This window comes from Luteibacter sp. 9135 (assembly GCF_000745005.1).
Classification (GTDB): Bacteria; Pseudomonadota; Gammaproteobacteria; order Xanthomonadales; family Rhodanobacteraceae; genus Luteibacter.
This window is the reverse complement of sequence record NZ_JQNB01000001.1, coordinates 4,317,003-4,374,673: the sequence shown is the minus strand read 5'-3', so window position 1 is coordinate 4,374,673 and position 57,671 is coordinate 4,317,003. Positions and strand designations below refer to the sequence as shown.

Annotated in this window: 41 protein-coding genes and 1 tRNA gene (2 of these 42 cut by a window edge); 6 read left to right on the top strand and 36 right to left on the bottom strand. The window is 67.2% G+C overall.

What is annotated here, in order from left to right; genetic code table 11:
* On the top strand, nucleotides 1-830 hold the 3' portion of the coding sequence (locus FA89_RS18580; protein ID WP_036143118.1) for an acyl-CoA dehydrogenase family protein. 340 nt of this gene lie to the left of the window's left edge; the window shows 830 of its 1,170 coding nt (coding positions 341-1,170); the start codon falls outside the window, past its left edge; it ends in the stop codon at nucleotides 828-830.
* A 29-nt stretch (nucleotides 831-859) separates the two neighbouring features.
* Nucleotides 860-3,130, top strand: coding sequence for a thiamine pyrophosphate-dependent enzyme (locus FA89_RS18575; RefSeq protein WP_036143116.1), 2,271 nt, complete (start codon nucleotides 860-862; stop codon nucleotides 3,128-3,130).
* Between the two features lie 895 nt (nucleotides 3,131-4,025).
* Here FA89_RS18575 and FA89_RS18570 read toward each other — a convergent pair.
* The 6 genes from FA89_RS18570 to amaB form a co-directional block, all read right to left on the bottom strand.
* A complete protein-coding gene (locus FA89_RS18570) occupies nucleotides 4,026-5,747 on the bottom strand; it encodes a sensor domain-containing diguanylate cyclase (protein ID WP_051938970.1) in 1,722 nt (573 codons plus the stop codon).
* Nucleotides 5,748-5,828: 81 nt separating this feature from the next.
* The gene (ppk1, locus tag FA89_RS18565) at nucleotides 5,829-8,000 is read right to left on the bottom strand and encodes a polyphosphate kinase 1 (protein WP_051938967.1); all 2,172 of its coding nucleotides are present in this window, start codon (nucleotides 7,998-8,000) and stop codon (nucleotides 5,829-5,831) included.
* A 129-nt stretch (nucleotides 8,001-8,129) separates the two neighbouring features.
* Entirely contained in the window at nucleotides 8,130-9,170 is a 1,041-nt protein-coding gene (gene murB, locus FA89_RS18560) for a UDP-N-acetylmuramate dehydrogenase (RefSeq protein WP_240003934.1), read from the bottom strand.
* Nucleotides 9,167-10,195 (bottom strand): quinone-dependent dihydroorotate dehydrogenase, encoded by a 1,029-nt coding sequence (locus FA89_RS18555; RefSeq protein ID WP_036143112.1) that lies wholly within the window; start codon nucleotides 10,193-10,195, stop codon nucleotides 9,167-9,169. Before FA89_RS18555 ends, murB begins: the two co-directional genes overlap by 4 nt.
* Nucleotides 10,195-10,962, bottom strand: coding sequence for a class I SAM-dependent methyltransferase (locus FA89_RS18550; protein ID WP_036143109.1), 768 nt, complete (start codon nucleotides 10,960-10,962; stop codon nucleotides 10,195-10,197). The genes FA89_RS18555 and FA89_RS18550 overlap by 1 nt, the downstream gene beginning before the upstream one ends.
* A 15-nt stretch (nucleotides 10,963-10,977) precedes the next feature.
* The gene (gene amaB / locus FA89_RS18545) at nucleotides 10,978-12,513 is read right to left on the bottom strand and encodes an L-piperidine-6-carboxylate dehydrogenase (RefSeq protein WP_036143107.1); all 1,536 of its coding nucleotides are present in this window, start codon (nucleotides 12,511-12,513) and stop codon (nucleotides 10,978-10,980) included.
* A 200-nt stretch (nucleotides 12,514-12,713) separates the two neighbouring features.
* On the opposite strand from amaB, the gene FA89_RS18540 reads away from it, so the two are divergent.
* Nucleotides 12,714-12,977, top strand: a complete 264-nt coding sequence (locus FA89_RS18540; RefSeq protein ID WP_036143105.1) for a hypothetical protein — start codon at nucleotides 12,714-12,716, stop codon at nucleotides 12,975-12,977.
* 44 nt (nucleotides 12,978-13,021) lie between these two features.
* On the opposite strand, the gene FA89_RS18535 is transcribed toward FA89_RS18540, so the two are convergent.
* The 4 genes from FA89_RS18535 to FA89_RS18520 are packed head-to-tail and all read right to left on the bottom strand — an operon-like array spanning nucleotide 13,022 to nucleotide 21,103.
* On the bottom strand, nucleotides 13,022-18,307 hold the full coding sequence (locus FA89_RS18535; RefSeq protein WP_036143104.1) for an RHS repeat-associated core domain-containing protein: 5,286 nt from the start codon (nucleotides 18,305-18,307) through the stop codon (nucleotides 13,022-13,024).
* A gap of 13 nt (nucleotides 18,308-18,320) precedes the next feature.
* The gene (locus tag FA89_RS18530; RefSeq protein ID WP_185754466.1) at nucleotides 18,321-19,325 is read right to left on the bottom strand and encodes a hypothetical protein; all 1,005 of its coding nucleotides are present in this window, start codon (nucleotides 19,323-19,325) and stop codon (nucleotides 18,321-18,323) included.
* Complete coding sequence (locus tag FA89_RS18525) at nucleotides 19,322-20,557, bottom strand: hypothetical protein (RefSeq protein ID WP_036143100.1); 1,236 nt, start codon at nucleotides 20,555-20,557, stop codon at nucleotides 19,322-19,324. The genes FA89_RS18530 and FA89_RS18525 overlap by 4 nt, the downstream gene beginning before the upstream one ends.
* 30 nt (nucleotides 20,558-20,587) lie before the next feature.
* On the bottom strand, nucleotides 20,588-21,103 hold the full coding sequence (locus FA89_RS18520; RefSeq protein ID WP_036143099.1) for a hypothetical protein: 516 nt from the start codon (nucleotides 21,101-21,103) through the stop codon (nucleotides 20,588-20,590).
* Between the two features lie 144 nt (nucleotides 21,104-21,247).
* Here FA89_RS18520 and FA89_RS18515 point away from each other — a divergent pair.
* Both FA89_RS18515 and FA89_RS18510 read left to right on the top strand, forming a co-directional pair.
* Nucleotides 21,248-21,324 (top strand) — tRNA-Arg (locus FA89_RS18515).
* A gap of 32 nt (nucleotides 21,325-21,356) precedes the next feature.
* Nucleotides 21,357-22,733: an FAD-containing oxidoreductase gene (locus FA89_RS18510; RefSeq protein WP_036143097.1), complete on the top strand. Its 1,377-nt coding sequence runs from the start codon at nucleotides 21,357-21,359 to the stop codon at nucleotides 22,731-22,733.
* 28 nt (nucleotides 22,734-22,761) lie between these two features.
* Here FA89_RS18510 and FA89_RS18505 read toward each other — a convergent pair whose 3' ends face one another.
* The 7 genes from FA89_RS18505 to FA89_RS18475 form a co-directional block, all read right to left on the bottom strand.
* Entirely contained in the window at nucleotides 22,762-27,990 is a 5,229-nt protein-coding gene (locus tag FA89_RS18505; protein WP_036143095.1) for an RHS repeat-associated core domain-containing protein, read from the bottom strand.
* A gap of 215 nt (nucleotides 27,991-28,205) precedes the next feature.
* Entirely contained in the window at nucleotides 28,206-29,636 is a 1,431-nt protein-coding gene (locus tag FA89_RS18500) for an esterase/lipase family protein (protein ID WP_036143093.1), read from the bottom strand.
* 13 nt (nucleotides 29,637-29,649) lie between these two features.
* Nucleotides 29,650-31,080 carry an aldehyde dehydrogenase family protein gene (locus FA89_RS18495; RefSeq protein ID WP_036143092.1) on the bottom strand — a complete coding sequence of 477 codons (1,431 nt, stop codon included), beginning with the start codon at nucleotides 31,078-31,080 and terminating at the stop codon, nucleotides 29,650-29,652.
* A 75-nt stretch (nucleotides 31,081-31,155) separates the two neighbouring features.
* Nucleotides 31,156-32,502, bottom strand: coding sequence for an exodeoxyribonuclease VII large subunit (xseA, locus tag FA89_RS18490; RefSeq protein WP_036143090.1), 1,347 nt, complete (start codon nucleotides 32,500-32,502; stop codon nucleotides 31,156-31,158).
* Nucleotides 32,503-32,598: 96 nt separating this feature from the next.
* A complete protein-coding gene (locus tag FA89_RS18485; protein ID WP_036143088.1) occupies nucleotides 32,599-34,206 on the bottom strand; it encodes a carboxyl transferase domain-containing protein in 1,608 nt (535 codons plus the stop codon).
* A 127-nt stretch (nucleotides 34,207-34,333) separates the two neighbouring features.
* Nucleotides 34,334-34,720, bottom strand: coding sequence for a hypothetical protein (locus FA89_RS18480; protein WP_036143086.1), 387 nt, complete (start codon nucleotides 34,718-34,720; stop codon nucleotides 34,334-34,336).
* Nucleotides 34,721-34,882: 162 nt separating this feature from the next.
* Nucleotides 34,883-36,058, bottom strand: coding sequence for an acetyl-CoA C-acyltransferase (locus FA89_RS18475; protein ID WP_081916756.1), 1,176 nt, complete (start codon nucleotides 36,056-36,058; stop codon nucleotides 34,883-34,885).
* A gap of 214 nt (nucleotides 36,059-36,272) precedes the next feature.
* Between FA89_RS18475 and FA89_RS18470 the strand changes: the two genes are divergently transcribed.
* Entirely contained in the window at nucleotides 36,273-39,137 is a 2,865-nt protein-coding gene (locus FA89_RS18470; RefSeq protein ID WP_051938964.1) for an autotransporter serine protease, read from the top strand.
* Between the two features lies 1 nt (nucleotide 39,138).
* Here FA89_RS18470 and FA89_RS18465 read toward each other — a convergent pair whose 3' ends face one another.
* The 19 genes from FA89_RS18465 to FA89_RS18375 all read right to left on the bottom strand — a co-directional run.
* Nucleotides 39,139-40,296: an isovaleryl-CoA dehydrogenase gene (locus FA89_RS18465; protein WP_036143082.1), complete on the bottom strand. Its 1,158-nt coding sequence runs from the start codon at nucleotides 40,294-40,296 to the stop codon at nucleotides 39,139-39,141.
* A gap of 80 nt (nucleotides 40,297-40,376) precedes the next feature.
* Nucleotides 40,377-42,497 carry a YccS family putative transporter gene (gene yccS / locus FA89_RS18460; RefSeq protein WP_036143081.1) on the bottom strand — a complete coding sequence of 707 codons (2,121 nt, stop codon included), beginning with the start codon at nucleotides 42,495-42,497 and terminating at the stop codon, nucleotides 40,377-40,379.
* Between the two features lie 8 nt (nucleotides 42,498-42,505).
* Nucleotides 42,506-43,234 carry a 3-oxoacyl-ACP reductase FabG gene (gene fabG / locus FA89_RS18455; protein WP_036143080.1) on the bottom strand — a complete coding sequence of 243 codons (729 nt, stop codon included), beginning with the start codon at nucleotides 43,232-43,234 and terminating at the stop codon, nucleotides 42,506-42,508.
* Nucleotides 43,231-43,707, bottom strand: a complete 477-nt coding sequence (locus FA89_RS18450; RefSeq protein WP_036143079.1) for an ApeP family dehydratase — start codon at nucleotides 43,705-43,707, stop codon at nucleotides 43,231-43,233. Before FA89_RS18450 ends, fabG begins: the two co-directional genes overlap by 4 nt.
* Entirely contained in the window at nucleotides 43,704-44,882 is a 1,179-nt protein-coding gene (locus FA89_RS18445) for a beta-ketoacyl-ACP synthase (RefSeq protein WP_036143078.1), read from the bottom strand. The genes FA89_RS18450 and FA89_RS18445 overlap by 4 nt, the downstream gene beginning before the upstream one ends.
* A complete protein-coding gene (locus FA89_RS18440; protein ID WP_036143077.1) occupies nucleotides 44,879-45,601 on the bottom strand; it encodes a class I SAM-dependent methyltransferase in 723 nt (240 codons plus the stop codon). Before FA89_RS18440 ends, FA89_RS18445 begins: the two co-directional genes overlap by 4 nt.
* The gene (locus tag FA89_RS18435) at nucleotides 45,598-46,059 is read right to left on the bottom strand and encodes an acyl-CoA thioesterase (protein WP_036143076.1); all 462 of its coding nucleotides are present in this window, start codon (nucleotides 46,057-46,059) and stop codon (nucleotides 45,598-45,600) included. The genes FA89_RS18440 and FA89_RS18435 overlap by 4 nt, the downstream gene beginning before the upstream one ends.
* A complete protein-coding gene (locus FA89_RS18430) occupies nucleotides 46,049-47,002 on the bottom strand; it encodes an LpxL/LpxP family acyltransferase (RefSeq protein ID WP_036144813.1) in 954 nt (317 codons plus the stop codon). Before FA89_RS18430 ends, FA89_RS18435 begins: the two co-directional genes overlap by 11 nt.
* Nucleotides 46,995-48,167, bottom strand: a complete 1,173-nt coding sequence (locus tag FA89_RS20755) for an ApeI family dehydratase (protein WP_240003933.1) — start codon at nucleotides 48,165-48,167, stop codon at nucleotides 46,995-46,997. The genes FA89_RS18430 and FA89_RS20755 overlap by 8 nt, the downstream gene beginning before the upstream one ends.
* Nucleotides 48,155-48,424, bottom strand: a complete 270-nt coding sequence (locus FA89_RS18420; RefSeq protein WP_036143074.1) for a phosphopantetheine-binding protein — start codon at nucleotides 48,422-48,424, stop codon at nucleotides 48,155-48,157. The genes FA89_RS20755 and FA89_RS18420 overlap by 13 nt, the downstream gene beginning before the upstream one ends.
* The gene (locus tag FA89_RS18415) at nucleotides 48,421-49,209 is read right to left on the bottom strand and encodes a lysophospholipid acyltransferase family protein (protein WP_036143072.1); all 789 of its coding nucleotides are present in this window, start codon (nucleotides 49,207-49,209) and stop codon (nucleotides 48,421-48,423) included. Before FA89_RS18415 ends, FA89_RS18420 begins: the two co-directional genes overlap by 4 nt.
* Entirely contained in the window at nucleotides 49,185-49,925 is a 741-nt protein-coding gene (locus tag FA89_RS18410; protein WP_036143070.1) for a beta-ketoacyl synthase chain length factor, read from the bottom strand. The genes FA89_RS18415 and FA89_RS18410 overlap by 25 nt, the downstream gene beginning before the upstream one ends.
* Nucleotides 49,922-51,148 (bottom strand): beta-ketoacyl-[acyl-carrier-protein] synthase family protein, encoded by a 1,227-nt coding sequence (locus FA89_RS18405; RefSeq protein ID WP_036143068.1) that lies wholly within the window; start codon nucleotides 51,146-51,148, stop codon nucleotides 49,922-49,924. Before FA89_RS18405 ends, FA89_RS18410 begins: the two co-directional genes overlap by 4 nt.
* Nucleotides 51,145-52,410, bottom strand: coding sequence for a beta-ketoacyl-ACP synthase (locus FA89_RS18400; RefSeq protein WP_343123039.1), 1,266 nt, complete (start codon nucleotides 52,408-52,410; stop codon nucleotides 51,145-51,147). Before FA89_RS18400 ends, FA89_RS18405 begins: the two co-directional genes overlap by 4 nt.
* The gene (locus tag FA89_RS18395; protein WP_036143066.1) at nucleotides 52,407-54,758 is read right to left on the bottom strand and encodes an MMPL family transporter; all 2,352 of its coding nucleotides are present in this window, start codon (nucleotides 54,756-54,758) and stop codon (nucleotides 52,407-52,409) included. Before FA89_RS18395 ends, FA89_RS18400 begins: the two co-directional genes overlap by 4 nt.
* Complete coding sequence (locus FA89_RS18390; protein WP_036143065.1) at nucleotides 54,755-55,363, bottom strand: LolA family protein; 609 nt, start codon at nucleotides 55,361-55,363, stop codon at nucleotides 54,755-54,757. The genes FA89_RS18395 and FA89_RS18390 overlap by 4 nt, the downstream gene beginning before the upstream one ends.
* Nucleotides 55,363-56,148, bottom strand: coding sequence for a glycosyltransferase family 2 protein (locus tag FA89_RS18385; RefSeq protein WP_036143062.1), 786 nt, complete (start codon nucleotides 56,146-56,148; stop codon nucleotides 55,363-55,365). Before FA89_RS18385 ends, FA89_RS18390 begins: the two co-directional genes overlap by 1 nt.
* An 8-nt stretch (nucleotides 56,149-56,156) precedes the next feature.
* Nucleotides 56,157-56,426: an acyl carrier protein gene (locus FA89_RS18380; RefSeq protein ID WP_036143061.1), complete on the bottom strand. Its 270-nt coding sequence runs from the start codon at nucleotides 56,424-56,426 to the stop codon at nucleotides 56,157-56,159.
* Between the two features lie 491 nt (nucleotides 56,427-56,917).
* Nucleotides 56,918-57,671 carry the 3' portion of a Glu/Leu/Phe/Val dehydrogenase dimerization domain-containing protein gene (locus tag FA89_RS18375; protein WP_036143059.1) on the bottom strand. It continues 350 nt past the right edge of the window, so only the last 754 of its 1,104 coding nucleotides appear in the window; the start codon falls outside the window, past its right edge — the gene reads right to left on this strand; its stop codon occupies nucleotides 56,918-56,920.

Here is a 57,671-nt window from a genome sequence, read left to right as displayed (position 1 = left end):
GCTCCGAGGAGCAGAAGCGCGAGTACCTGCCGCGCATGGCGGCGGGCGAGGTCATCGGCTGTTTCGGGCTCACCGAGCCGCACGGCGGTTCCGATCCGGCCAACATGAAAACCACGGCCCGCCAGGATGGCGGCGACTGGGTGATCAACGGCGCCAAGATGTGGATCACCAACGGCAACCTGGCCCATATCGCCATCGTCTGGGCGCAGACCGACGACGGTATCCAGGGGTTCGTGGTGCCGACCGACACCAAGGGCTTCACCGCCCAGGAAGTCCACAAGAAGATGAGCCTGCGTGCGTCCGTCACGTCCGGCCTGTTCTTCGACGATGTCCGCGTGCCGGACAGCGCCCGCCTGCCGAATGTGAAGGGCCTCAAGGGTCCGCTCGGCTGCCTCAACCAGGCGCGCTTCGGCATCACCTGGGGGCCCATCGGTGCCGCGCAGGCCTGCCTGAAGGAAGTGCTCGACTATTCCTCACAGCGGATCCTGTTCGGTCGGCCGCTGGCCGCCAACCAGGCCGTACAGATCCGCCTGGCCGACATGGCCCGCCGTGTCACCACCGCGCAGCTGCTGTCGCTGCAGCTGGGCCGCCTGAAGGATGCAGGTCGCCTGCAGCCGACCCAGGTATCGCTGGCGAAGTGGAACAACGTGCGCATGGCGCTGGACATCGCGCGTGATTGCCGCGACATCCTTGGTGGCGCGGGCATCACCACGGAGCACTCGGCGATCCGCCATGCGCTGAACCTGGAATCGGTCATCACCTACGAGGGCACCGAGACCGTGCACCAGCTGGTGGTCGGCCGTGAACTCACGGGCATCAACGCGTTCTGAGCTTCCTTTCCAGCGAGTCTTCTGCCTCCATGTCCGTTCCGCACCCGATCGCCGCCCGCCACAAGGGCTTCAACCGCGCCGAAATCGTCGACCAGAATTTCGTCGAGTTCGTGCAGTTCTGGCAGGGCGACGTATCCTGCGCGCCGCACGACGATGAGCCGGTCCTGCCGGGCAGTGCGCTGGACGCGCGCGGTTTTCGCGAGCTGCTGGAATCGCAGCTGATCAGCCGGCACCTGGACCTGATGGCACGCGTGCTGCGCGTGCAGAACAAGGTGTTCTACACCATCGGGTCGTCCGGCCACGAAGGCAACGCCATGGTGGCGCGCCTCACGCGACACACCGATCCGGCGTTCCTGCATTACCGTAGCGGCGGCTTCATGGCCGAGCGCTTCCGCAAGTTGCCCGGCATGGACCCGGTGATGGATTCGGCGCTGTCCTTCGCCGCCAGCCAGGACGATCCCGCTTCCGGTGGCCGGCACAAGGTATGGGGTAGCAAGCCGCTGTGGGTACTGCCGCAGACCTCGACGATCGCCTCCCACCTGCCCAAGGCGCTGGGCACCGCCATCGCGATCGAGCAGGCACGGCGCATCGGCCATGCGCTGCCGATCCCGCAGGACTCCATCGCCATCTGTTCGTTCGGCGATGCCTCGTCCAACCACGCCACTGCGCAGACCGCCTTCAACGCGGCAGCGTGGACGGCCTACCAGAAGCTGCCTGCGCCCGTGCTGTTCGTCTGCGAGGACAACGGCATCGGCATCTCGGTGAAGACCCCCGGCGGCTGGGTGGCCAACAACTTCCGCCACCGTGCGGATCTGGACTACTTCCACGCGGATGGGCTGGATCTGGCCGGCGGCTATGCCGATGTGCAGCGCGCGGTAGAGCATTGCCGGCGCACGCGCCGGCCCACCTTCCTGCATCTCACCACCACGCGGGTGATGGGCCACGCGGGCACCGACTTCGAGATCGAATGGCGGGCGATCGAGGAACTGGTCGCGCTGGAAGCCACCGATCCGCTGCTGCGCAGCGCGGCCATCGCGCTGGCGTCGGGCCTGTACACCAAGGACGACCTGCTCAACCTCTACAACGCCACGCGGCACCGCTGCTTCGAAGCGGCCGAAGACGCCGACCGCCGGCCGCGCATCACCTCGCTCGCCGAGGTGATGGCCCCGTTGGCGCCGTACACCCCCGACGCGGTGCACGCCGAGGCCGAGCGTAGCGCCCATGCCGCCGAACGCGAACGCGTCTTCGGCGGCGCGGATCGCCTGCCCGAAAGGCAGCCGCCGAAGCATATGGCCGTCCAGATCGGCCAGGCGTTGCACGACCTGATGGCCAAGTATCCGGAAAGCCTGCTGTTCGGCGAGGACGTGGCGCAGAAGGGCGGCGTGTACACCGTAACCAAGGGCCTGCACAAGGCGTTCCGCAATACGCGTGTGTTCAACACGCTGCTGGACGAAACGATGATCCTCGGCCTGGCCCAGGGTTACGCCAACATGGGCATGTTGCCGCTGCCGGAGATCCAGTACCTGGCGTATTTCCACAACGCCTGCGACCAGATCCGTGGCGAAGCGGCGTCGCTGCAGTTCTTCTCCAACGACCAGTACCGCAACCCGATGCTGATGCGCGTGGCGTCGCTGGGTTACCAGCGCGGCTTCGGCGGGCACTTCCACAACGACAACTCGATCACCGCGCTGCGTGATATCCCGGGCCTTGTGGTCGGCTGCCCGAGCCGCGGCGACGACGCTGCCACCATGTTGCGCACGCTGGCTGCGCTGGCGAAGGTGGACGGCCGGGTCACGGCGTTCCTCGAGCCGATCGCCCTGTACATGACCAAGGACCTCCACGAGGCTGGCGACGGCCAGTGGCAGTTCGGCTATCCGGCACCGGGTGAGGCGATGCCGCTGGGCGAGGGGCGTGTATACGGCGAGGATGCAACGGACCTGGTCGTGTTCACCTTCGGCAACGGCGTGCCCATGAGCCTGCGTGCCGCGCGGCGCATCCAGGCGGCGCATGGATGGAAGGTGCGCGTGGTCGATCTGCGGTGGCTGGTGCCGCTCAACGACGCCTTCATCGCCGCCCAGGCGGCCGGGGCGAAGCGCATCCTGGTCGTGGACGAGGGGCGCAAGAGCGCGGGCGTGGGCGAGGGTGTGATCACGGCGATCGTGGAAGCCGGGCTGGGTCATCTACCGCTGCGGCGTGTGGTCGGCGCCGATACCTTCACGCCGTTGGCGGGCGCGGCTTTCCTGGTATTGCCTGGTGATGACGACATCGTTGCCGCTGCGGATGTATTGGCTGGCGGTTAGGATTCGACCGCGAGACCGCGAGACCGCGAGACCGCGAGACCGCGAGGCAAGAGCCGGCGGGTGCCACCCTCGTGGCCACGCCTGCGGCGACCCGTCAAGGAAAGGCCGCTCCGCGGCCGTATCTCTATTCCCCTTCGTGGCGGGTCGGGCTTCGAACGGGGGTTTCCGATTCGACTTCCTGTCTCAGCGGAAACGGCCGGCCGTCCTGGCCGGCCCCCTTCGGGCCTTGTCCGTTCGAATCCCTCGCCTGCGGCTACCGGCCACGAGGGTGGCACCCGCCGGCTCTTCCTCAAACTGAGGTGGCGTGTGGGCAGTGCAGAGCGGGGGTTCGCTTCGTTGCTGGGAACGCTCGCTTGCCTGTTGCGCACGGCATCTGTCGCCTTAGGTGTGTTGAGGGTTCGCGCACGAGCGTGCGCTCCTACACAGCCGGCGGATCAGGCGTGAATAGACCGGCCCTACCTTCGTGGTAGGAGCGCACGATGTGCGCGAACAGCCAACAAAGCGGTGACGCCGTATCCCGACCCCTGCTCGTTCACCCCGTGCGCTGCTCGCCCAACACGCCACCTCAGTTTCGGGAAGAGCCGGCGGGTAGCCCCCTCGGTGCCGGTAGCCGCAGGCGAGGGATTCGAACGGACAAGGCCCGAAGGGGGCCGGCCAGGACGGTCGGCCATTTTTGCTGAGCCATGGATGGCGAATCAAAAATCCCCGTTCGAAGCCCGACCCGCCCCGAAGGGGAATAGATAAACGGCCGCGCCAGCGGCCCTTCCTTAGCGGGTCGCTGTAGGCGTGGCACCGAGGGGGCTACCCGCCGGCTCTTGCTCCAACGCCCAGGCTTCAAAGCTCAACGCGATGCCGAAGGCGAGCCTGCCACCGTTAAACCACCGGCACCCACCCCTCACCGCGCCAACTTGGCCTCTCGCCGTACCAGCGTCGGCCCGGCAGGCCCGGAACACACCACGCGGTTGCGGCCCGCCAGCTTTGCCGCGTACATCGCGGCATCCGCACGCTCGATCAATGACTGCAACGTATCCGCCGGCGTGCGCAGCGCCACGCCGATGGACACGGTGAGCGGCTCGCAGTCGTCACCCAGGTGGACGTCCAGACGGGTGATACGGCGACACAGCCGCGTCGACACCTGCATGGCGTTGTCGCGGTCCACGCCCTGCAGCAAGGCGACGAACTCTTCCCCGCCGAAACGCCCCAGCAGGTCCGAGGGACGCAACTCGTCGCGCAGTGCGGCCGACACGGCCACCAGCGCGCGATCGCCGGCGGCATGGCCGTAGCGATCGTTGAGTTCCTTGAAGTGATCCAGGTCGAGGAAGAGCAGGGCGATGGGACGCGCCATGCCCTGGTCGAGCCGTTCCAGCGCGGCGTCCGTCCATGCGCGACGATTGTGCACGCCAGTCAGCGGGTCGCTGTCTGCCAGCTGGCGCGCGCGGTCGCGGTCGTGCCGGATGGTCAGGGCACGATCGGACAGGCCGATCGACAGGACGATGGCCTCGAACGCACCGAAAGCGATCGCCGCGTCCGGCAGCCAGGGCGCACCCGCCAGCATGCCTTGCTCCTGCGCGCCGCACAGGGCGGTCAGCACGAGCAACGGTGTCCAGCCGACGAGGAAGAACCACGCATGCCGCGAGCCGCGGGCGGCGGCCATCGCGCCGGCGACCAGCAACAGCGACGCGCCGATCAGCAGCAGCGGCTGCAGCAGCAGCGCCGCTGTCTGCACCAGGACGCCGACGCCGGTGGCCCGCAGTACTACCAGCAGCGGCATGCCCACGGACAGTGCCAGCACCGGCATCTTCAGCAGCGGGGCGTAGTCGTCGATCTTCGCGAAGCGCAGCAGGAACAGGGCCGAGAACGACACCGACAACGCCGTGGCCGCGGCGGCCAGGGTGTCACCCATGCCCGCCAGCGACTCGAACTCCAGCGGGTGGAAGATGTAGCCCGTCTTCACGCTCTGGATCAGCACGTAGCAGACCAGGTAGGCGGCGTACCAGCCGAACGTCATGTCGCGCAGGATGACCGCGAAACACGTGGCCATCAGTGCCATGGTCAGGATGACGGCGAAGCATGCCGTGGCGAAGGCCACCCAGCCGCTGTCCTCACGCAGGTAGTCGGGCCACGAACGGGTCGACACGGTGATCGCGCCGGGCGGCATGCCGGTCGGTTCGAACTTGAGCAGGATGGGCCGGGAGGCCGGTATCGAAGCCGGCAGGTTGAACATCAGGCGCCCGTGACCGTGCACCACGGGACTGAAATCCTCCAGCGAGGTGGTGGCCACCCGGCCGTGCTCGTCGTACAGCGAGACGGCGCCCAGGCCCGGCGTGTTGATGCTGACCACCCGATCGCCGGGGGTCCATGGCGGCAGCTGCCGCAGGATCACCCAGGTTCCGTCGGCTGCACTGGGAAAGACCTGCATGCGCGCCGGATCGAACGACGTCAGGGGGCGGGTGTACGCTTCTTCGAGCACGTTGGCGGGCACGTCACCGGGGTGGGCGTCGCGCCAGTTGCCGGTGAGCGTGGCGGCCGGCGCGGCCATGGTGAGGAACAGCAGGCAGGTGCTGGCCGCCTGGAGCAGGCGATGGAGCCAACGTTGCTGTGCGTCCCTCGAACCCATGCCCGTCCTGCGTCCAGCGATTGCCACCGGCGACCGTATTGTGCCGTCAATCCGGGGAGCTTGTCCTGAGTGCCGTTCCGGTCAGGTGAATGTCTGCTTCGTGGCCGGTGCGGCCAGGCCACCGAAGCGCTCCAGCAACTGCGTCTGCGCGTCCCGTACCGGCTGGCCGGTGGCGGGCTGCAGCAGGGAATAGCCGCCGTCGGCCTGCTGTATCCAGGCGGAGTGGTTGTCGGTCAGGTAGAGCTCGAGTTCCCGGCGAACGCGCTGGCGCAGTTTCTTGCCCTCGATGGGGAAGCAGGTTTCCACGCGGCGGTCGAGGTTGCGCTCCATCAGGTCGGCGCTGGCAAGGAACAGGTCGGGCTCGCCGTCGTTGTGGAACCAGTAGACCCGGCTGTGCTCGAGGAACCTGCCCACCACCGAGCGCACGCGGATGTTCTGCGAGACCCCCGGGATGCCTGGCCGCAGGCAGCACATGCCGCGCACGATCAGTTCCACCTTCACTCCCGCCTGGCTGGCCCGGTACAGGGCGCGGATCAGTTTCGGGTCGGTGACGGCATTGAGCTTGAAGACCAGTTCCGCCTTCTTGCCCGTGGCGGCGTGCAGGGCTTCGCGCGCGATGAGGTCGAGCAGGCCCTTCTTCAGCGTGAATGGTGCGTAGAGCATGCGCTTCATCTTCAGCGCCTTGCCCATGCCGGTGAGCAGGCGGAACAGGCGGTGGACGTCGTCGCACAGCGCCACGTCCGAGGTGAGCAGGCTGTAGTCGGTATACAGGCGCGCGTTGCCGGAGTGGTAGTTGCCGGTGCCCAGATGGGCATAGCTGACCAGCTTGCCGTTCTCGCGACGTTGCACCAGCATCAGCTTGGCGTGGGTTTTCACGCCGACCACGCCATAGGTGACCACGGCGCCGGCCTGCTGCAGGCGCGAGGCCAGGCTGAGGTTGGATTCCTCGTCGAAGCGCGCGCGCAGCTCGACCACGGCGGTGACTTCCTTGCCCGAGCGCGCGGCTTCCACCAGCGCATCGACGATCTCGGAATTGGCGCCGCTGCGGTACAGCGTCTGCTTGATGGTGAGGACCTGCGGATCCTTGGCGGCCTGGCGCAGGAAGTCCACCACGGGGGAGAAGGACTCGAACGGGTGGTAGAGCAGCACGTCCTGCTTGCCGATCACGGAGAACATGTCTTCGGCATCGGCCAGCACCTTGGGCAGGGCGGGCACGAAGGTGGGAAATTGCAGCGGCGCGTACTGCGGTTGCAGGGTCATCTCGAACAGGCGGGCCAGGTTGACCGGGCCGTTTACCTCGTAGAGCGAGTCGGCTTCCAGCGCGAACTGCTTCAGCAGGTAATCCACCAGTGGCTTGGGGCAGTTGTCCGCCACTTCCAGGCGAACCGCGTCGCCGTAACGGCGCGAGAAGAGTTCGCCGCGCAGGGTGCGCGCAAGGTCTTCGACGTCTTCGGGGTCGATGGTCAGGTCGGCGTTGCGGGTAAGCCGGAACTGATAGGAGCCCAGCACGCGCATGCCCGGGAACAGGTCGTCCGCATGCGCGTGGATGATCGACGACAGCAGCACGTAGTTGTCGCCGTCCTCGCAGATGTCGGCCGGCATGCGGATGAGCCGTGGCAGGATGCGCGGTGCCGGGACGATAGCCAGGCCCGAGTCGCGGCCGAAGGCGTCGGTGCCCTCCAGTTGGACGATGAAGTTGAGGCTCTTGTTGACCAGCCGCGGGAACGGATGCGTGGGGTCGAGTCCGATGGGCGTGACCAGCGGCGCCACCTCGTGGCGGAAATACCGGCGTATCCACAGTTTCTGCTTGTGAGACCACTGGTTGCGCCGGACGATGCGGATGCCCTCCAGCGCCAGCGCCGGGAGGATGTGGTCGTTGAGTATCCGGTACTGGCGGTCGATCTGCCGGTGCGCCACCTCGGCGATCTCGGCCAGCACGCGCCGCGGCGGAATACCGTCGGCCCCGATCACTTCGTGGTCGAAGGCGATCTGTTGCTTGAGTCCGGCCACGCGGATCTCGAAGAACTCGTCCATGTTGGACGAGAAAATCAGCAGGAACTTGAGCCGCTCGATGAGCGGCTTGGATTCGTCCAATGCCTGATCGAGCACCCGGATGTTGAACTGCAGCTGGGACAGCTCACGATGGATGTAGAGACTACTGTCGCCGAGGTCGATCTCCGGCATCTCGGGAACGGGCGTGAGCCTGGCAGCGGTAGGCTTCGGCGCGGCCGGCGTCTCGGTGGGTGGCGTCATCGTGTCCAGGGCGTCGTCCTCGTCGCGAATTACGACGACCCCATGGTACGCCGCCCGGTGAAGCTTATGACCGCGCCCTTACATCCCGGTGACACAGCCATCGGGCCTTCGTACAGGCTGGCAGCGATATCAGACCACCTGCGGCTCGGGTTCAAGGGTGATGCCGAACATGGCTTCCACGCCGGCGATCACTTTCTGCGCGAATGCCCACAGCTGCGGACCGGTGGCTTTGCCGTGGTTGACCAGCACCAGGGCATGCCGGTTCGACATGCCGGCATCGCCGTCGCGCGCGCCCTTGAATCCCGCGGCTTCGATCAGCCATCCGGCGGACAGCTTGGCCGTGCCGCCGGCATGCGGCCAGGCGGGCAGGCCAGGATGCGCTAGCGCCATGGCATCGGCCTGCACGGCGCCGACGATGGGGTTCTTGAAGAAACTGCCGGCGTTGCCGATCACCGCGGGGTCCGGCAGCTTGCGCGAGCGTAGGCGGATCACGGCCTCGGCCACGTGATAGGGCGTCGGGCGCTGCACGCCCATTGCTTCCATTTCCTCGGCGATGCCGGCGTAGTCCAGCGACAACGGCCGCTCGCGCGGCAGGCGGAAGGTCACCGCCACGACGATCCAGCGACCGGCCTGCTGCTTGAAGGTCGAGTGGCGATAGGAGAACGCGCAGGCGGCCTTGTCCAGGATCACGAACTCGGCCTGCTGCGTGTCCCAGGCTTCCACCGTATCGATGAATTCCGCCACTTCCACGCCATACGCGCCGATGTTCTGGATAGGGGAGGCGCCCACGGTGCCGGGAATGAGGATCAGGTTTTCCAGACCGGCCAGGCCCTGGCCCAGCGACCAGCGGACGAAGTCGTCCCAGCGCTCCCCGGCGGCCACGCGGACCAGCACGTGGTCGTCGCGCTGGAAGGTCTCGACACCGCGGTTGGCAATCGCCAGTACCGTGGCGTCGATGTCGCCGCGGATCAGCAGGTTGCTGCCTTCGCCGAGCACCAGCACCTTGCCGCCCGCGATGGCGGGGTAGGCCAGTACCTCGGGCAGCCGTGTCACGTCGTGCACCTCGGCCAGCAACCGCGCGCGCGCATCCACGCGCAGCGTGTTGCGGCGGCCCATGGCGGCATCGCTGGTGAGCTGGAATCCGCCCATGTCGACCGGTTCGTTGTTCATGCAGGCAGGCCCCGGCGACGGATTTCGGTCACGGCCTCGGCCACCAGCTTCGGTCCGCGGAACACCAGCCCGGAATACACCTGGACCAGCGCGGCGCCCGCGGCAAGTTTTTCCGCCGCCGTGTCACCGTCGACGATGCCGCCGACGCCGATGATCGGCAGGCGATCGCCCACCCGTGCCTTCATGGCGCGCAATACCCCGGTGGCTTTGTCGAACAAGGGGCGGCCGGAAAGGCCACCCGCTTCCTGCGCATGCGGCGCACCCGCCACGGTGTCGCGATCCACGGTGGTATTGGTGCAGATCACGCCGTCGATACCCGAGGCCAGCAGCACGTCGGCGATGGCGTCCAGTTCGACGTCCGACAGGTCCGGCGCGATCTTCAGCAGCATCGGCTTACGTGCACCGTGCCGGGACGCCAGGCGTTCCTGCGCCTCGCGCAGCGTGCCGATGAAGCGGCGCAGCGTGTCCTCTTCCTGCAGGTCGCGCAGGCCCTGGGTGTTCGGCGAGGAGATGTTCACCGTGACGTAGCTGGCCAGGGGATAGGCCAGCTCCAGGCAGAGCAGGTAATCGTCGACGGCGCGCTCGTTGGGGGTGTCCTTGTTCTTGCCGATGTTGATGCCGAGTACCCCACGGAACGTGGCTTTCTCCACGTTCCGCACCAGGGCGTCGATGCCGCCGTTGTTGAAGCCCAGCCGGTTGATCACGGCCTCGTGGCCCGGCAGGCGGAACATGCGCGGGGTGTCGTTGCCGGGTTGCGGACGAGGCGTGACCGTGCCGATCTCGAGGAAACCGAAGCCCAGCGCGGCCAGCCCGTCGAGGTGGGCACCGTTCTTGTCCAGTCCGGCGGCCAGGCCCACGGGATTGGGGAAGTCGATACCAAACGCCCTTACCGGCAGATCGGCCGGCGGCGTGGCGATCCACCGGGACAGGCCGCTGCGTTGCGCCACATCGCAGGCGTAAAGGGTAAGGTCGTGCGCGGTTTCCGCATCCAGGGCGAACAGCAAGGGGCGAATCAGGTCGTACATCAGGTGTCCGGATGACCCGCGAAGATGCGGGTGTCGTAATCGAAGGCGATGGTACCGCCCGACTGCGTGGCGTCGAACAGTGCGCGTAGCGCGACCAGCAGCGGTTCGTGGTTCGGGTGGCCGGCCATCGGCATGTAGGAGGATGACAGCGTACGGCCCAGCAGTTGCGCGTAGTCGAGTCGCTGCGTATGCGGGAACGATGCCATGCCGCGGTAACCGTGCCCGAACCAGCGGGCCATGGTGTCGTCGTCGGCGTAACGCTCGGCCACGCTGACATAGTCGATGCCGTACTGGTGCAACAGGCGCTCGTAGCCTTCGAGGAAGGGCGTGCCGACCAGCCGGCGCGTGTTCCAGAAGATGGCGACGAGGCCACGCGGCGTGAGCAGTCGCGCGAACTCGCGGCGCACCGCCACGGGATCGAACCAGTGGAACGCCTGGCCGGCAATCACTAGGTCCACCGAGGCGTCCGGCAAGCCGGTGGCCTCCGCGGTGCCGTCATGGGCCCGGAAGCCTTCCGCGCCCGCCAGCCACTGCCGTGCCGCGTCGCGCATCGGTGCGTTCGGCTCGACGCCGGTCACGCGGTGGCCGGCATCGAGGAACAGCCTTGACGAGATACCGGTGCCGGCGCCGATATCGGCCACCGTCCAGTCGGCATCCACGCCCAGCCCATGGAGCCAGCCGACCAGGGCTTGCGGGTAATCCGGCCGGTAGCGGACATAGTCCGCCACGCGATCGGAAAAACGTTCCGTGGAGCGAAGGTCGGTCATGGCGTCATCCGCGCGTCAGAACTCGAACTTGATGCCCTGCGCCAGCGGCAGCGAGTCGGAGTAGTTGATGGTGTTGGTCTGGCGGCGCATGTACACCTTCCAGGCATCCGAACCGGACTCGCGGCCACCGCCGGTTTCCTTCTCGCCGCCGAAGGCGCCGCCGATTTCCGCGCCCGAGGTGCCGATATTCACGTTGGCGATGCCGCAGTCCGAGCCGGCGGCCGACAGATAATGCTCGGCGGCCTTCAGGTCCTGCGTGAAGATGGCCGACGACAGGCCTTGCGGTACGGCGTTCTGCTGCACGATGGCATCGTCCAGGGTGTCGAACGGCATCACGTAGAGGATCGGTGCGAAGGTCTCGGTCTGGACCACTTCATCGGTGTTGCTCAGGCCGGTGACGATGGTCGGCAGGACGAAGTTGCCCTTGCGGTCGGTCAGGGCCTTGCCGCCCGTGCGCACGGTGCCACCGGCCGCCTGGGCGCGGGCCACGGCGTCGACGAAGGCCTGCACGGCTTCCGGGCTGTTCAGCGGGCCCATCAGCGTGGTGGCCAGCGTGGGGTCGCCGATCTTCTGCTCCACCTGGCCGTAGGCCTTGACCAGCGTGTCCACCACCTGGTCGTGGATGGAACGGTGCACGAGGACGCGGCGCGTACTGGTGCAGCGCTGGCCCGCCGTGCCCACGGCACCGAACACGATCGCCGGGATGGCCAGCTTCAGGTCGGCGGTCTTGTCCAGGATGATGGCATTGTTGCCGCCCAGCTCCAGCAGGCTGCGGCCCATGCGCTTCGCGACGCGCTCGCCGACGGAGCGACCCACCTTGGTCGAGCCGGTGAAGCTGATCAGCGGGATGCGCTTGTCGTCGACGAAGGCCTGGGCGAGGTCGGTACCGGCATCGTTGAACAGGAAGAAGATATCCGGGAAGCCCGCTTCGCGCAGCGCCTCGTTGCAGATCTTCATCGTGGCGATGGCCGAGAGCGGGGTCTTGGGCGAGGGCTTCCAGATGCAGATGTCGCCGCAGATGGCGGCAAGGAAGGCGTTCCACGCCCACACGGCCACCGGGAAGTTGAAGGCGCTGACGATGCCGACCAGGCCCACCGGGTGCCACTGTTCATACATGCGGTGCCCGGGGCGCTCCGAGTGCATGGTGTAGCCGTACAGCATGCGGCTCTGGCCGACCGCGAAATCGGCGATGTCGATCATCTCCTGCACTTCGCCATCGCCCTCGGGCTTGATCTTGCCCATTTCCAGGGCGACCAGCGAGCCAAGGGCGTCCTTGTGCCGACGCAGCGCCTCGCCGCACAGGCGCACCGCCTCGCCGCGGCGGGGCGCCGGGGTGGTGCGCCACACCGTGAAGGCCTCCTGGGCCCGCTGGACGATGGTCTCGTAGTCGGCCGCGCCGGTGGCGTGCACCGTGGCGATCGCCTCGCCCGTGGCAGGGTTGACCGGCGTCAGGGTGCCGGCGTCGGTAGCGGACGCCCACTCCCCGCGGCCGAGGTAGGTGCCCGATTCGGTGGCATTGAGACCGAGCGCGGCGAGGATCTTCGAGGACATGACGACTCCTTGGACGACGCGTCAACGGAATGCCGACGCGACCTAAAACCGCGATTCTAGCAAACGTGCCCTTCACACTCCGTTGTGCGGCGCGGAACGCACGTAGTCGTCTTGTCACGATGGACACGGACAGAAAGCACCTGGCGAAGACGCGCCGACGAGCACGCTGAACCCCACACCTCATCCGGACGGAGGGCACCATGGTGCGTATCTACGAGGTTCCATTCCACCCCCATGCCGGCCGGGCGTGGGAGGTGCGCGTGTCGGGCAAGGTGATCGAGCGTTGCGATTCGCGATACGACGCACTGCGGTGCGCGGTAAGCAGGGCCTCCAGCGACGGCGGCGATGCGCGCATCGATGTCGAAGGCGCCGATGGCGTATGGCGCCCCTTCGGTACGGATATAAAACGGCCGGTGGCTCTCCCCATGGCCGCCCTGCGTGCTTCCGCGCCCATCACGCATTAGCGGACGTTCGGAAACATCCCATCGCCAGTGTGTACCTCGCTCGATTACAGGCGAAATGCCTTTACCTTGTCCAGGTTCATAGCCTCCATGACCACCGGATCGGCAGCTCCGAAACAGTACGCCTGGACGATATGGGCGTTCTTCTGTGCAAGGCTGCCGATCGTTCGATCCGACTTGCGGTAGATATTTGTCACCGTAATACGGCGACCGGTCTGCGCCTGTAGATGGGAAGCCAACTGCTTGTCCATCTGGAAAAACCCAGGCTCTCCGAGTGTTCGCCGCCCGTTGCGCGTGTAATTGTCGCCCCTCGGATATCCGTGAACCCCGCTCAGGATGTGGATGTCCTTATTGTCCATCGTGCTGTAAGCCAGACTAGTGACTTTGCTCTCTATGTCGTTGCCGGATACGAATGTGTCGGCCGCATAAATGGTCCCTCCTGCGCGGTTCGGACGTTCATGCCATTTAGGCCTGACCCAGCTTCCTTGGACACGCCCGGGAATCTTTTTTGTTACCGCTTCCTTCCGGTAGAGTTTGACTATCCTGCCTGACGCATGCTCCCATTTTTGTTTCACGCTTTTAGGATTGAGCGTGCCTGGGTAGGGCTTTCTCGCAATAAGGTTCGGTGGCGCTCGCATCGCACCGCTGTCGAGCGTGCGTCCGACGAAACGGCGCGATGCTCCGCCCCCTGCTCGACCCGCGCCAGGTAGCGCCGACACCCCGCCCATGGCGGCGGACCCCAGCCCCGTAGCCAGGGCCACCCAGCCCAGGATGCCCGCTGCGCCATCCTCACCTGCTTCCGCGGCAACGTTTGAGGCCAGGTCGACGGCGGTGGCTGTCACGTCCAGCACCGTGGCGGTAGCCATGGCCATCATGCCCGGCGTGGCTACCGCGCCGGCGAGGCTGCCGGCTGCTGCGGCGCCCACGAGTCCCGCCATCATCCCTCCGGTGGCCACGGTGGCGATCACGGCGCCCACGATACCGACCGCCACGCCGAGCCAGTCCAGCCAGGATTCGCCGGTCGGATCGACGCGGTTGATCGGGTCGCCACCACAGTAGGCATAGCGGTTCAGCCCGCCCGCCTCGAAAGGGCTGGCGTGGTCCGGGCTGAGAAACCGCCGCAAACGAGGCGAGTACAGACGATCGCCCAGCAGATAGCAGCCGGTGCCGTCTTCATGGTTCTCACCAGCAAAGCCGCCGCGAGCACCGTCCCCGGACGTGTTGCGTTCACCGTAGGCGCCGTACGTGCGCCAGTGGAGCCTATCTCCGGCCTCCATCACGACGGAGCCCTGCGGATCGGTGCCCAGCAGCCAGGTGGAGCGCACGGCGTGGCTGAGGACGGTTTCCGCGATCGCCACATCGCCAGCGCGTATGAAACGTCGCTCGTCGTCGTCGCTGAACTCGCCGTAGAGACGACCATCGTCGTAATATCGGTACGCTGTACCTCGGGCGCTATCCACAGACGTCGCACGGCCATCGGGGCCATAACGGTAGCCGCGGCGTTCGCCGTCCTTCGGTGAGGCGAACGCGAGGCGTCCCGCCCCGTTCCATTCGAAGCTGCCGCCGACCCCGTCATTCACGAGACGACCGGCCTCGTCGTAGCGCATCACCGCGCGGCGCTGCCGACTGACGCCGTTATCAGTAAGCGTCGTGGCGACGGCGGTGACGCGGTCGCGATCGACGGGGTCGTGCTCGTAGCGGGTCGCTTCTCCGCTTCCGTCGACGAACGTGGTGTCGACCGCCAGCAGGTTGTCCAGGCAGTCGTAGGTGAAGCTCTGGCGTGTGAAGGGTCGCCCCATGTCGTCGACGGGGAGATCGCCGGTGGCCGACGAGATCGCGTGGCAGGACAGACGTCCGCGCACGTCGTAATCCATCGATTCGCTCCGATAGATATCGCCTGTCCCGTCGTGCCACTGCTTGCCGATCAGCTTGCCGTCGTCGCGCCAGGCGAGCGCAAGCGAACGCCGGGTTGTCGTGCCTTGCCGTTCGTGGGTCCATGTCGTGCGCGCGATTCGGTCGCGATCGTCATAGGTTACGGTCTCGGTCAATGCACCGTCGGCGTCACGGCTGGTGCGGCTGTGAGGGCGGGATATCGCGTCATACGCAAAACTCACTTCGACAACGAGCGCATCCGCGGCGTCGTAATCGGTGGTGCGGGTGACACGGCCGACATCATCGTAAACGAACACGCGACGCATGCCGTCGACACCGGTTTTGGCCTGTTCCAGGCCGCCGGGTGAAATTTCCACGCATGTACTGCGGCTGAGGGTGCCGCTCGTGACGATGTCCTGCTCGGTCATGCGGCCCAGATAATCGGTACGGAAAAGCATGGCGCCCGCGTCGGAACTAAGGCTGGCGGGCATGCCCGTGACGGGCGCGTAGGTGGCCTGCATGAGCACCTGCGGACGTGCGCCGCGCAGGGTTTCGGTCAGCAACGCTTCGCCCAGCCACGCGTCGTAGGTGCGATCGATGACGGCGCCGTCCGGCCGTTCCTCGCTGGCCGGGCTGATCTGCCTTGCGACATAGCCGAGTTTCCAGTTCAGGCTTCCCGCCGTTTCCTGGGTCAAACGGGTCAGGCCGTCGTAGCGACGCGTGCCCAGAACGATCGGGGCGGTTTCGCCAGGCGCGGTGACGGCGAGGCAGGCGATCAGTTCGTCGGTCTGGCCGGTGGCATAGGTCCTCGTGACCACGCTGCCATCGGGAAGCAGCGTCTCCGTCAGGCGGCCGAAATGATCCCACCGCTGACGCGTCACACGGCCCATGGTGTCGCAGGCTTCGATGCAGCGACCCAGCCCGTCGTAGAGCCAGGTTTCGGTAGTGCACGCTACCGGGTTGCTGTCGGTATCCCAGCAACCGGTCTGCACGCGCCGTTGGCGACCGGCGGCGTCCTCATCAACCGACTGCCAACCGCCGGTACGCACGCCGCCGGCTTCCTGCCAGGTGATGCGGTGGGTCATGACCTCGCCCGCCTCATCGTTCAGCGAAGTCAGGGCGCGCGTGTGGCTGCCATCGGGGGCCACCGTATCGGTGCACTGACCCCAATCGTCGTAAGTGTAGCGCGTCGTCAGCGCGAGCCGTCGGCCATCGGCCAGTCGGTCGAAAGCGATGTCTTCGACCACGTCGCCGAAGGCGTCGTACACCGTCTCGCCGACGATCTGCATTCCACCGTCGGGGAGCGGCTCTTCCTGTGCGATCAGTCGCCCCTGTTCGTCCAGCCATTGCCGGTGCGCCAGCCCCGTGCTACCGATGCGGGTGACCGACCGCGACGCGCGGGTGAGCCGGTATGTCCAACGGTTGGTGGAACGCTGGCCGACACCGTCGCGGAAATCGACTTCCTCCGTGAGGCGGCCCAGGTTGTCGTAGGCGCGACGTATCTTGTTGCGGGCCATGTCAGTCGTTTCGAGAGCGAAGCCGCCTACCAGCGCGAGCACGTCCTCGGTGACGCACACGATGCCGTCGGGTGTGGTGTCGGTGGTTTGCAGTGTCACCGTACCCAGGGCGTCGGTGCGATAGGACAGCTCACGCGTGTGCTTCTTGTCGTCCACGGTATGCGTTTCCCGCGTCAGCGCGCCGTGATGCGCGCCCTGGTCGACGATGAAGGCCTGCTGGCTTTGCGTCAGTGGCTGCCCGCTGTCGCCCAGCGTGGTCCATTCGGCGATCGCCTGCACGTAGACAGCATCCGCGTCGGCCTTGGAGTGCTTGCGCTTGCGCTTGCGCTTGCGTTTGGGCAGGGCGGCACGTTTGGGCAGGGCGGCACGTTTGGGCAGGGCGGCATAGGTGTAGTGCGTGGTGACGGTCGGGCCGCCCCCCGGTCCGGGTATCACCGTGGCGCTTTTGAGTCGACGGACCAGTTTGAACGGATCGCCCGGACATCGACCGGCCTCACCTTCGAGCGGAAAGTACCTGAACCGCTCTTCTATGCCCGACGCCGTATCCAGTCGGCCAGTCAGGTTGCCATCGGCGTCATAGTCGCTGAGAACCACGGTGACCTGCTTCACGGCGTCGTCGCGGGTGTCGTAAACAGCGGTGGTGACTGCATGGGGAAGCTGGAAGTCCGCCGGCTGGTCGTCGAAGGGCCGACCCCGGACGTTGCCGTACGTGATCGTCACCGCCTGTTTGACGGTGCCTCGATGCGTGGTTTCCGCCGTCATGAGATGAAAATGATCATAGTCACGGCTGATGCTGCACAGGGCCTTATCGTCCTCGTTGCGCTGGGTTTCCGTCGATCCGTAACGGAAATCGTCGCCACCGACATGACGCAGCAGCTGGTCCACCCTGCTTTGCCAGTCGGGTACGATGGGATAGCCGTAGAAGTTGGCATAACCGTGGTTGTCGTACGTATAGGACGATGCCTGCACGAAGCTCGTTCGTGGGGCCCGACGGGTATCTGTGCGGGCGATCGGTGACGCGGCGAGCATGCGCGTTCGCACCACTACCGCCGGCATATAGGCCCGCGGCGCGCCTCGGGGCAGGATAAACGCATGCTCGTCGTATTTCACTTTCTCTTGGATACCGTCCGGCGAGTCGATCGAGGCTAGCAGGCAGAGGGGCGGCAACTCGAGCGTGTTGATGTATCCGAAGGCCCACAGGGGTTCTTCGTCCGTCAACTTGGGGCCCTCGTTGAGTCGGGCGATCGCAGGTATGCGCACCCGTTGCAATTGGGCGCCTTGTCGTTCGAAGACCACTTCGAGCGGCTCCGTCAGGCCAGTGGCCAAGTGCAGCGTTATCTGCCTCAGGTCCGGATAGTCGATGCCGAGCAGCACGGTACCCTCGTCATCGGTGATGCCTGCCAGCACGACGGTGCCGTGGGGCCCGAGCGTCCAGGCCAGATGCAGCGCGTCACCACTGGGGCTGGCGATCCTGACCGTCCGCATGATCGACGGATCGTGCTGCATCTTTTCGAGGTACTCGACCACCCCTGTCGCGTGCTCGAGCGTGGCGTTCGCCATGCCGGCCCCCCGTGTGAGGCGAAAGCTTTCCAGCTTGCGATCGGGAAACCGCGCGGCGTATCCAGGAAAGATCCAATCGATGCGATGGGTGTCGCCACTGTCGAGGGTGAGCATGTTGGAGTTGAGGTCCAGCTCGGTCATGCCGAGCAGCCAGCCCTCGCCGAAGCCGTGGTCGACGGTGCTTAGGGGGCTGTAGCGCAGCCGAAAACCGAGCCCTGGGCCGCGCAGGCGGTTTCCCTTGCCGACCGGTAAGTCGATGCTTGCCGAATACATGCCGGTGCGCGGATCGACCGCCCCGCTGATGTTGCTGTAGAAGCCGAATGCACTGGAGTAGAAGTCGTCCTTGACTAGTGCGGTACCGGCGCCCTTGCTTTTATCGTCCATGCGATGGACCCCTTCAGGTGACTTGTAGCTCGTCGCGTGTGCCGGGGACGAATTCGATCGAGCACGTCTGGTCCGAGCCATAGGCGTCGATCATGGTCACGATCATCGGGCCAAGGGGTGGATCGACATGGTCGCGGCGCGGTATGTCGATCCGGCCACACAGCATGATGACGCCCTTGCCCGGCTCGGCCGCTGCGAGCGTCGGCCTGGGTTGACCTCCGGTCGGTACAGCCTCGTTCCAATGGATGTGCGTGTCACCGGGCTCGGCATAGCCCGTGTAACACGGGTTCTGCGTCGATGGCAGGTTGTCGATCCAGTGGATCATGCCCGCCGGTGTGCACTGCATGTGTTTCAGGGCGATCACGCGGCCGTCCTGTATCGACAGCGTGACCGTATCGTTGAAAATGGCGGCCTTGTCGGTATGGCGAAGCTGTTCCAGCTGAAACTGCCCGCGCCCGTATTCCAACGGTGTATCGGGGCGGACGCTCTTATCCCTTCCCGTGTCGATAATCGTGTTAAATGCCGTTGTCCCATCCGGCGCGAATACATAGCCATCGGTGCGGTATCGCCAGCCATTGTCTCCCGTTACCACAAAGGCGAGGCTCAGGGGACCACCGACGGCACCCGCATCGGCGGTAACGAAAAGCTCCACGTAATCTCCGCCGGCCATCGGCGTCGTCTCGTCTGGCGACGCCTTGTCCTGTGTAAGCGTGGCGGGATGGAAGAGGTAACCACGCGGCTCGCGTTGGGCCGACCAGCCCTTGTAGGACTCTCCCGTGGCGTCATTGGCGAAGGGAATCTCCGCGTCGGGCGCCATGTAATCGATGAGGCGGATGCTGGCTCGCTCGGTCGCCGTCAGCTTCACGGGCTGAGCATTCTTCTGGGCTTCGATGTAGGCAATCACCTTGGACTGCTGCCTGCCGTTGGCATAGAGCATCGGATGCTGGATATCGAACGCTACCCTGGCGATAATCCATTCTGGTCCCAGCATCGGTTTTGTGGGCTTATTCCGGCTCATGTTTTGTCTTCCTTGGCATGGCGCGGGGCGCGGCCTGTTTTGGTGAGGATCAGCTCGTTGACCTTGCCGGCGAATGCGATCGACAGCTGGTGGTCGTTGCCATGCACATCCATGATGTGGAGAGTCATCCGGGTGATGGCGGCGACGCTTTTTTTGTCCTTGTCCAGAAAGCGTGCCGCCACGTTGCCCATGAGCAGGCCCACCACCACGCGATCGACCGCTCGTCCGACCAGGTTGCCGATGCACTTGTCGAACATCTCGAGCGGTTTGTAGAGGAGGGCGGCGCCAGGGTTCTCCGGCACCTCGCCCTGCGTATTCCTTTCAGGATGTGTCGCCCGGCTTACAACCTCGAGTTGGGCCAGGGGAGGTAGCGGGAAGTTTTCGGGCTTCTCCGCACCCGGTTGGCCGTAATAGCTGATGGCCCATTTGACCGCGTCGCCGACTCCGCCGGACGCGTAGATCGCAAATCCGGGGGGCTGCTCCGGCGCCCCGCTCACCGACTTGAGATGCAGCAGGGTGCCTTTGTAGCTCACGTGCAGGTAGTGCTCGCGTGTCCAGTAGAAGTAGTCCTGGCTGCCCACGCGTACCGGAGTGAGGTAGCCCTCGTTCGTTATGTCACCGTAGCTGCTGGCGGGAAGCGAAGGAAACGCGGTGGGATGGACGATGACGGAGGAATTGAAGCGGCCACCCTGGCCCTCGCCGACCGGGTCCTGGGCGCTGGCCGTGTTCGTCGTGATGTACTGCGGGGAGCCCCCTTCGGAAGGCAGGCGAATGCGCGCCGCCAACTGGCGATCCTTGGTGGACGTCGTGGATACATAGAACGTCAGTGTGGTCTTGCCCTGCGCATCGGGAAGCGGGTGCGGCTCGGCTGCGACGACGATGGCGCTGTCGGGTGCGGTGGCCACCGCCACCAGCGCTTCATCCCAGACGTAGCCCGCGCTGGTGGATGAAAAAGCCCAGGTCAGGTCCGCCGGGTGGTTTTCCAGGCGCGGCAAGGGCTCACCGGTGACATAGTCGATCAGTTCGATCGTGGCGATGTCCGCCGCCGACAAGTCGACCGAATTGCCGTTGTTGTCGAGCGCGGACAGGACAATCCGAACCTCGCATTGCTGTCGTCCGTTGTTGAAGACGTGCAACGTGGGCTCGTTATCCGGGAATACGTTCTTGTAGATTCTGAACAATGCGAGCTGGGCCCACGACTGGGCCTGTGCATGTGAGGTGCCTGTTGACATGGCGACGTTCCTTGTCGTTTTCGGGTGGATTCATTCGGCGCGAGCGGGCGGGGCCGGCACGTTGATCTTCATACAAGATACCTTGCCGTCCAGCCCGTTTTTATAGTGGGCCCTCTGCGAGTAGACAGTATCGCCATCGCTGCCGTACCCGCTATCAAAATCGTATTGGAAGCTACTGGCAAACGTGTGCGCGACTCGCTTGAGGAAGGTGAACTTCACCCAGTCGTCGCTCGTGAGGCATTCCGGGTCGTCATAGAGTTCGATGACGGTGCCCGGCGGCATCCTTTCGAACTCGATCGATCTGGCCTCGTCGTTCGCGCAGTTGCCGTCTTTTTTTTGGAAGCGGAACATCTGGGAAAACGGTTCGGCGAGGCCAATGGTGCACACAACGTTCTGCGACGTGTTATTGCCTTCGAACAACCGCACCTGGGGCGGCTCGCTTTGTGGTTGCGCAACGGCGGCCTGTGTCTGCGCCGTAACGCGCCCGGGGCCGGCGAGAAGGCAGAAGGCGAGCAGCCCCGCGTGGAGGGCGACGTTCCGTGTCATGGGTGTTTCCTTGGCCGTCCTGGCCATCGTGGGTGGGACGCCTGTAGTGATATCCCAGGACCGTGCCCGAATCTATCGGCCGGAAGTTGTAGGGGCGATTCGGCTTTCGTTCCGGGGGGCCGCTCGGTTATCCTGAGGAATGTCGGCCCCGTAGCTCAGCTGGATAGAGCGTCCCCCTCCTAAGGGGAAGGTCGCCCGTTCGAATCGGGCCGGGGTCACCATCCTGAGCAGGCGCACCCCGCCGGAGCAGCCCATGACGCGTACCTTCGACGCCATCATCGTGGGTGCCGGCCAGGCCGGCCCCGCCCTCGCAGGCCGCCTCACCGCCGCCGGCAAGCATGTGGCCATCATCGAGCGGCACCTGGTCGGCGGCACGTGCGTCAACACCGGCTGCAAACCGACCAAGACGCTGGTCGCCAGTGCCTACGCCGCCCACCTGGCACGGCGGGGCGCCGAGTTCGGCGTCGGCGTCGGCTCCGTTACCATCGACATGCCGACGGTCGCGGCCCGCGCGCGGCAGGTGATCCTGGACGCGCGCATGGGTAACGAAGACTGGCTCGCCGGTATGCCGGGCCTGTCACTGATCCGCGGTCACGCGCGCTTCGTCGGCCCCCGGCGTATCGAGGTCGACGGCGAGGCGCTGGAGGCGGCGCAGGTCTTCCTCAATGTGGGCGGGCGGGCACAGGTGCCGGACTTCCCGGGGCTGGACGGGGTCGACTTCCTCACCAACAGCACGATCATCCCGCTGGAGACGCTGCCGGCCCATCTGGTCGTGGTCGGCGGCAGCTACATCGGGCTGGAATTCGCCCAGATGTACCGCCGGTTCGGCTGTGAGGTAACCGTCGTCGAGAAAGGACCGCGCCTGGTGGCCCATGAGGACGAGGACGTCTCCGCGGCGATCCGCGCGTTCCTCGAAGCGGAAGGCATCGCCGTGCGCACCGACGCCTGTTGCATCACGGTGCACACCGATCCCGCCGGGGTGCGCGTGGGCGTGGATTGTCGCGAGGGGGCGCCGCACGTCACGGGCAGCCATGTGCTGCTCGCGGTCGGGCGTCGGCCCAACACGGACGACCTGGGTCTACCCGCAGCCGGCATCGCCACGGACGAGCGGGGATACATCATCGTGGACGACCACCTGCGGACCACCGCCGACGGCGTCTGGGCGATGGGCGACTGCAATGGTAAGGGGGCCTTCACTCACACCGCGTGGAACGACTACGAGATCGTCGCCGCCAACCTGCTCGATGGCGCCGCGCGCAAGGTAAGCGACCGCATCCTCGGATACGCGCTCTACGTCGATCCGCCACTCGGTCGCGTCGGCATGACCGAGACCCAGGCACGGTCGTCCGGTCGCCCCTTGCTGGTATCCAAACGACCGATGAGTCGCGTGGGACGCGCAGTGGAGAAGGGCGAAACGCTGGGTTTCATGAAGCTGGTGGCAGATGCGCAAACGAAGCAGATCCTGGGCGCCGCCATCCTGGGTGTCGGCGGCGACGAGGCCATCCACGGGATACTCGACATGATGAACGCCCGCGCGGACATCGACACGCTGCAATGGGCGGTGCCCATCCATCCCACGGTGTCGGAGCTTATTCCCACGCTTGTCGGCGACTTCCAGCCCGTCGCCTGACGATCTAAGAGAGGTAAACGCGCGTCACTCACAGGTCGAAAACTTTGACGCGGTCGATACCGAATGCCTTCATGAGTTTTGCATCTGCTGCGCCGAAGCATGTCGCGTACACGACGTGGGCATCGGTATTCCACAGATCCCTTATTTCCTGGCTACTCTTCCATCCGATATCGGTGATTTGTATATCTGCCTGGTTTCTCCCTGACCTGAGCGAATAGTTCGTGAGCCTATGCGTGTCGTCACGGTATAACGCGCTGTCGGAGAGAACTCTTCTGCCAAAAAACCAGTTGAATCCCGCCTCGTTCCCGTGCACACCCGTGAGAATAATGACGTTTTTTCCGTCATTTCGCGGAATTTCCTTCAAGAGTTCGCTGACATCGGGTCCGCGGATGCTGGTGTGGGGAGCGTACACATAACCTCCGGCTCCGTTAGGGATCCTCGACCAAACTGGCTTGAGCTCGTCGATGAACTGTTTCTTTTTATCATCGTAGTGAAGTCTGATCTCGTTGCCGGCTGCCCGCCTGGACACGGTATAGGATTTGACTTGTCTCCCTCCGGCGTACTTATACGTCCGCCTGCTGTAGCCCGCCCCTTGCTTGCTCAGGCCGGGTAACGGCGGTAGGGAACCGATCGCTCGTTTCTGTGCCACGACGGGCCCGTTTCCGATGAAGCGGGAAGCCCTTGACGCCGCGGAGGGTGCGGCGGACAGGGCCCCAGCGGCCAACCCTGTTCCCAGCGCCAGCCAGCCGAGGATACCAGCGGTACCCTCGTCGCCGACTTCCGCGGCCGCTGCCGAACCGATCTCCACGGCGACGGAGGTTATTTCGAGTACGACAGACGCTGCCATGGCCGCCATGGTTGGCGTGGAAACGGCGGCCGTGATGCTGCCTGCGGCAGCGGCCGCAACGACGCCCAGCAGGGTGCCGCCCGTCGCGGCGACGGCGACGGCGGCGGCGATCACACCCACGGCCACGCCGATCCAGTCCCACCAGGCGCCGCCGCTGGGATCGACACGATTGATCGGGTCGCCGGCGCAGTAGGCATAGCGGTTCAGCCCACCTGCGTCGAATGGACTGGCGCCGTCGGGACTGAGGAAACGGCGAAGCGTCGGTGAGTACAGCCGGCTACCCAGCAGGTACCAGCCGGTGTCCTCCTCGCCGACTTCACCGGCGAAGCCCGTACGTGCGCCGCCAGTGGCCGTGTCCCGACCTCCGTAAGCCCCATACGTGCGAAAGGTCACGTGCTCGCCTGCCTCGACGATCACCGAGCCCTGCGGGTCGCTACCAAGCAGCCACATCGCGCGGATGGCCGGGGCGAGGCGGCTCTCGGCGACAACGGTTCCGCTCGCGCGGAAATAACGTCGCTGCTCGTCATCGGAAAACTCGCCATACAGTTGTCCGTCGTCGTAGTAACGGAAGTGGGTACGGTCGCTCCGACGCAGCTGCGCGATGCGCCCGTCGGGACCGTAGCCATACTCGATGACCTTACCATCCGGCAAGCGCATCGAGGTCAGGCGACCGGCGGCATCCCAGGCAAGTGCGCGTCCTTCTCCGTCATCGACCACGTTGCCGTTTCCGTCGTAGCGCAGCGCAAGTTTGACCCCGTAGCCGGGGTACCCAGGCAAGGTGCTGCTCACGCCGGTCAGTCGGTCGCGGTCGATGTCGTCGTACTCGTAGGTCGTGACGTTGACCTGCCCATCGCACAGTGTCGTCGTCACGCTCAGCAGATTGTCGAGACAGTCATAGACGAAGCACTGCTGGCGGTAGGCCTTTCCGGCATCGTCGATGGGAAACTCGTCCGTCGTGTGAGCAAGGATCTGGTGATCTATGAGCCGACCACGCTTGTCGTAGTCCATGGCCTCGTCGCGAAGCCATCGATCGTCGTCGCCATACCAACGCTTGCCGACCAGCTTGTTGTCTTCGCGCCATGCGAATACCAGCTTGCGTCGTCCGGCTGTACCGCCCGCGTCGTAGGTCCAGGTGGTGCTGGCCAGACGGCCGAGTTCGTCGTAGGACACCGCTTCGGCGACCGAACCGCTGACATCGCGTGCCGTCCGCGAGACGGAGCGGGACAGGGCGTCGTAAACGAATGCGATATCCAGCAGGACCTCGCCGTCGGGCGCACAATGCTTTGTGCCGATGAGCCTCCCTTGATCGTCGCAATCGAAGACCTGCCGCATACCGTCTGCACCGGTCTTGTTTAGCTCGATACCGCCCGGTGAAACCTCGGCCTTCGTGGAGCGGGACGGCGCGGCGCCCACGGTCACCTGCTGCTCCGTTATGCGGCCCAGGTAGTCCGTGCGCATGGCCATCGCGGCACTGTCGGAACTGAAGGAAATCGGTGTGCCAAGCTTGGGATCGTAAGTCGCCTGCTTCAGCATGACCGGCGGGCTTCCCAACAGCACCTCGCTGAGAAGTGCTTCGTCAAGCCATGGATCGTAGGTTCGCTCGATCATCCCCCCGCCGGGGTGCCGCTCGGTGGTCGCACGGATCTGCCCCGGCTTGTAAAACAGCTGCGTGACAAGGCTGCCGGCCGCTTCTTCGGTCATCCGGCCCAGGCCGTCATGCCGCCGGGTACCTATGACCGTGCCCGCTTCCTCGCCCGGCGGCGTGACCTCGATGCTGGCAACCGACTCGCCGCCGCCCGGTGCATAGCGGCGAACGATGCCTGTTGCGTCCGGAAGTGTGGTCCGGATCAGACGACCGAAGTGATCCCAGGTCTGCAGCGTGACGAGGTTCATCGCATCGATCGTCTCGACGCAGCGGCCGAGCCCGTCGTAGCGCCAGGCCGCCGTCGCCGTAGGAAGGCGGTTTCCCTCCGCATCCCATACGCCAGTTTCCGCACATCGCTGCCTGCCAGCCGCATCGGTATCGGTGGACTGCCAGCCGCCCACACGCTGACCGTCCGCTTCCCGCCAGGTCGTGGTGCGGCTAAGTACCTCCCCTGAACGTTCGATCAGTGCGGTTTCGCTGCGGATATGGCTGCCGTCGGGCAAGGTGATGTCGTTGCATTGACCCCAGTCGTCATAGGTGAAGCGGGAGACCAGGGCGAGCGTTCTGTCGGGCGCCAGACGGTCGAAAGCGATGTCTTCGATCGTTTCGCCGAAGGCGTTGTAGACCACCTCCCGTACCGTCATCGCACCGCCATCGGGCAGGGGCTCTTCCTGCTCGATCAAGCGACCTTGCTCGTCCAGCCATGCGCGGTGCAGCAAGCCGGTAATGCCGGAACGACCTATCCACCGCTCTTTATTGGTCACGAAATATTTGGAGCGGCCGACGACGATTTCTTCGTCGCGACTACGAAAACGTGTTTGTTTTTCAGGACGAGTGAGCGAGTCGTAGGTAAACCGGACATTGTTGCCTAAGGCGTCCTGGGTCTGCCTGGTCAGGCCACCCACCAGCGTCAGCGTTTCCTCCTCGGCGGTGATCAGGCCGTCGTGCGTAGTGTTCACGGTGCGGGTAGTCAGCGTATCGGGAGCCTCGGCGCGATAGGAAAAATCCCGGCGCTCGGTCAGGCCGTCCTGAGTGCGGGTCTCCCAGGCAATGGCGCCATGCTGGTCGCCCTGGTCGAGGATGAAGCCCTGCTGGCTTTCGGTCAGTATTTCCCCGGTATCGTCGAGCGTGGTCCATTCGCCGCAGGCCTGAACGTAGACGCCGTCCGCTTCTCCGGCGCGTTGGCGCAGTGGTACGTCGCAGTAACGGTAATAGGTGCTGAGCGTGGGGCCGCCGCCCGGACCCGCTTCGACGGTCTGTTGCTTGAGCCGGCGCGTGAGTTGGAATGGATCGGGCGGACACGCCCCTGGCTCACCGTCGAGCGGGTAGTACGCCGAGCGCTCGGTGACGCCGGAGGCGCCGTCGCATCGGCTCAGAACATTGCCGTAGTCGTCGTAGGTAGTCTGGGCGACGATGACCTGTCGGATGGTGTCATTGCGGTCGTCGTAGAGGGTCGTGTCGATCGTGTGCGGCAGCTGGAAGCTGGTCGGCTGATCGCGAAACGGTCTGCCCCTCACTTCGCCATAGGTGGTGGCGATCGTCTGGACCACGTGCCCGCGCCGGGTGGTTTCGGCGGTCAGCAGATGGAAATGGTTGTAGTCGCGATGGATGGTGCATAGCACGCTATCGTCCTCATCGCGCTGGGTTTCGGTCGAGCCGTAGAGGAAGCCGTCGGCGTTGCCGTGCTGCATGAGCTGGTCGTCGCGGCTTTGCCAGTCGGGCACGAGCGGGAAGCCATAGAAATTGTTGTAGCCGTGGTTGCCATAGGTGTAGCTGCTGGTCTGGACGAAGCGCGAGCGCACGGCGCGCGGACCGTGCTGGCGTGGCCGCACCGGTGCTGCGACGAGCGTGCGGCGGCGCTCCGCAACGGCTGGCATGTAGCGCCGCGGCGCGCCTCGCGGCAACTCGAGGGCAAGCTCGGCGTAGTCGACCTGCTCCTGGATGCCATCCGGCGACACGATCGAGGTGAGCATCCGCAGGTACGGTGCGTCCAGGGTATTGCGGTAGCCGAACACCCAGACGGGTTCGTCTTCCTCTGCCGTGGTCCCGGCGTTGAGCTCCATGATCGCCGGGATGCGTATGCGCACGAGATCATCGCCGAGGCGCTCGAAGTTCATGTCCACGGGACCGGTGAATCCTGTTGAAATGCGCAGCTGTATCTCGTCAAGTTTGGGATAGGCCAGGCGCAAAATCTCGACGCCCTCATCGTCGGTGACGCGGGTCAGCACCGCCCCACCGTGGGGCCCAAGTTCCCAGGTAAGGTGGATGGCGTCGCCGCTCGGGATGACGATGCGCACGGGGCGCATGACATAAGGGTTCGCTGGCGTCGGTTCCAGGTACTCGATCACGCCGGTCGCGTGGGTGAGCACCGCGGTGAGGTTGCCGGCGCCCGGGACGAGCCGGAAGCTCTCCAGCTTCCGATCGGGGAAGGTTGCGGGGGTGTCGGTGAAAGACCACTCGATGCGGTGGCTGTCGCCGTCGCCCAGGGTGAGCATGTTGTTAATGCGATTCAGCTCGGTCAGGCCGAGGCGCCAGCCCACGCCGAAACCGTCGTCGTTGGGGTTCAACGCGCTGTAGCTCAGGCGGAATTCAAGGTGAGGGCCGCGCAGCCGGTTGCCTTTACCGGTGGGCAGGTCGATCGTCGCCGAATACATACCTGTGCGCGGATCGACGGCGCCGCTGATGTGACTGTAGAAGCCGAACGCGTTGGAGTAAAAATCGTCCTTCGCGAGGAGCGCGGAGTCACGCTGGGGTTGGTCCGTCACGGGTGAGATTCCTTGTGCTGTCCATGCGTAGTGCGACTGCGCCGCGCTTGTCGGCGATCAGCTGACTTTCCATGTCATGGCGTGCTTCCTTGGCCGCCATGGCCTGCGTTGCTCTCCGTTCCGTGATAGTACGAAGCTCATCTCACGTCCAGTAGGCCGGAAGTCGTAGGAGCAGCGTCTTCGCCACAGGGCGCCCCTTCGCTCGTTCGCGTCTCTCAGGGAAGATCCGCGCCCGCGACCGGCGTGCGGAAATTTGCCGGTGTCAGGTCGGTGGTGAAACGAAACACACCCTCGGCCACGCGGCGGGACAACACCACGTCGAGAATCGTGGTCTCATGCGCGCCCAGCACCGCGAGCAGGTCGTCACGCGGCAGGGTGGAGGCGACCACATGGCCGATCAGCCCCGTGGGGTCCACCGGGTCGATCCGTACGCCGTAAGGCGCATGCGAGGGCTGCGCCTCACGCAGAACCTTGCCTGCATCGCGCGGATCCACGACGGGCCCATCGCCGGCCAGGAGCGCGTGGTTCAGGAACAGGGTGACCGTGGCCGGGCTGCGCGCGTTGGCCTGCCGGTCGGTGGAGAAGCCCGGTGGCAGGTCGTTGGGCGACGCGGTGGGTCCCGCTGTCAGCAGGAAGTGCGCCTGCGGCAGCGGCTCGCCGCGATCGTCCAGCAGCCGGAAGATCAGCAGGCTGTGCGGATCGTGGATGTGCGTGCGCGTGGTAAGCAGCTTGGTTTCCACCTCGACCTTGTCACGGTCGCGCCGCGCGTTTTCCGCGGCGAACGCATCACACAGCGTCGTATAGGCGGCCGGGGAATCCACGGCGAAGCAGCGCATGATCGTCTCGACGGTGAGCAGTGACGGCGGTTCGGCGGCCATGATGCCGTGGTCGCCGCCGGAGTGGGACAGGCCGGCCAGCAGCTTGAACGCGGTACGCGGCGCTTTCGCGGTCGTCATCGATAGCGTGGCGCTGGCACGATCCTGCGTCAGCACCACATGCCGTGCGTTGAGGTTGGCCGCCGCCAGGCGGATCACGCCGTCGGAGCCGTCCTCGCCGGTGTACGAGTTGACGTAATCGTAGAGCTTGCGATCCGGGCGATCGCCGATCAGGTCGAAGAGATAGGTGCCGTGCGTGGCGTAGTCCGGACCATGGATGACATGCAACGCCTGCGCCAGCGACTCGGGGCTGCCGTGCTCCAGCCAGTCGAGGATACGCTGTCCCGGCTCGACGCCATTGAACCAGGCCTTCAATCGACCGACCACGCCCTTGCCCAGGGCAGCCAGGGCGGAACCGAAGTGCGCGGAGGCGAGCATCACCAGATGGCGCAGCCGGATCGGCGCGTAGAGGGTGGGGCGATCGCGCTGTGCGTTCAACCAGGCGACGGCCACCGTGCCGCCGGTGGAGTGGGTGATGCAGTCGAACGTGCCATCGGCCAGCTGCAACCCGCGCAGGGCGTGATCGAATGCGCGCACGATATCCTCCATGGTGACGCGGTCGTCGAAGGTGACGTACTCCGACAGCCGGATGTCCACGATCCGCAATGGCGCGCCCGCTTGCGCCGCGCGGTCGGCCAGTGCCCGCGGCAGGCTGCCGTAGGTGGATGTATCGGTAACGCTCCAGCCGTGCACGAAAACCAGGGTAGCCATGCCTGTTTCCTCGTCAGACGTCGCGGATGACCATCAGTCGTGTCTCGCTCATGTCATCGATGGCGTAGCGCACGCCCTCCCTGCCGATACCGGAGGACTTCGCGCCGCCATACGGCATGTTGTCCACGCGGAAACTGGGCACGTCGTTGACGATGACGCCGCCTTGCTCGAGTTCGTCCCACGCGCGCATCGCGTGGCGCAGGTCGTTGGTGAAGATGCCCGCCTGCAGGCCGAAGTCCGAGTCGTTCACCGTGGCCAGCGCCTCGTCGAAGGAGAGGAAGCGCTGGATGGATGCGACCGGGCCGAACGCCTCCATGCGCTGCAACTTCGCGTCGTGCGGCACGTTCTCCAGCAGCGTCGCTTCCAGCATGGCGCCCTTGCGGCCGCCGCCGCACAGCACCCGTGCGCCGCCTTGCCTGGCTTCCTTCACCCAGCCTTCCAGGCGCGCCGCGGCGGCCTCGTCGATCATGGGCCCCAGGAAGGTGGTCTTCTTCTTCGGATCGCCCGCCTTGAGCGTGCGTACCCTGGCCACCAGCTTGCGGCGCAGTGCGTCGTACACGTCGTCGTGGACGAGGATGCGCTGCACGCTGATGCAACTTTGCCCCGATTGGTAAAACGCGCCGAACACAAGACGCTCGACCACCGCATCCAGATGGATGGCCTGGTCGCTGTCCACGATGCATGCGGCGTTGCCGCCCAGTTCCAACGTCACCTTCTTCTGACCGGCGCGGGCTTTCAGGTCCCAGCCGATCAGGCCGCCGGTGAAGGACAACAGCTTGAAGCGCGGGTCGGTGACCAGCGGGTCGGCATGCTTGCCGTCCAGTGGCAGCACCGAGAACGCGCCTTTAGGCAGATCGGTCTCGGCCAGGATCTGCCCGATGATCAGGGCGCCCAGCGGGGTGCGCTCAGACGGCTTCAATACGAACGGGCAGCCGGCGGCGATGGCCGGCGCGACCTTGTGCGCGACCAGGTTCAGCGGAAAATTGAACGGCGTGATGAACGACACGGCGCCCAGCGGCACGCGCCGCGTGTAGCCGTGGTACCCGGCAGCGCGTGCGGAGATCTCCAGGTTGATCGTCTCGCCGTTGATCCGCACGGCTTCCTCCGCGGCGATCTTGAACGTCTCGATCAGCCGGGTGACTTCGCCGGCCGCGTCGTTGATCGGCTTGCCCGCTTCCACGCACAGGGCATAGGCCAGTTCGTCGCGGCGCTCGCCGAAGCGGCGCACGCAATGCTCCAGCACGGCCTGGCGCTGGTAGGGCTTGAACTGTTTCATCGGGCGGGTGGCCGCATGGGCCGCCGCGATGGCCTGTTCCAGCGCAGCGGCGTCGGGCAGGGCGACGCGCGTCGCGACCTTGCCGGTGTACTTGTCCAGAACATCCAGCTTCTTGCCGGTCTTACGGGCCTTGTTGGCCACGTAGTAGGGGTAGCTCTTCTCGAGCATGGCGCGGGCCTCGTCGTGAGCGATCCGCCATGATGCCGTCGGCGGTGTTCAGTGGCTGTATAGACCCGGGCGGGTTCAGTCGTCGCGGCGTACGTGCAGTTCGCCGTCGCCCAGCATCACGCGCAGCCGCTCACCCACGGCGACATCGCCGGCGCGACGCACGATACCGTCGCGTTGGTCGAACACGATGGCGTAGCCGCGTTCCAGCGTGGCCAGCGGGCTGACCGCATGCAGGGTGCGCGCCTGTTCCGTCAGGCGGGCGCGCTGGCGTTCCAGGCGTCGTGCCATGGACGCCGCCAGCCGCTGGCGCAGGTCGGCGAGGCGTCGCTGCGACGGCGCCAGTCGCAGGCGCGGGTGTTGCGCGGCAAGCCGCGCCTGCAAGCGTTCCAGCCGTGCGCGACGCAAGGCGCCGGCCTGGCCGGCCGTCATGACCAGCCGTCGGTGCAGCGCTTCCAGGCGCTGGCCATCGCGCGCCAGGCGCGCCTGCGGGCGTTGTGCGTTCAGCCGCGCCTGCCAGTGGTCCGCCCGTTGCGCAGCGGCCTGCAGGCGACGCGTGGTCAGGGTGGTCATGCGCTGGCGCAGGCGATCGAGGCGGTGTTGCAGGTCGACGCCGTCCGGCACCAGCAGTTCCGCCGCGGCCGAGGGGGTGGCCGCGCGCAGGTCGGCCACGAAGTCGGCGATGGTGAAGTCCACCTCGTGGCCCACGGCCGAGACCACCGGCACCGCGCTGGCATGGATGGCACGGGCCACGTCCTCGTCGTTGAACGCCCAGAGGTCTTCGAGCGAGCCACCGCCACGGGTGACCAGCACCACGTCGTAGCGGCCGCAGGCGGAGGCCTTGCGCAGCATGGCCGCGATCGCGGGCGGGGCCTCGCGGCCCTGCACGGGCACGGGCAGCACGTCCACTTCGGCGAGCGGAAAGCGCCGGCCCAGCACACTGAGCACGTCGCGGACCGCCGCGCCCGAGGGCGAGGTGATGACGCCGATGCGGCGCGGGAACGCCGGCAGGGCGCGCTTGCGCTCCGCATTGAACAGGCCTTCGGCGCCCAGTCGTGCCTTGAGTTGCTCGAACTCGCGCTGTAACGCGCCTTCGCCCGCGGGCTCCATGTGGTCGGCGACCAGCTGGAACTCGCCGCGTGCCTCGTACAGCCCGACCTTGGCCCGCATCAGCACGTGCATGCCGTCCGTCGGACGGAAGCGAAGGCGCGAGGCGGCGGTGCGGAACATCGCACAGCGCACCTGGGCGCTGGCGTCCTTCAGCGTGAAATAGACATGGCCGGAAGCGGGGCGGGCGACGTTGGACAGCTCGCCCTCGATCCACACGCCCATGGGCAGGGCGTCTTCCAGCAGGTCGCGCACCAGCCGGTTCAGGCCGGAGGGCGTGAATATCTCGGGGGGCGCGCGGTCGTCGAAGGCGGACATGGACCGTGAAGCGTAAAGCGTCAACCGTGAACCGTAAAGCGTTAGCGCGCGCCGAATGCCTTATCGCCTAACGGTTTACGCCTGACGCTTAACGCATTACATGCGGAACACGCCGAAGCGACCCTGCTCGATGGGCGCATTGAGCGAGGCCGAGATCGCCAGGCCGAGCACCCGCCGCGTATCGGCCGGATCGATGATGCCGTCGTCCCACAGGCGCGCGCTGGCGTAGTAGGGATGCCCCTGGCGTTCGTACTGGTCGCGCACGGGGGCCTTGAAGGCTTCCTCCTCCTCGGCGCTCCACTGGCCACCGCCGGCCTCGATGCCGTCACGGCGAACGGTGGCCAGCACCGAGGCGGCCTGTTCGCCGCCCATGACGCTGATACGCGCGTTGGGCCACATCCACAGGAAGCGCGCGCCATACGCTCGGCCGCACATCGCGTAGTTGCCGGCACCGAAGCTGCCGCCGATCACCACGGTGAACTTGGGCACGTGCGAACAGGCCACCGCCGTGACCATCTTCGCGCCGTCCTTGGCGATGCCGGCGTTCTCGTATTTGCGTCCGACCATGAAGCCGGTGATGTTCTGCAGGAACACCAGGGGCACGTTGCGCTGGTTGCACAGTTCGATGAAGTGAGCGCCCTTCTGCGCGGATTCTCCGAACAGGATGCCGTTGTTGGCCACGATGCCCACGGGGTAGCCGTGGATATGCGCGAAGCCGGTGACCAGCGTCTTGCCGTAGCGCGCCTTGAACTCGTGGAACTCCGAGTCGTCGACCACCCGCGCGATCACCTCGTGGATGTCGAACGGGCGGCGCGTGTCCTCGGGGATCACGCCGTACAGTTCCTCGGCGGCAAAGCGTGGCTCGCGCGGCGTACGCACGGCCAGCGGCTGCTGCTTCACGCGGTTGAGCGCGCCGACGATGTCACGGGCGATTGCCAGCGCATGCGCGTCGTTCTCGGCAAAATGATCGGCCACTCCCGATACCGACGTATGCACGTCGGCACCGCCCAGCGCCTCGGCATCCACCACCTCGCCGGTGGCGGCCTTCACCAGCGGCGGGCCACCGAGGAAGATCGTGCCCTGCTCGCGCACGATGATGGTCTCGTCGCTCATGGCCGGCACATAGGCACCGCCGGCGGTGCACGAGCCCATCACCACCGCGATCTGGGGAATGCCCTGGGCACTCATGCGCGCCTGGTTGTAGAAGATACGACCGAAATGTTCGCGATCGGGGAACACCTCGTCCTGCAGCGGCAGGAACGCGCCGCCGGAATCCACCAGATAGACGCAGGGCAAACGGTTCTCCATCGCCACTTCCTGCGCGCGCAGGTGCTTCTTCACCGTCATCGGGAAGTACGTGCCGCCCTTGACCGTCGCATCGTTGGCAAGCACCACCACCTCCTGCCCCCTTACCCGGCCGATGCCGGCGATGACGCCCGCGGCCGGCGCGGCGTCGTCGTACATGCCATGCGCGGCCAGGGGGGCGATCTCGAGGAAGGGCGAACCGGGGTCGAGCAGGGCGGCGATGCGCTCGCGGGGCAGCAGTTTGCCGCGGGCCACGTGTTTCTCGCGGGCCTTGGCGCCACCGCCCTCGGCGGTACGTGCCAGGGTGGTGCGCAGGTCGTCGGTCAGTGCGCGCAAGCGCTGGCTGGCGGCCTGGAACTCGGCCGACCGGGTATCGAGCTGCGAATCGAGAATGGGCATGGTGGGCGTTCGCGCTATGACGAAACGACCATGATAGCGGTCGCGCGAGGTGGGCAAACGCTGCAATGCGCCAAAAAAAACGGCCACCCGAAGGTGGCCGTCTCGACAGCGAGGCAAACCTTGCGGCTTACTTCTTGGTGCTGTCGTCCTTGGCGCTATCCGCGTTGGAAGCAGCGTCCTTCGCCTGGTCAGCCGACTTGTCGGCCTGATCAGCAGCGTTGGCAGCGGCGTCCTTGGCAGCTTCCGGGGTGCCACCGGCCGTCGAGGCCGAAGCGGCCTGCGAAGCCTGGTTGGCAGCAGCCTTGGCCTGGTCGGCGGACTGCTGAGCCTGGTCGGCAGCCTGCGTGGTGGCGGCATTGGCCGACTGGTCGGCGGCCTGCTGGGCCTTGTCAGCCTGCTGCTGGGCGTCGGAAGCCGACTTCTGGGCATCCTGCGCGGAATCCTGCGCGCCGTTGCTGCAAGCTGCCAGAAGCGCGACGAGCGCAGAGGCGAGAAGGGTACGCGTCAAATTCATTATGTTTCTCCTTAGCCGTGGAATGCCGTGAGGCGGGCGTATTAAAGCCTAGTTATCGTAACTTAGCTATAAACCTCATCGTGCCGCTTCAGTGGGCATTAAAGCCCATGTATTTGGCGTGATTGCGGTTCAATGCCTGGAAATAATGCGTCGACCCCGGTTTTACACCACTTCGATGGCGATTGCCGTGGCCTCGCCGCCACCGATGCATAGCGCGGCGACGCCCCTTTTTGCGCCACGGGCCGTCAACGCATTGAGAAGGGTGACCACGATCCGGGCACCGCTGGCGCCGATCGGATGGCCCAGCGCACAGGCGCCGCCGTTGACGTTGACCTTCTCGTGGGGCACGTCCAGCTCGCGCATGACGGCCATCGGCACGACGGCAAACGCCTCGTTGATCTCGAACAGATCTACGTCGCCGACCGACCAGCCGGCCTTTTCCAGCACCTTGGAAATCGCGCCGACCGGGGCCGTGGTGAACCACTCCGGCGCCTGCGAATGCGTGGCGTGGGCCACGACGCGTGCCAGCGCGGTGACGCCGCGGGCCTTCGCGTCATCGGCCGAAAGCATCACCAGTGCGGCCGCGCCATCGGAAATGCTGGATGAACTGGCCGCTGTGATCGTGCCGTTTTCCTTGCGGAACGCGGCGCGCAGGGTGGGGATCTTTGCCGTATCGGAGCGTCCCGGCTGCTCGTCCTCGACAAAATCCTGCGCGCCCTTGCGGCCCTGCACAGTCACCGGAACGATTTCGCCGGCGAAGGCGGAGGACGCCTGGGCGGCCTTGGCGCGCTCGACGGAGGCGATGGCGAAGGCGTCCTGTTCCTCGCGGGTGAAGTGGTACTTGTCGGCGCACTGCTCGCCGAACACACCCATCGACTGGCCGTCGTACGGGTTGGTCAGGCCGTCCCATGCCATGTGGTCGACCAGCTGGCCGTCGCCGTAGCGGATGCCCGTGCGCGCGTTGACCATGTGTGGCGCATTGGTCATCGATTCCATGCCGCCGGCCACCACGATGGCGGCGGACCCGGCCTTGATCAGGTCGTGGGCCAGCATCATGGCCTTCATGCCGGAACCGCACACCTTGTTGATGGTGGTGCAGCCCGCCGAGGTGGGCAGCCCGGCCTGCAGCGACGCCTGACGCGCGGGGGCCTGGCCGAGGTTGGCGGGCAGCACGCAGCCCATGATGACTTCGCTGACGTCGGCCGGCGCGATGCCCGCCTGTTCCAGCGCCGCCTTGATGGCGACGGCGCCGAGCGTGGGCGTGGGGACGCCGGTGAACTGACCGAGGAAGGAACCGATGGCGGTGCGCTTGGCGCCCGCGATGACGATCTCAGACATGGAGACTCCGTGGGACATCGTTATGGCCGCCCCTTACGGGACGGAAACCCGTCGAGTATCGCAGTGGCGGCGCGCGGGGGGCAATCTGCGCTGCGACATGCGTCGAACTTCTGCACGGTCGGTGAGGTTTTTCGCAATGTGTTGTGGCACCATCCGCCCTGATACGCCCGTCGAGGACGGGCGTGAGACATTGACGTCATATCAGGGGAACAACGTGAACACGACGAATCTGCCGCGTCGGCGCGAGATCGCGCTGGCTGTGTGCGTGAGCCTGGGCTTGACCGCCTGCGGTGGTGGTGGCGGCAGCGTGCCGAGCTACAACATTCCCAAAACGGTCACGCCGCAGCCGCCCAGCACACCGTCGCAGCCCACCACGCCCACGGCGCCCACCGAGCCGCAGCCGCCGGCCGACGTGCAGCTGACCGCCACCGGTGCCGACGTGGCCCACGCGGCGAAGCTGACCGGCACGGGTGCCGTTATCGGTATCGTCGACAGCGGCGTCACCGCCGCCAGCCCGGCCTTGTCGGGGCGGGTGGTGGCCAAGCTCAACTACGTCGACCCGCGCGCGAACAACCTCAATGTCGACGACGTGGTCGGCCACGGCACGGCCGTCGCCGAGATCGCGGCCGGTCGTCCGTTCGGCCAGTTCGCCGGTGGTGTGGCGCCCGATGCGACGATCGTCTCGGCACGCATCGTCAGCGACACCGAGCCCAAGGACGACGGCTCGGGCAACGGCAACAAGGTGACCTCGGCGGACCCGCTGGGCAGCGTCAACGATGCGGTCTACCAGGCCGGCGCACGCATCTCCAACAACTCGTGGGGCGGGGTGTACTGGGATGCCGCCGACACCACGGTCACGGCGAGCTTTGCCACGGCCTACCGGCACGCCTTTACGCTCGATACCCTCTACGTCTTCGCCGCGGGCAACGACGGCCGGGCCAATCCGTCCGACATCGCCGCGTTGCCGTTGCGCGTGCCCAACCTCACCGGCGGATGGATCGCCGTGGTCGCGCTGGACAGCAACAACACCAGCCAGATCGCGTCCTATTCTAACCGCTGCGGCGATGCGAAGGCCTTCTGCGTCGCGGCGCCCGGCGCCGTCGTCACGCTGGCCGCGTCGTCCACGGCGGCGAAGCCGGCCTACCAGGTGTGGACCGGTACCTCGCTGGCCGCCCCGCAGGTGGCCGGTGCCGCCGCCGTGCTCTCGTCCACGTTCCCGCGATTCAACAGCGACAGCCTGCGCCAGCTGATCCTCGGCACGGCGGACGACCTGGGCGATCCCGGCGTGGATGCCGTGTACGGCAACGGGCGGCTCAACCTGGGCAAGGCGATCCTCGGTCCCTCACGGCTGGACTTCGGGCGATTCAACGCGGACATCGGCACGGCTAACGTCACCTTCTCCAACGACATCTCCGGCAGCGGCGACCTCAACGTCCTGGGCAGCGGCAAGCTCACGCTGACCGGAAAGAACAGCTTCGGCCCTCTGACGGTCGGCGGCAGCAGCACCGTGGAAGTGATGAACGACGTGCCCGATACTTTGAAGATCGACGGCACCATCCCCGGCACCGGAGCGACGGCTATCGTCCATGGCGACATCGGGCGTGGTGGTTCCGGAACCAGCCGTAGCCACGTCGATGTGTTCGGCACCTTGCAACTCACCGCGCACCCGACGCAAATCAACGGCGACCTGACGATCTACGGCGTGTCGCGGCTGTCTGTCCTGCTCGGTGCGCCGGTGACGGTGAACGGAACCGCGCAGTTGTACAGCGGCGACCTCTACATCGCCGGCGCTACGCCGGGCTACACCGTGACCAGTCACCAGTCGGTGTTGACCGCCAACGCGGTGTCGGGGCGCTTTACCTCGACCACGCTGGCGCCGGGCGTATTCCTCAGCGCCACGGTGCAGTACGCGCCGAAGGAAATCTGGGTCGACACCACCAGCCTGAAGGTGACCGCGGTGGCCGGCGCCAGCGCCGTCATGTCCGGGTCGGCGGCAGCCATGACCTCGGCCACGCGGCTGGATGGCGCGTTCGAGCAGATCCAGGGCGCGCTCGCGTCGCCCGCCGCATCCGTCGCTGTGCCATCCACCGGCACGCTTGTGGCGGCGGGGCAGATCCAGCAGTCGCGTACCGATGCGGTGGCCAAGGCCTCGCTGGAATCCCTGTCCGGTCAGCTGTACGCGGCGGGCACGGCGGTGACGCTGGCCGGGATCGATGCCGGCAACGATGCGCTGATCGCCCACCTCGACCAGCAGGGCACGGGCGCGTGGACGCAGTCGCTCGGCTATCAGGGCGGCATGAGCCGCGGCGGTTACGGCAACGTCGGCTTCAACCTCAACGGTGGCCTGGCGGGCCACGATGTCCGTCTGGGTATCAACGGTTTTGCCGGTGTCGCCGTGGCGCAGATGTCCAGTCGCGGCCAGTTGAATGGCAGCTTCGACAGCCAGCGCAGCCGCTCCACCGCGGGCATGTTCTACGCCGGTTCGCGCGGTGCCCAGTGGTATGGCGTCGGCCAGGTCGGCTTCGGCAACTTCCGCGGCGATATGCGACGGCTGCTGCGCTTCGGTGATCAGGCCGCCTTCGCGGGCAGCGACCAGAACGGCAGCTACAACTCCGCGTATGGCGAGGTGGGCTTCCGCAGCCAGGCCGGTGCCTTCACCGTCACGCCGTTCGCCAACGTGCAGTACGCCAGCATCCGTCGCGACGGTTTCTCCGAGAGCGGTGGCGACGGCTTCGGCCTGACCGCCGATGGGCACACCACCTCGCGCTGGCAGGCGGGTTTCGGCCTGCGTGCCGGCAGTTCGTGGCTGACCTCGCGCGGCACGCTGCACCTGGATGCGAAGCTCGGCTGGCAGAACGCCTTCGCGACCAAGGGTGAGGTTTTCGCTGCGCGCTACACCGGCTTTGCCCAGTGGGCGCCGGTCGACGGCATCGGCCTGTCGCGTCGCGCGGGCACCGCCGGCATGTCGCTGGGCTGGGACATGACGGCGAGCACGCAGCTCGGTTTCAACGTGGACCAGCGCTTCGCGGACCGGGATCACTCGCGTTCGGCGAACGCGAGTTTCCGCATGGCCTGGTGAGTCAGGATTTGCCGTGGAACAGTTCGCGGCCGATCAGCATGCGCCGGATCTCGTTGGTGCCGGCGCCGATCTCGTAGAGCTTGGCGTCGCGCAGCAGCCGACCGGCGGGAAACTCGTTGATGTAGCCGTTGCCACCCAGTGACTGGATGGCTTCGAGCGCCACCTTGACCGCATTGGTCGAGGCGTTGAGCAGGCAGGCGGCGGGGTCGATGCGCGACTTCACCCCGTTGTCCAGCTGCTGCGCCACCATGTACGCGAAGCCGCGTGATGACTGCAGCGCGGTGTACATGTCGGCCACCTTGGCCTGCATCATGCCGAAGGTGCCGATCGGGGCGTTGAACTGCTTGCGCTCACGCACGTATGGCAGCACCAGGTCGAGCGCGGCCTGCATGATGCCGATCGGACCACCGGAGAGCACCAGGCGCTCCGTGTCCAGGCCGCCCATCAGCACGCGCACGCCTTCGTTCACCTCGCCCACGATGTTTTCCGCGGGAATCTCGCAGTTGTCGAACACCAGCTCGCAGGTGTTGGAACCACGCATGCCCAGCTTGTCCAGCTTCTGTGCGGTGGTGAACCCGGGCATGCCCTTCTCGATGATGAAGGCGGTCATGCAGCGGCTGCCGGCCGGTCGCGGCGCGGTGCGCATGTACACCAGCAGCACGTCGGCGTCCGGGCCGTTGGTGATCCACATCTTGGTGCCGTTGGCGATCCATTTGCCGTCCACCAGCTCGGCGCGGCAATTCATCGAGCCGACCACGTCGGACCCTGCACCCGGTTCGCTCATCGCCAGCGCGCCCACCCACTCGCCGCTGGCCAGCCTGGGGAGGTATTTGCGGCGCTGTTCGTCGTTGCCGTTGTGGTAGATGTTCTGCACGCACAGGTTGGAGTGTGCGCCGTAGGATAGGCCGACCGACGCCGATGCGCGCGAGATTTCCTCCATCGCCACCATGTGGGCGAGGAAGCCCAGGCCGGAGCCGCCGTATACCTCGGGAATGGTGATGCCCAGCAGGCCCATGTCGCCGAACTTGCGCCAGAGGTCTTCGGGGAAGACGTTTTCGCGATCGATGCGGTCGGCGCGCGGGGCGATTTCCTTTTCGGCGAACGCACGGACGCTTTCGCGCAGGAGGTCGAGGTCGTCGCCGAGGGAGAACGGGCGCATGGTGCAACTCCGGGGAAGGGATGGGAAAACCCCTCCATCGTAGCGTGCGAAGGGGGTCAAGCCACGGCGCGACGCAGCAATCAGGCCGGTTCGATGGCCGCGATGCGGTCGTGCACGCGGACCAGCAGGCGGCACTGGCGATGGACCAGCCGCAGGGTCTCGTCGGACGAGCCGTTATCCGGCGGGGTGGCGTCGCTATCGTCGATGCCGTGCAAGGCCCGCGCCGGCGCACCGGCGCGGACGTGGGCGGCCAGCGTGTCGAAGCCATCGGCGATGCGCTGTGCCCGCTGCCGGAACGCGGCGGCATCGGCTTCGGCCAGGCGCTGGCGGTGCGCGCCCAGCGTGGAGAGGTGCGACAGCCCCGCTTGCAGCGCGGTAAGCCGTCGCAGCGAGCGTTCGCCGCGGTCGCGTGGGTGGCCCGGTTCGGCCAGCAGTTCCGCCACGTTGCCCGCCACCGTGGCCAGCGCCGCGTGCGCGTCGCGGCGCGCGATACGGTAGGGCAGGTCGTCGGCCTTGCCGCGCGTGTACTGGTCGGCGATGCGCGCGAGATAGCGTCCCTGCGCGAGCAGGGCATCGGCCACGATGTCGTCCAGCCGCCGCACGCGCCAGTCGGGCAGCACCCAGCGGATGGCGGCGGCCGCCACCACGGCACCGAGCAGCGTGTCGAGCAGACGCGGACCGATGGCGTCGTACCCGGCGCCCACGCGATCGAAGCAGAGCAGGACGAACAGGGTGATGACACCCGTGGCCAGGGTGTAGCGGCGCAGCCGGAAAGCGAAGAAGGCCGCGCCGCTGGCGACCAGTACCGGCAGGCGCCAGTCGCCCGGCGGCAGCAGACGCAGCAGGGCCCAGCCGGCGACCAGCCCCGCGGTGGTGCCGGCTACGCGCTGGATCAGGCGGCGTCGGGTGGCCCCGTAGCCGGGCTGGCACACGAACAGGGTGGTCAGCAGGATCCAGTAGCCGTGTCGCGGATGCAGCGCGAGCATCAGCGCGTAGCCGCCCAGCATGCCGACGGCCAGTCGCATGGCGTGACGAAAATGCATCGAGCGGCGGTCCAGCCGCAGCCGCACGCGTGCCAGGGCTTCACGCAGCGACGCGGGCTCGTTGCCCTGCAGGGCGATGTCGGCATCCTCACGCAGGCTGCCTTCGTCCTCGATGCCTTCCTGCAGGCGTTGCATGTTGGTCAGCAGTGCGGACAGGGCATCGTCCACCGCCTGGTCGGGTGGGTCGTGGCGGCGGCGATAGGCCATCGCCTCGCGCACATCGTCCAGCGCGGCGCGGGGCAGGGCGATGGAGCGCAGCGGCGCCACCCGGCGGATGGCGTCGGCACGTTCGCGACAGGCCATGGCCTGCAGGCGCAGCAGGCGACCGAAACGGAACATGAGGTCGCTGTGGTAGAGCGCGCCCGCCAGTTCGTCATAGGGATAGTGCGAGGAACTGATCCTCTCGTGCATGTCCTGGGCGACGAAGAACATGCCCAGTCGTGCGGCGGCGCGGCCACGCGGCTGCCGCCGGCCGATCCGGTCCAGCAGGGTGCCGCGCGCTGCGGTCAGCGCTTCCACCGTGCGCAGGTTGCGTCGGGACACGGCGAGGTCGAGCGCGTCGCGGTCCAGGCCGCGCACCGGTTCGAACAGCGCGGCCTTGGCCTCGATCAGGTCGCCCAGCGAGGCGAAAAGCCGGGCCAGCGCATGGCGCACCGCGCGCTGGGGTGCCAGCGCGCTCCACAGCAGCGACAGCGAGCCGTACCAGGCCGCGCCGGCCAGGATCGCCAGCGTACCGCGCCAGCCGTCCACCGTTGCGCCAGCGCCGGCGCCGTCGCTGGCGATCATCGTGTATACGGACAGGATGAGCGTCGCCGTGGCGATGGTGGCGTAGCGGCCGCTGGCCGCGCCCAGCATCACCAGCGCGAAGGTGCCCAACGGAAGTAGCAGCGCGAAGATAACGGGCGTGCCGATCGACGCCTTCACCGCGGCGGCGGCCACCGCGAAACACACCAGGGTGACCAGCAGGCCGCGCAGGCGTCCGCGCCATGCATCGTCGGTTTCGGCCAGCGCGCAGGCGATGGCACCGAGCAGCGCCGGCACGATGGCGTCGGCCGGTCCGGCCATCGTGCACCACGCGGCGATGCCGGTCAGCGCGAACAGCACGCGCACGACGTCGGCGAAGCGGTCGGACTCGGCGAGTTCGCGTAGGCGGCGCATGCGTGGCCTCAGCAGAGGCCGCCGTTGACGGCAAGCACCTGGCGGGTGATGTAGCCCGCTTCCGGACTGATCAGGAAGCGCACCGCGGCGGCCACTTCCTCCGGCGTGCCGGTGCGCTCCATCGGGATCACCTTGAGGATCTGTTCCACCGGCACCTCCGGATCGAGCATGTCGGTGTCGATGAGGCCCGGTGCCACGCAGTTGACGGTGATCTTCCGCTTGGCCAGTTCCACCGCCAGTGCCTTCGCCGCACCGATCACGCCGGCCTTGGACGCACTGTAGTTCACCTGGCCGCGGTTGCCGATCAGGCCCGACACCGAGGTGATGCAGACGATGCGCCCCGCCTTGCGCCGACGGATCATCGGCATCACCAGCGGATGCAGCACGTTGTAGAAGCCGTCGAGGTTGGTGCGCAGCACCTGGTCCCAGTCTTCGGAGGTCAGGCCGGGGAACGCGCCGTCGCGCGTCAGGCCGGCGTTGCAGACCACGCCGTAATACGCACCATGTTCCGCCACGTCGGCTTCCAGCGCCGCGGCGCTGGCCGCGCGGTCGGCGATGTCGAACTGGATCGCGCGTGCCGCGCGGCCCTTGCCGAGGATATCGGCGACCACGGCATCGGCTTCCTCGCGACGCGACCGGCAGTGCACCACGAGGTCGTAGCCCGCGTCGGCGAGGTTGAGCGCGATGGCGCGGCCGATGCCGCGGCTGGAGCCGGTAACGAGAACGGTGTCGGTCATGGTGCGGTACCCCTGGAGTCGAGACGGTTATGGCGGGGATCGAGGAACGGCGTCGGGTCGACCGGACTGAAGACGGTCAGGCGCGCTTCGGCGTGTGCCGTGTCGCTGTCGATGCGGCAGGCGAACGCGCCCATGCCGTCCTCGTCATGGAAATGGCGGACCGCCTCGATGCGCAGCAGGGCACCGTGGGCGAAGGCGTCGGCATCGGCGCGGTAGGTGCGCGTGCCCAGCAGGAACCCCGGGCGTACGCTGCCGCCGGCGGCGAGGATGCCGCAGCCGTTCCAGGCGGCGATGGCCTGGGCCATCAGCTCGACGCCTGCCCACGCGGGCAGGCCGCTGGCGTCGACGAAGGGATCGCCGCGGCGGACCAGGCGCTCGCACACCACGCTTTCGGCGTCCCACGACACCAGGCGATCGAGCAGGATCATTTGCCCGGCGTGGGGCAGCAGGGTTTCGATAGGCCAGAGGGTCATGTCGCGTTCGCCAGGATCAGGCTCGCGTTGTTGCCGCCGAACGCGAACGAATTGCTCATGAGGTGCCGTGTGCCGTCCGCCAGCCGGTGGCCTTGCGCGGTGAAATGCAGCGGCGGCAGGGCGGGGTCGGTATCGTCGTCCCACACATGCGGCGGCAGCCGGCGCGCGGGATCGGTCAGCACCAGCCAGCAGAACGCCGCTTCCAGTGCACCGGCCGCGCCCAGCGTGTGGCCGGTAAGGGCCTTGGTGGACGAGCAAGGCACGGGGTGACCGAAGGTCCGCGCCATCGCGTGGCTTTCCATGGCGTCGTTGTGCTCCGTCGCGGTGCCGTGCAGGTTCACGTAGTCGATGGCGGCCGCCGGGATGCCGGCATCGGCGAGGGCACGACGCATCGCGTCGGCGGCGCCGCTGCCGTCGGGCAGCGGCGAGGACATATGGTGGGCATCGGCGCTGGCGCCGCCCCCCGCGCAGGCCACCGGCCCGGTGTCGCGCGTCATCAGGAACAGCGCGGACGCCTCGCCGATGTTGATGCCCCGGCGTGCCAGCGAAAACGGCAGGCAGCGCCATTCGTCGATCGCTTCCAGCGCGGCGAACCCCTGCGTGGCCAGCCGGCACAGCGTGTCCACGCCACCGCAGACCACGGCGTCGCAGAGGCCCAGGCGCAGCAGGCGCCGCGCGCTCAGCAAGGCGCGCGCTCCCGAGGTGCAGGCCGTGGAAATGCCGTAGGCCGGCCCGGCGGTGCCCAGCCATTCGCCCAGGAAGGCCGCCGGTGCGCCCAGTTCCTGGTCGGTGTAGCGGTACGCGGCAGGCCACGCGCCCGTGGCGCTCCGCGTGCCGATGTGTGCGGTGGCTTCCTCGATGCCCGTGGTGCTGGTGCCGATGACCACGCCCACGCGATCGGCACCGTACCGTGCCACCGCAGCGCGCAGTTCGTCCTCGATTTCCTGCGCGGCGAGCAGCAGCAAGCGGTTGTTGCGCGTGTCGCGATCGGCCATTGCCGACGGCGGCAACGGCAGCGCTGCATCGATGCCACCCACCGGCAGCACGCGACCGGGCACCCAGTCGGCGCTGTCACGCAGGCCGTGCATCGCGCCGCCGAACAGGGCCTCGGCCACGGCCGCCTTGCCGACGCCGAGCGAGCAGGCCACACCCAGTGCGTTGAGGAAGGTGGTCATGAGGGGTCGAACGGTTTGCGCGCGGCGACGTTCACCAGCGTTTCGTCGCGCTTGCCCGGCGGCGGTGGCCGGCGGATGCCCCAGCGCTCGAGCAGGCCGAAGTCTTTCGCGCGGCTCCACCACAGGTAGGGCAGCGAGACCTGGCGCGCGTCGAAACGAAAGCCCCGGCCACGGAGCATCGCCAGGTATTCGTCGGCGCTCTTCTGCACATGCATTGGGTGGCGGAAGAACCAGCGGATCACCCAGGTGTCGATATACGCCCGCGTCGACTCGGCGAACAGCAACAAGCCGCCCGGTTTCAGCACGCGCCAGAATTCGTCCAGCGCGCGTTCCTGTTCCACCAGATGGTGGAAGGTCTGATGGCAGAACAGCGCGTCCACGCTGGCGTCGGGCAGGTCGATGCGCGCGCAGTCGCCCAGCAGCAGGGTGGCCTGGATGCCTTCGCGCGACGCCTCCGCCTGCGAGTGCTCCAGGCTGTGCGGATCCGCATCCAGGCCGATCAGGCGATCCGGCCGGAACGCATCGCGCAGGTAGCGGAACGAGCGCCCCTGGCCGCAGCCCACGTCCAGCAGCGTGCCGCCCTGCGGCAGCGGCGATCCGATCAGGCGTTTCAGGTCGTCGATAGCCACGCGCAGTACATGGTGCTGCCAGGTGTGGGTGCGCAGGAAGACGAAGCCGAGGCGGGTTTCTTCCACGTACGTGGCGCTGGCGTATTTCATCGCGGGCCATCCAGGGGTTCGGTCGACGGCGAACGCGCCAGGCGCCGTTCCACGTCATCGGTGAAAACACGGGGCGAGACCAGCTGCATCTCGCCCGTGGCCAGGCTGACCGCCACCTGCACCGTGCTGGCGCGGGTAAGGCGCTCGCCGCTGGCGGCGTCGCTCAGCGTGTAGTGGATCTTCAGGCGGTTCTGCCATTCCACCAAGTCGGCGCGCGCAATCAGGGTCTGGCCGAAGCGCGCCGCCTGCGCATAGCGCAACTGCATGTCGATGATCGGCCAGACGAAGCCGGTCTCCTTCATGCGTACGTAGTTGTGGCCCACGTCGTCCAGCAGCGCACAGCGCGCCAGCTCCAGGTATTTCACGTAGTGGCCGTGCCAGACCACCTCCATGGAATCCACGTCGAAGAACGGCACCACCAGTTCGATCTGCGTGCCGAGCACACCGCTAGCGCGCATGCGACGCTCCGTTCGTACCTTGCCAGTACGGGTGAAAGTTGAACCACTGCAGGGGTGCGTCGAGGCAGCGCTGCGCCAGCCAGTCGGCATAGCGCTGCACCGATTCGCCGATGATACGTTCACGGTGCGATCGGTCCCAGCCGGACGCGTCGTCGAAACGGCGCAGGTGGATACGATAGCGCCCGCCCTGTTTCAGGCAGCACACCAGGTTGACCGGGCAACGCAGCAGGGCGGCCATCAGCCACGGGCCCTGCGGAAAGGGCGCCGGAGCGCCCAGGAAGTCGGCGGCCACGGTACGGCCGCCATGCACGGGCACGCGGTCGCCCGCGATGGCGATCCACTCGCCGCGGTCCAGCCGCTGCGACAGATCCAGCATGGTCGCGGTGTCCAGGTCGCCCACATGCATCAACCGCAGCCGCGGGTCGCCCAACTGGGCCAGCAGGCGGTTGAAGTGGGCTGCCTGCGGCAGGTGCATCAGCACGTTCAGCGCCACGCCCTCGCCGATCTGCGCCATGGCGCGGCAGACGTCCAGGTTGCCCAGGTGCGTGCAGACCAGGATCTGGCCACGGCCGCCGCCGAGCAGGGCGCCACGCACCCCGTCCGGGTCGAGCATGTCCACGCCAGCAAGGGTCAGCTTGCCGCGCCACAGGTCGAAGCGATCGAGCATGCACTCGCCGAAGGCGCGGTACTGGGCCAGCGCGGCGCGGCGGCGGGGGAACAGGTCGTCCCGGCCGCTCCACGCAGCCAGGCGCCGCTGGTAGTCGGCCACGGCCCGGCGCGCCCGGCGCCCGGTGACGAAGAAATACAGGACCACCAGCGCGATGACGGGCGTGACGGGGCGGCGGCCGAGCAGCCGCACGGCGAGGGCGGTGAGCTTGAGCAGGTGGAAGCTGCCGCGCTCCCGGCGTGTGGCCCAGTGCCCGGTGGCGACGGAGTCAGGCATGCGCATCGCCCATGCGCAACCATGCCGAGGACACCGGTTCGCCGTCGATGCGGTACGCGAAGTGCAGCCGTCCCCGGTCGGCATCGTGGCGCAGGGTCAGCTGTATACGGTCGCCGGGTCGCAGCAGCCGCTGGAACTTCAGCGCATCCATCGCGCGGCAGGTCGTCGACGTACCCAGTCGCGGTGCGGCGAAGGCCAGCGCCCAGCCGACCTGGGTCACGCCCGGCAACACCGGGGCGTCCGGGAAATGGTCGGCGAAGCAGGCCAGGTCGAGCGGCAGTTCGAGGTCGATGACCACGTCGTCGCCGTCGCGGCGCTCGGCCAGGATCACCGGATCGTCGGGCAGGGCGCCGCTCAACACGTCGTCCACGACGGTGGCTTCCGGCAGTCGGGAAACGAAGCGCCAGACCAGCGGGGTGGACAGCGCATCGTCGCCCGCGGCCTGCTGGCCGAGTTCGTTGAGCAGGCCTGTGCGCCCGTGGCGCAGCAGGGCGGTACGCCCCGCTGCAGAGAGAGCCACGAGCATGCCGGGACCCTTCTTGCCGGCATAGCCGCCCATGGCACCGTCCACCCACGGATGCGAGTGCAGTCGCGCGGCGGCCGCGTCCATCGGTGCCTTGTTGATCCGGCGGCGCAGGCGCTGGCGCATGATCCACTCGCCGACGAACAGCACGCCCATCACCGAGTAGGCCAGGATGCCGTTGTAGAACGTCCACCACGACAGCGGGCCCCATGCGGCCAGCAGGCCCGATGCGGTGCCGTTGGCCACGAAAAACGCCACCCACACCCAGGTGACCTTGCGTGTATACGCCACGGCCACGGGTGGCAGGTCGGGCTCGGCCACGCGCGCGATGCGCTCGATCATCGGCGGCCCGAACTTCAGGCTGAGCGCGAACGCCGCGAACAGCAGCGCGCAGATCAGGCTGGGATACCAGCGCAGCAGGTGTTCTTCGCCGCCGAACGCCAGCACCGCGCAGTAGACCAGCGTGATCGCCAGCATCCAGCGACCGCCCGGCTGGCGCATCAGCGCCGGTGCACGCACCAGCCACAGCGCGCCGAGGATCAGCCCGAACATCGGCGTGGACACATGGTCCATGCCGAAGTAGACGATGAACGGATAGAGGATGCCGACGATCAGCAGCACCAGGGAGCTCAGCTTGCGCATGATGTGCGTTCCGCGGTGACGTAAAGGGCCAGGCTGCGCAGCGTATCGAAGTGCCGGCGCGCCTCACGCGAATCCGAGCCCACCTTCAGGCCATAGCGGTTCTGCAAGGCCAGGGCGAGTTCCAGCGCATCCACCGAATCCAGCCCCAGCCCCTGTCCGAACAGCGGCTGGTCCACCGCGATGTCGTCTGCGCGCAGGTGGTCGAGCGCCAGCGTATCGATGATCAGTTGCGCGATATCCCTTTCGAGGTCGTTCATGACGTCCGTTCCGTGGCGTAAAGGTGGTGAAGGTGCTCATTGAGGCGGCGAGAGGCGATCGGCGCGGGCACGCCGTCGCTGAAGGCCGACACGTCGATGTCGTCGCCCACGCGCAGGCGCATGCGGACGCGACGGTCGGGCACGTGGTACCAGCGGTCGGCCTTGGTCAGCGTGGTCGGTTCCACGGTGATGTACACGGGCGTGACCACCCGTGCGCCGCGCACGGCGATGGCGGCCGCGCCACGGTGGAATACCGGGTGCTGCCCGGGCGTGGTGCGCGTGCCCTCGGGGAAGACGATCAGTGTCTGTCCCTCGCGCAACACCGCGGCCGCGCGGTCGAGCATCTCGGCGCTGCCGTCGTTGCTGATGTATTCGGCCACGGTCACCGGGCCGCGCATGTACGGGTTCTTCCACAGCCCGTGCTTGACGATGCAGTTGGCGTCGGGCACATGGCCCAGCAGGTACACCACGTCGATCAGCGACGGATGGTTGGCGACGATCATCTGCCCGGGCTTGCCCAGGCGCTCCTGGCCCTCGAAACGCATCTCGAGCACGCCCATGCGCTGCATGAATCGCGAATGCAGCCAGAAGGCGCGGCCCACGGTGCGTCGCGCGCGCCCGCGGCGCACGGCGGGTTCGCCCGGCCAGTGCAGCACGATGGGCAGGATCAGTCCGCGCAGCAGCAGGCCGCCGACGCCGAACAGCGCGAAGCTGAGCGCCGTGGCGACGAAACGCCAGGCCCAGGCGTCGCGCCGGCGCGTCACGGGAGCGGTCGCCAGGTCCACTGCCGGGCCTTCCATGCAGGTGCGAAGGAAGCGCCATCGTGCAGCGCGCGGACGAAGCGTAAGGCATGCGGGTAATCGGACGGCATCGGCAGCGGTGTGGTGTCCGCGTTACCCAGCGACAAACGCCAGCAGGGTCCGGCGCCCTCGGCGCCGATGCGCGACAGGCGCAGCGCAACGGCATAGGAACACGGCACGTCGTCGATCCAGCCGTCGTAGGCGGCCGGCGGCCGCTCTTCGGCCATGACGACGATCACTGCAGGCACGTCGTCGTCGAGCAGCGTGGCCGCTTCGACGATGGCGTGTTCGAACGTATCCGCTTCCCCGGCGATGGCCACGGACTCGCCGCGCTGTCCGCGCAGGATCGACCATTGCCCAGCAATCGCGTTGTGCACGGACAGGCCGAAGCGGGTAGGCGACAACGGCACGCCGCGGCCGATGTCGTCGAGCATCGCGAAGGTGTGCGTGGTTTCGCCGTGGCGTGACGCATAGACGAAAGGCAGCTGTTCGCCCTCACCGCACAGCGGCCAGGCGGCATGCATCACGATCCGGGCGAGCCGGCTGAGCCGGCGCCGCTGCATCGGCGGCACGAAAGCGCAGTCGGGTTGTTCGTTGGTTTCCGCGGGAACATGCGGTGCCGCCGCCCAGCGTGCCCATGCGTCGGCATCCTCGATGCCGGGTGCCCACGCACGCCAGTCGTCCACGCGTAGCGCGATCATGCGGCGGCCCCGTCGAAGCGACGCACCAGCAGGGCCGCGCAGCTGCCGCCGAAACCGAAAGTGTTCGACAGCACGCTGTCGATGCGTGCCGCGCGCTCGCCTTCCACCAGCGGCGCGTCGGCGAAGGCGGCATCGCGTTCGCGAAGGGGCGCGCCGCCCAGCATCACGCCGGCGTCCATCATGGCGATGGCGGCGATCGCATCCAGCGCGCCGGCCGCCGCGGGCGCGTGTCCGGTCAGCCCCTTGATCGAGGACATGCACGGCACCGCGTGCCCACGATCGGCGAACACACGCTGCAACGCCTGCCACTCGGCTAGGTCGCCGTGCACCGTCGCGCACGCGTGCGTGTTCACGTAGTCGGGCAAGGTGCCGGCCAGGTCGATCGCCTGGTGCATGGCCTCGGCCATGCCGTCTGCGGCCGGCCCGATCATGCCGTCCGGATCGGACGCGGCGCCGTAACCGGCCATCTCCGCGAGGATGGTTGCGCCGCGGGCCAGGGCGTGGTCGAGCGATTCGAGCACCAGCACGCCGGCGCCGCCGCCCAGCAGCAGGCCGTCGCGATCCGCTTCGTAAGGCGCGGACACATGTTGGCCGGCCACGCTGCCGGTGGACAGCGCATGCATGACGTCGAAGCACATCGCGGCCTTGTCGTGCAGTTCTTCCGCGCCACCGCAGACCACGATGTCCTGGCGGCCCAGCTGGATCAGTTCCATTGCCTGGCCGATGGCATGCGTGGCGCTGCTGCAGGCCGAGCTGACGGTAAAGGCGCGGCCGCCGAAACCGAAGGCGTGCGTCAGCGTCGCTGCTATCGCGCTGCCCATGGTGCGCGGCACGATGAACGGCGACAGCCGCGCGATGCCCCGGCCCTGGAACACCGTCAGGCCCGCGTCGTATTCGCTCAGCGCGGCGGAGCCACCCATCACCACGCCGGCGTCACGCTCGTGCAGGCGCGCGGCGTCCAGGCCGGCCTCGTCCAGCGCCTCGCGCGTGGCGTGCCAGGCGTATTCAGCAGCCGGCGGCAGGTAGCGACGCAGCTTGCGCGGTGGCGGCTCCAGGCCGTTCAGGTCCACCGGTGCGGCCACGCGGCAGCGCATGCCCAGCGCCGCGAAGTCCGGCATGTCGCGGAAACCCGCGCGTCCGGCGCGCAGTCCGTCGAACAGGGCGCGTCGATCAGGCCCGAGGCAGGACACGGCGCCCATGCCGGTGACGACGACGCGCCTCATTCGGGCAAGGCTTTGAAGATCAGCGAGGTGTTGATGCCGCCGAATGCGAAGTTGTTGTTCATCACGTAGCCGGTGCGGATCTGCCGGCCCTGGCCGGTGAGGTAATCCAGCGCGGCGCATTCCGGATCGGGGGCCTCCAGGTTGATGGTGGGCGCGAACCAGCCGCGACGCATCATCTCGATCGCCCACCACGATTCCAGCGCGCCGCATGCGCCCAGCGTGTGGCCCACGTAGCTCTTCATCGAGCTGATCGGCACGCCCGCGCCCAGTACGTCGGCGGTGGCGTGACTCTCGGCTACGTCGCCGCGATCGGTAGCGGTACCGTGCGCGCTCACGTAGCCGATCGCGTCGGCCGGAAGCCCGGCGTCGGCGAGTGCCATGCGCATGGCCGCGGCCATGGTTTCGCGCGTGGGCTGGGTGATGTGCTGGCCGTCGGAATTGGTGCCGAAGCCGACCACCTCGGCGTACATCGTGGCGCCTCGTGCCAGCGCGTGTTCGTACTCTTCCAGCACCAGGGTGGTGGCGCCTTCGCCCACGACCAGGCCGTCGCGCTTCGCGTCGAACGGACGCGGCGTGGTGGCCGGCGCGTCGTTGCGCGTGCTGGTGGCGAACAAGGTGTCGAACACCGCCGCGCCCGGGCCGGACAATTCCTCCGCGCCCCCGCACAGCATCAGCGTCTGCTTACCCTGCTGGATGGCCTCGTAGCCGTAGCCGATGGCCTGGCTACCCGAGGTGCAGGCACTGGACGTGGTGATGATGCGACCGCGCAGGCCGAAGAACACGCCCACGTTCACCGCGGTGGTGTGCGCCATCATCTGGATATAGCTGGTGGCGGTCACGCCCTGCATGGAGCCGGTTTCCAGCATGCGGCCGATGGTGCGGGCCGGCGCGATGCTGCCGCCCGACGAGCCATAGGCCACGCCCATGCGCCCGTCACCGATGGACGGATCGTCGAGCAGGCCGGCATCGGCCAGCGCCCGCTCGCTAGCGGCCACGGCCAGTTGCGCCACGCGGCCCATCGAGCGCAGGTGCTTGCGGGCCCAGTGCGTCGGCACGGTGAAATCGTCCACGGGGCAACCGAGGCGACCGTTCAGCGCATCGAAGTAATCCCACTCGCCCATGCGGCGCACGGCGTTATGGAACCCGCGCAGGCGTGCCTCGATGGTTTCCCAGTCGTTGCCCAGCGGCGTGATGCCGCCGAAGCCGGTGACGACGACGCGCCGGGGCATGCGCCCGCCGGTGACCTGTGCTGCGCTGTTCATGCGAGTGGCTTCTTCGGTGCGGGAACGCTCACGGGCGCTACCAGCGCCGTGAAGCCGATCCCCAGTAACAGGGTGAGGCCGAAATGTTGCAGGGCCGGCATCGTGCTCAGCGCGAGCAGGCCGAAGGACAGCAGGGCGGTGACGGCGGACAGCAGCACGCCCGCGTACGCCGCGCCAGGAATATGCGCCGCATGCGGCTCACCTTCGCGTAGGAACACGGCGTAGTTCGCGCCCACACCCAGCACCAGCATCAGTGCCATGATGTGGAACAGCGTGAGCGGCTGGCCGAGATAACCCAGCGCGGCCACGCTGAAGACAATGCCGGCGATCGGCGGCAACAGCACGCGGCCCACGGCACGTGGACCGTAGCGCCACAGGAAGGCCAGCCCGACCAGGGCCAGCGCGCCGCCCAGCCACACGTCGGCGTAGCTGCGATAGCGACCGAACAGCGCGGAAATGCTGGCCGGCTTGTCGATCAGCGATACGCCCGGTAGGCCCGCCGACGCTTCGCGCAACAGCGCCACGTCGTCCTGGCCCTGCGGCACGACGATGCTGCCGGTGCCGTGTTCACCTTCAAGCCACAGGTAACGGAACGGCGTATAGGCGGGCATCGCGCGCCAGTCGTCCAGCGTGAAGGCGCGCCCCGGGTACGCGGCGACGAAGGCGGCGGTGCCTTCCGGCCGGAAGCCGGCCGCGCCCAGCCAGCGGGTCATGCGCTCGCGCGGCGTGAACAGCGGATCGAGCGCGGCGACGTTGGCCGCCTGTCGCTTCGCCGACGGCAGCATTCCAGTGATGCCGGTGAAGCCGGTGAGCTTGCCTTGCGCAATCCAGGCCTGGAGGCGATCGGTCAGCGCTTCCTCACGCTGCAGCACGTCCTCGGACGTGGCGCCCTCGACCAGCCAGAACTGGGTGCCGCCGCCGAAGCCGGCGACGTCGCGGATCGCGTTCGTCTGCGCTTCCAGCGTTTTCGGCGGCGAGATCAGCAGGTGGATGTCGTCGTCGTGGCCCAGCCGCAGCCAGCCCGGTATCGCGACCAGCGCCAGCACGGCCAGCACGACGAGGGCGCGCCGACCCGAGGCGGCCCGTTGCCAGCCCAGCGCCAGGCGCACCAGCGCCGGCGACAGCGGCGCACGTGCCGGTTTCTGCGCCAGCGCCGGCAGCAGCCAGAACACGCTGGCGCAGGCCACCGCCATGCCCGACATGGCGAACACGGCCATCTGCTGCAACGCCGGGAACGGCACCACGCCGAGCAGCGCGTAGCCCAGCAGGGAGGTGCCCAGCGCCAGCAGCAGCGCCGGACGCACCTGGCGCACGCCGCGTTCGGCGTTCCAGGCGGCGCCTGCATTCGCACGCGCGCAGAGGTACTGGATGGAGTAATCGACCGCTTCGCCCAGCAACGCCGCACCGAACACCAGGGTCAGCAGGTGCAGCTGGCCGAACACGAGCACGGTGGCAACGATGGCACCGACCACGCCCAGGGCCGTGGAAAGGAAGGCGATCAGCAGCGGTCGCGCCGAGCGGAACACCAGCAGCAACAGCAGTGCGATGCCCACCGACGAGGCGATGCCGACCACATGGGTGTCGCGCTCGGCGCCGGCGCGCGCCGCCGCCGCGTAGAAGATCGCCCCGGTGCGCAGCAGCGTGGTGCCGGGGTATTTCGCCAGCATGCCGGCCTCGGCGTGCTCCAGTGTGGCCAGCGCCGCGCGCTGCACCGTGTCGTCGTATGACGAGCCCTTGAGCGTGGCGATCACCAGCACGTAGCTGGTGTCGCCCTGGTGCGCGGTAAGCATGTCGTCCTCGGGGACGAGGGCCGAGCGGTTCCAGGGCTGGCGGTCCAGCCAGTGCTGCATCCAGCCGAACGGATCGTCGGTGAGCTTCGCGCCCACGTTGGCACCGAACGGCTCGTTGAGCCGGCGCGACAGCGTGGCGACGGCGTCGAAACCCGGCAGGGTCACGGCGGCGCGATCTTCCGGCGTCAGCAGGTGGAAACGGAACGGCAGGAACGGCGTGACCAGCTGGTCGAGGTCGAACGGCGGCAGCTCGGCGATCACCGAGGCGAACGTCGGGTCCTTGCCCAGCGTCTCGCCCAGTTCACGGGCGGCGTCCTTGGCGGAGGCGTCGTCGCGGTTGGCCACCAGCAGGATCATCCGGTCGCCGCTGGCGCGGGCCAGGCGCTCGACGGCGTCTTCGGCCAGGGGGTGGCGCTCCGTGGCCGGCAGGATGGTCAGGATGTCCGTCTGCAACGGCGACGTGGCGCGACCGAACAGCAGCCACGCGCACAGCAGGCAGACGCCCAGCGCCGCGATGGCGAACAGGCCGGCGCGCACAGTCGTCGGCGACGCCTTCATTTGACGCCGAGGACCTGCGTTTCGAGCGGGGTGAGCGTATCGGCGTCGCGCGTGCCGGTGAAGGTGATCAGCGTGCGCTCGCCGCTGGCGAGGTTCACTTCGATGGATTCGAGGAAGGCATCGCCCTTGAGCGTGATCCCGGCGAGGACACGCGCGACGCGCGCCTGGCGCGGCACGAAGCGGAGCGACCACGCCTCCGGGCTGCCCTCGGCCGTGATGGTGAACTGGCGCATGGCCTCGTCCGACTTGCCGGCCAGCAGCGATTGCAGCATGCCGGATACCTGGCTGACGCCGCGGTTGCCATCGCGCACGCGCTCCAGCTTGCCCTGCGCATTCAGGCGGGCGCTGTTGCCGGAGGTCAGCACCAGCGTGTCCTCGAACGGTTCGCGGGTATGCCAGATCATGCCGTGCCCGATCACGAACAACAGGTCGCCCTTGCTTACCTGCGGCGCAGCCAGGGCAGGGTTGTCGCGCTGCTGGGTGAATTCGGCGCGCACCTGGGGATGCTTCGCGAGGCGACCCAGCACGTCGTCGACAAGCGACGGGGCCTGGGCATGGGCGGTGGAGACGAGGAGCAGGGCAAACAAGGCGAAAAGACGACGCATCAGCGGTTTCCGTGGTGGAAGGTGCGAAGGAGCAGGCGCGGCGCGCGCGGCAGCATGCCGAGCAGCAGTCGCGTATGCATGGCGGTGATGCGCGCATTGTCGCGCCACATGCGGAAATGGGAGAGGCCGTTCTCGGGGTAGATCACCCGGGTCGGCAGGTTGATGACCGGAACCCCGCGCCAGAACAGGCGCACGGCGATCTCGGTGTCGAAATCCATTCGCGAGGGCAGCGGCTTGCGCGCGATTTCCGCGCGGGTCGGGGCCAGCGGGTACAGCCGGTAGCCGCACATGGAGTCGGCGATGTCGAAGGACAGCGTTTCCGCCCAGACGCAGGCGTGCGTCAGGTAGCGACCGTAGAGGCGCGCCGGGGGCACGGAGTCGTCGTAGATCGGCTTGCCGCAGACCATGGCATCGGGCGCGGCGGCCGCGGCGGCCAGGAAGCGCGGCGCGTCGGCGGTGTCGTGCTGTCCGTCCGCGTCGATCTGCAGCACGTGGCTGTAGCCGGCGGCATGGGCGGCGAGGAACCCGGCGGTGAGCGCGGCACCCTTGCCGCCGTTGACCGGCAGGCGGATCAGGCGGAGGTCGTCGCGTCCGGCCACCAGCCGGTCCAGCACATCGGCGGTAGCGGCCTCGGAGCCGTCGTCCACGATCAGCACGGGCAGGCCATGGGCCGCCAGGGCCTCGGCCGTGGCGGCGATGGTCGATCCGTGGTTGTAGATCGGTACGACCGCGCAGGGCGCGAAGGAGGGCGCCGCGTCGTCGCGCGGTTCGTACCGGCCCGCCATCGGTCCGCTCAGCGGGCGACCAGCGTCTGCACGGTGGCGACCACGTCGCCCACCGTACGCACGCTCTTGAAATCCTCGGGCTTGATCCGGGTGCCGGTCATGTCCTGCACCTGGATGGCCAGATCGATCGCGTCGATGCTGTCCAGCTCCAGATCGGTGAACAGGTTGGCCTCGGGCGTGACCTTGGCCGGATCGATCTCGAACGTTTCCTGCAGCACGGCGCGCAGCCGAACCAGGACGTCGTCGTAGGTGAGGGTGTCAGCTGGGATCGCGCTCATAGCTCGGTAAGTCCATTTCATCCCCGGACGGGCGATCCACCGACGGCTGGTGCCAGTCATGGATGCGCATCACCGAGGCGATGAAGGTGATCGAAAGTGTCGTGTCGTCGCCAGCCCTTGGGCGGCATCCCCTTGGCCCCAAAAGCGCCGTGTAGGCAAAGCCTTACAAGAACCCAGGGGCGCCAAAAGCATAACAGATCATAAGGCCAGGTAGGAGCCCACGATGTGGGCGAACCCTCACCTTCGGTCGAGGCGAAAGACGCCATGCGCCCCAAGGTCCAGGCGGTTCCGTGAGCCCAACGAAGTCACCCTGGCGGTCACACGTGTTCTTTTCGGGGTTTCGCCTTTCGCCCTGGCCAGCCTGAGGGCATCGCGGACATCGTCCGCTCCTACCCCAGCCGGCCCCGCGCCGCGCATCCCGGCCGGCGCTCCCCAACGAAAAAGCCGCCCGGTCGCCCGGGCGGCTCTTCATCACGTACGTCTCGCCGGGCTTACTGCCCGCGCATACGTCCCTGGAACCGCGGCGCACCGTTGCCCATGTGCGGAAGGCGGATCTTGCCGATGGCGCTGATGCGCTCCTCGGCCATGCGGTCCGCGGCCTTGTAGGTCGGGATGTTGTCACGGGCGGAGATCTCGAAGATCCGGCCCACGTTGTAGTAGATCGTGCGCATCATGCGCATGGCGCGCTCGCGGTTGTAGCCGTCGATCTCGAGCGAGACGTTCATCACGCCGCCTGCGTTCACGGCGTAATCCGGGGCGTAGACGATGCCGCGGCGGGCCAACTCGTCGCCGATCGCGTCCGTGGCAAGCTGATTGTTGGCCGCGCCGCAGATGATCTTCGCCTTGATCCGGTCGATGGTCTGCTCGTTGACCGTGCCGCCCAGGGCGCACGGGCTGTAGACGTCGGCGTCCACGTCGTAGATCTCGTCCAGGCCCACGGCCTCGCAGCCGAGTTCGTCGACGCAGCGTTGCACGGCATCCTTGTTGATGTCGGTGACGAACACCTTGGCGCCCTGCTCGCGCAGCAGCTTGATGAACTCGCTGCCCACATGACCGCAACCCTGCACGGCGTAGCTGTACTTGCCCACGTCCTCGTTGCCGTGCTTGGACTGCAGCGCGGCCATCAGGCCCTGCAGCGTGCCGAACGCGGTGAACGGCGAGGGATCGCCCGAGCCACCGTGGACTTGGTGCACGCCGGTGACGTACTCGGTTTCACGGTAGACGTATTCCATGTCGTTGACGTCG

What these genes read in the sequence shown, in the direction of transcription:
- FA89_RS18380 (WP_036143061.1), bottom strand. Translation starts at nt 56,426, where the DNA reads ATGAGCGCGATCCCAGCTGACACCCTCACCTACGACGACGTCCTGGTT.
- FA89_RS18555 (WP_036143112.1), bottom strand. Translation starts at nt 10,195, where the DNA reads ATGTACGACCTGATTCGCCCCTTGCTGTTCGCCCTGGATGCGGAAACC.
- FA89_RS18395 (WP_036143066.1), bottom strand. Translation starts at nt 54,758, where the DNA reads ATGAAGGCGTCGCCGACGACTGTGCGCGCCGGCCTGTTCGCCATCGCG.
- FA89_RS18465 (WP_036143082.1), bottom strand. Translation starts at nt 40,296, where the DNA reads ATGCGCCCGTTCTCCCTCGGCGACGACCTCGACCTCCTGCGCGAAAGC.
- FA89_RS18530 (WP_185754466.1), bottom strand. Translation starts at nt 19,325, where the DNA reads ATGAGCCGGAATAAGCCCACAAAACCGATGCTGGGACCAGAATGGATT.
- xseA (WP_036143090.1), bottom strand. Translation starts at nt 32,502, where the DNA reads ATGTCCGCCTTCGACGACCGCGCGCCCCCCGAGATATTCACGCCCTCC.
- FA89_RS18445 (WP_036143078.1), bottom strand. Translation starts at nt 44,882, where the DNA reads ATGACCACCTTCCTCAACGCACTGGGTGTGGCCTGCTCGCTCGGCGTC.
- FA89_RS18430 (WP_036144813.1), bottom strand. Translation starts at nt 47,002, where the DNA reads ATGCCTGACTCCGTCGCCACCGGGCACTGGGCCACACGCCGGGAGCGC.
- FA89_RS18510 (WP_036143097.1), top strand. Translation starts at nt 21,357, where the DNA reads ATGACGCGTACCTTCGACGCCATCATCGTGGGTGCCGGCCAGGCCGGC.
- FA89_RS20755 (WP_240003933.1), bottom strand. Translation starts at nt 48,167, where the DNA reads ATGCGCAAGCTGAGCTCCCTGGTGCTGCTGATCGTCGGCATCCTCTAT.
- FA89_RS18520 (WP_036143099.1), bottom strand. Translation starts at nt 21,103, where the DNA reads ATGACACGGAACGTCGCCCTCCACGCGGGGCTGCTCGCCTTCTGCCTT.
- FA89_RS18420 (WP_036143074.1), bottom strand. Translation starts at nt 48,424, where the DNA reads ATGAACGACCTCGAAAGGGATATCGCGCAACTGATCATCGATACGCTG.
- FA89_RS18570 (WP_051938970.1), bottom strand. Translation starts at nt 5,747, where the DNA reads ATGGGTTCGAGGGACGCACAGCAACGTTGGCTCCATCGCCTGCTCCAG.
- ppk1 (WP_051938967.1), bottom strand. Translation starts at nt 8,000, where the DNA reads ATGACGCCACCCACCGAGACGCCGGCCGCGCCGAAGCCTACCGCTGCC.
- FA89_RS18500 (WP_036143093.1), bottom strand. Translation starts at nt 29,636, where the DNA reads ATGGCTACCCTGGTTTTCGTGCACGGCTGGAGCGTTACCGATACATCC.
- FA89_RS18480 (WP_036143086.1), bottom strand. Translation starts at nt 34,720, where the DNA reads ATGAATTTGACGCGTACCCTTCTCGCCTCTGCGCTCGTCGCGCTTCTG.
- FA89_RS18385 (WP_036143062.1), bottom strand. Translation starts at nt 56,148, where the DNA reads ATGGCGGGCCGGTACGAACCGCGCGACGACGCGGCGCCCTCCTTCGCG.
- FA89_RS18540 (WP_036143105.1), top strand. Translation starts at nt 12,714, where the DNA reads ATGGTGCGTATCTACGAGGTTCCATTCCACCCCCATGCCGGCCGGGCG.
- yccS (WP_036143081.1), bottom strand. Translation starts at nt 42,497, where the DNA reads ATGCGCCGCCTACGCGAACTCGCCGAGTCCGACCGCTTCGCCGACGTC.
- FA89_RS18440 (WP_036143077.1), bottom strand. Translation starts at nt 45,601, where the DNA reads ATGAAATACGCCAGCGCCACGTACGTGGAAGAAACCCGCCTCGGCTTC.
- FA89_RS18525 (WP_036143100.1), bottom strand. Translation starts at nt 20,557, where the DNA reads ATGTCAACAGGCACCTCACATGCACAGGCCCAGTCGTGGGCCCAGCTC.
- FA89_RS18435 (WP_036143076.1), bottom strand. Translation starts at nt 46,059, where the DNA reads ATGCGCGCTAGCGGTGTGCTCGGCACGCAGATCGAACTGGTGGTGCCG.
- FA89_RS18475 (WP_081916756.1), bottom strand. Translation starts at nt 36,058, where the DNA reads ATGTCTGAGATCGTCATCGCGGGCGCCAAGCGCACCGCCATCGGTTCC.
- FA89_RS18575 (WP_036143116.1), top strand. Translation starts at nt 860, where the DNA reads ATGTCCGTTCCGCACCCGATCGCCGCCCGCCACAAGGGCTTCAACCGC.
- FA89_RS18450 (WP_036143079.1), bottom strand. Translation starts at nt 43,707, where the DNA reads ATGACCCTCTGGCCTATCGAAACCCTGCTGCCCCACGCCGGGCAAATG.
- FA89_RS18410 (WP_036143070.1), bottom strand. Translation starts at nt 49,925, where the DNA reads ATGATCGCGCTACGCGTGGACGACTGGCGTGCGTGGGCACCCGGCATC.
- FA89_RS18535 (WP_036143104.1), bottom strand. Translation starts at nt 18,307, where the DNA reads ATGGACGATAAAAGCAAGGGCGCCGGTACCGCACTAGTCAAGGACGAC.
- FA89_RS18550 (WP_036143109.1), bottom strand. Translation starts at nt 10,962, where the DNA reads ATGACCGACCTTCGCTCCACGGAACGTTTTTCCGATCGCGTGGCGGAC.
- FA89_RS18400 (WP_343123039.1), bottom strand. Translation starts at nt 52,410, where the DNA reads ATGAACAGCGCAGCACAGGTCACCGGCGGGCGCATGCCCCGGCGCGTC.
- FA89_RS18495 (WP_036143092.1), bottom strand. Translation starts at nt 31,080, where the DNA reads ATGCTCGAGAAGAGCTACCCCTACTACGTGGCCAACAAGGCCCGTAAG.
- FA89_RS18485 (WP_036143088.1), bottom strand. Translation starts at nt 34,206, where the DNA reads ATGCCCATTCTCGATTCGCAGCTCGATACCCGGTCGGCCGAGTTCCAG.
- amaB (WP_036143107.1), bottom strand. Translation starts at nt 12,513, where the DNA reads ATGTCCTCGAAGATCCTCGCCGCGCTCGGTCTCAATGCCACCGAATCG.
- FA89_RS18405 (WP_036143068.1), bottom strand. Translation starts at nt 51,148, where the DNA reads ATGAGGCGCGTCGTCGTCACCGGCATGGGCGCCGTGTCCTGCCTCGGG.
- fabG (WP_036143080.1), bottom strand. Translation starts at nt 43,234, where the DNA reads ATGACCGACACCGTTCTCGTTACCGGCTCCAGCCGCGGCATCGGCCGC.
- FA89_RS18390 (WP_036143065.1), bottom strand. Translation starts at nt 55,363, where the DNA reads ATGCGTCGTCTTTTCGCCTTGTTTGCCCTGCTCCTCGTCTCCACCGCC.
- murB (WP_240003934.1), bottom strand. Translation starts at nt 9,170, where the DNA reads ATGAACAACGAACCGGTCGACATGGGCGGATTCCAGCTCACCAGCGAT.